The organism is Streptomyces sp. NPDC048441 (assembly GCF_043200235.1).
GTDB lineage: Bacteria > Actinomycetota > Actinomycetes > Streptomycetales > Streptomycetaceae > Streptomyces.
In genome coordinates this window covers 223,270-279,820 of sequence record NZ_JBICXM010000011.1, presented here as the reverse complement: position 1 = coordinate 279,820, position 56,551 = coordinate 223,270, and the positions used below count along the sequence as shown (strand labels likewise).

Here is a 56,551-nt window from a genome sequence, read left to right as displayed (position 1 = left end):
TCGCCCGGGGCACTGGCTTCGGCACTGGTCGGCAGGCAGAGCGAAGTGCTGCCGTCGTACGGGGATCTGGTGGCCGCGAGTCAGGCCGCCTGGGAGCACGCGCAGGCGGAGCCGGACGCCCCGGCACCGAGCTGGACGCTGTACGTACTCGAACCGGACGAGGTCGAGTTCTTCCAGGGAGACGCGCGGCGGCGCCACGTGCGGCTGCGGTACCGGAGGGAGACGGACGGCGGCTGGGCGAAGGAGCTGCTGTGGCCGTAAGGCTTCACTGAGGCGCTGTAGGCTTCACTGAGGCGCTGAAGGGTTCACTGAGGCGCTGTAGGCTTCACTGAGGCGCTGAAGGGTTCACTGAGGCGGCTTCAATGAGACTTCACTGAAGACTTCACTGCCCGAAGCCGTACTGCGTGAAGTCCCGCACCGGCCGGTAGCCGATCCGCTGGTAGAGCCCGCTGCTCGTGGGGTTGGCGAGGTCGGCGAAGAGCAGCACCTCGTCCGCCCCCGCGGCCAGCGCGGCACGGCTGACTTCGACGGTCGCCGCTCCCGCGTAGCCACGGCCGCGCAGTTCGGCGGGGGTGTAGACGGGGGCGACCCGGACCTGGCCCGCGACGCGGCGGGTGGCGCCCGCCATCGCTACCGGGGTGCCGTCGGGGGTCTCCCAGAGGGTGATACCTCCGTAGGCGATACGGGAGTCGGCCCACGTGCCGGAGTCCATCGCACCGGCCTCGCCGATGGCCTCCCCGAACTCCCCGTGCCAGCGCGCCAGCAGCTCCCGGTCAGCGTCGCCCGCCACGCGCGCCCTGCCTTCCGGGGTGGGTTCGGGCGGGGTCAGGGTGCCGAGGCGGTACAGGCGGTCGCGGTGGAGCTCATCGGCGACAGCCCCCGTGTTCCGCTGCCAGGCCTGCGCGAACGCCTCCGCGGTGTCCCGCTCGGCGCCGACTCCCGGCAGCTTCTCGCCCGCGTCGGCGAGCAGCGCGGCGAGTTCGTCGGCGGCGGCCCTGTCGGCGAGCGGGCTCAGCGCGAGGCGGTGCGGCGGGGTCCACACGAAGACTCCGCACACGGCGCCACCGCCTTCGGTACGGATCCCGAAGAGGGGCTCCCCTTCCCCGTACACATGAAGGCCACGCGTGCGCAGGGTGTCGGAGACGCTGAGCAGCGCCGTGTGCGCGGCGGGGTCCGAGTGCAGGAAACTCTGGGCGCGGGACAGGAATTGACCGAGGTCGGCGGTCAACTGCCAGGTGGCGACGGGTGCGTTTGAGGAGTCCATAGGTCATGATCCCCCATGCCACACCCTCGACAGAAGCGGATTACGACGCCTGCCGGGGCCGCCGTCACCGCGCGCCGCGGAAGACCGGCACCGTCACACCTTCCCCCTCCCCCTCCGCCTCGCGGAACGCCACCTCCAGCGCCATCCCGATCCGCAGCTCACCCCCGACGCCCCTGCCGTCCCTGCCGTCCCCGCCGTCCCCGCCGTCGACGATCTCCGTCATCATGCGCGGGCCTTCGGCGAGGTCGACGACCGCGGCGACGTACGGGACGCGGGCGCCGAACGGCGGCAGGTCGTTCCGGTGGACGACGGACCAGGTGTAGAGCGTGGCCTGGCCGCTCGCCCGCTCCCAGCCGCCCTCCTCGCTCCAGCAGTACGGGCAGAACTCGCGCGGATAGTGGTGCGCCTTGCCGCACGCGCCGCAGCGGCGCAGCAGCAGGTGGCCTTCGGCGGCGGCGTCCCAGTAGGGGCGGGTGAAGGCGTCGGGCTCGGGGAGGTCGAAACGCGGGTTCGCGGCGCCCGCCGAAGCGGTGCTCACAGGAACAAACCCATCACGTTGTCCAGCGACCACGACTGCCAGGACATGGCGAAGAGGGCGACGAGCGAAATCAGCGCCATCATCGCGTTCTGCCCCTGCTCGGCCCAGTCGTGGATCATGAGGACGAGGTAGATGACGTTGAGCAGCAGCCCGCCGATCAGGGCGATCGGCGTGAGGAAGCCGACGATCAGGCCGAGTCCCAGGGCGAGTTCGGCGTAGACGACGACGTACGCCATGGTCTTCGGGCGGGGCACGACCACCGCGTCGAAGCCGCTGCGGACCGCGTTCCACTTGTGCTTCTCGGCGACGCCCGCTGCCCAGGCGATCCCCGCGCCCTCGAACCAGCTCTTCTTGTCCTTGTGCCGCCAGCTCTCCAGCCACCACAGGCCGAGGCCTATGCGGAGCACGGCGAGCCATTCGGCGCCGGTGAGCCAGATCGTGTCCATGCGGCGACCTCCGGGGGCGAGTTCCTGAAACGGCGCAGATTCCTGAAACGGCACAGGTTTCTGAAACGGCACAGGTTTCTGACGATACGTTTCTGACGGTACGTCAGTTCAGCGCACGAGCCCCTCGTACGCAAGAGGTGTACCGCGTCCGAGGAGCGGGCGGGCCATGGACATAGGGCACACCACGTACACCCGTGATCAATTCGCAACCGGTTTGGAGCTTGACCGTCCCCCATCAAGTGACCACCTGATTACTCTCAGGTTCATGGCCGACACCATTCCCCCACAAGCGCCACACCACGACCGCCCTGTGTACGTCATCGGTGGCGGACCCGGCGGGCTCTCCGTGGCGGCCGCCCTGCGCGCACGCGGCGTACGCGCGGTCGTGCTCGAGAAGTCCGACAGGGTCGGCGCCTCCTGGCGCGCGCACTACGACCGCCTCCACCTGCACACGACGCGCCGCCTCTCCGCACTGCCGGGGCTCGCGATACCCCGCGCCTTCGGACGGTGGGTGTCACGTGACAACGTCCTCCGCTACCTGGAGAAGTACGCCGAGTTCCACCAACTGGAGATCGTCACCGGCGTCGAGGTGTCCCGCCTGGAGCAGGCGGCCGACGGCACCGGGTGGCTGCTGCACGCCACCGGCGGGCGGGAGCTGACCGGCAGCGCGGTGGTGGTCGCCACCGGCTACAACCACACGCCGAGCCTGCCGCGCTGGCCCGGCCGCGACACGTACGCGGGCGAACTCCTGCACGCGAGCGACTACCGCAACCCGCGCCCCTACGAAGGCAAGGACGTCCTGGTCGTCGGCGTCGGCAACACCGGCGCCGAGATCGCCGTCGACCTCATCGACGGCGGCGCGGCCCGCGTCCGCATCGCGGTGCGCACCGTGCCGCACATCGTCCGCCGCTCCACGGCCGGCTGGTCCGCGCAGCGCATGGGCATCCTGTGCCGCAGGCTGCCCGTCGCACTCGTGGACCGCCTCGCGGGGCCGATCGCCAAGGCGAGCGTCCCCGACCTGGCCGCGCAGGGTCTTCCCCGGCCCGGCACGGGCCTGTACTCGCGGGTCAACGAGGGCGCGATCCCGGTGCAGGACGTGGGCCTGATCGACGCGGTGCGCAAGGGCAGGGTCGAACCGGTCGCGGCCGTCGAGTCCTTCGAGGACGGCAAGGTCGTCCTGGCCGACGGCACCCGCATCGCCCCTGAGGTCGTCATCGCCGCCACGGGCTACCGCCGCGCCCTTGAGCCCCTCCTCGGCGACCTCGGCGTACTGGACGAGAAGGGCGCCCCGGTCGTCCGCGGCGCCCGCACCCCGCACTCGGCCCCGGGCCTCTACTTCACCGGGTTCACCAACCCCATCAGCGGGATGCTCCGCGAACTGGCCCGGGACGCCGAGAAGATCGCGAAGGCGGTGGCGGGCAGCGGCAGCGGCAGCGGCAGCGGCAGGACACGCTGACCGGCGCCCTCGCGTCCGTGCCCTCGCGTCCGTGCCCTCCCGCTCCGCCCCGATGGCTTGAACCCCCCGCCCCGGCAGCCCCGACCGCCGGGGCGGGGTAGTACGCCGGTGCACCTGGGTACGGGTGTGACAGCAGATCCCCTGCGGCATCCGCTTCAGGCTTTGCGTGCAGCCCTGTTCCTGACACAGCGTCAGTTCAGTAATCTGACTGAGCGTCAGTTGAGTTGCTGTCACACAGGAGCGGGCGGACCGATGCTTGGATCGACATACGGCACCTTCACCACCGACCCCCGCCGCGCGCGTGTTGTGGCCTGCGGCGAAGCCCCGGCACCTACCGTCCACGGCCAGGCCGCCACGGCCGACGACCTGGACGTCAGCGGCCGTCCCCTGCACGCGGACGTACCGGACCTCGACCGGTTCTTCCGTCCCGAGTCCGTCGCCGTCATCGGCGCATCGGACGCCGAGGGGCGGCCGAACACCGGCATCACACGCCAGCTCATGGCCTGGGCCGAGCGGTGCGGTGCCCGGCTCCATCCCGTGCACCCCACCCGTCAGGCCGTCTTCGGCATCCCCTGTTTCCCCTCCGTCGCGGACCTGCCGGAACAGGTCGATCTGGCCGTACTCCTCGTCAGCGATCCCCTTCCCGTGATCGAGGAACTCGCCGAGTCCAAGGTGAAGTTCGCCGTCGCCTTCGCCTCCGGGTTCGCCGAGACCGGCGAGGAGGGCGCGGCCGCCCAGGCCCGCCTCGCCGCCGCCGTCGAGCGCTCGGGGCTCCGGCTGCTCGGGCCGAACACCAACCTCAACGCCTTCGAGAAGTTCCGCGACGATCTCGATGGCCCCGCGATCGCCCTGATCACCCAGTCCGGACATCAGGGCCGCCCCGTCTTCACCATGCAGGAGATCGGCGTGCGCCTCTCCCACTGGGCGCCCACCGGTAACGAAGCAGACCTGGAGACCGCCGACTTCATCTCCTACTTCGCCGAACGCCCCGAGGTCGGAGCCATCGCCTGTTACGTCGAAGGCCTCAAGGACGGCCGCTCCTTCCTGCTCGCCGCCGACCGCGCCGCCCAGCACGGCGTGCCCGTCGTCGCGGTCAAGGTGGGCCGCACGGAGACCGGCGCCCGGATGGCCGCCTCACATACCGGCAAGCTCACCGGCGCCGACGCGGTCGTCGACGCGGCGATGCGGCAGTACGGCGTGATCCGCGTGGACGGACTCGACGAACTCCAGGACACCTCCGCCCTGTTGGCGCGGGCTCGGCCTCCGCAGGCCGAGGGCGTCGTGGTGTATTCGATCTCGGGCGGCACGGGCGCGCACTTCTCGGACCTGGCGACCGAGGCGGGGCTGCGGCTCCCCGCGCTTTCGGACGCCAAGCAGACGGAGCTGCACCAGTGGATACCGGACTACCTGAACGTCACCAACCCCGTCGACAACGGCGGTCACCCGGTGGGCGACTGGCGCGGCCGGAAGATCATCGACGCGATCCTGGACGACCCTGAGGTGGGGGTGCTCATCTGCCCCATCACAGGACCCTTCCCGCCCATGAGCGACAAGCTCGCGCAGGACCTGGTGGACGCGGCGGAACAGACGGACAAGCTGGTGTGCGTGGTGTGGGGCTCGCCCGTGGGCACCGAGGAGGCCTACCGCACAACGCTGCTCGGCTCGTCGCGCGTCGCCACCTTCCGCACCTTCGCCAACTGCATCACGGCGGTGCGCGCCTATCTGGACCACCACCGCTTCACGACCCGCTACCGCTCCCCCTTCGCCGACGCCCCGCGCACGGCATCGCCCTCCTTCCGCAAGGCCCAGGCCCTGATGCGGCCCGCTCAGCAGCTGAGCGAGCACGCGGCGAAGCAGCTGCTGCGCGCGTACGGGATTCGCGTACCGCGCGAGCAGTTGGTGACGAGCGCGGCGGCGGCCGTGCGGGCGGCGGGGCTCGTCGGCTACCCGGTGGTGATGAAGGCGTCCGGTGCGCGGCTTGCCCACAAGAGTGAACTGGGCCTGGTGAAAGTCGGGTTGACCTCGGCCAGCCAGGTCCGCGACGCCTATCGGGAGCTGACCGACATCGCCCGCTACGAAGGGATCGCGCTGGACGGCGTACTCGTCTGCCAGATGGTGGAGCGGGGCGTCGAGATGGTGGTGGGCGTGACGCACGATGAGCTGTTCGGGCCGACCGTGACCGTCGGACTCGGCGGTGTCCTGGTGGAGGTCCTGCGGGACGTGGCCGTACGGGTGCCGCCCTTCGGGGAGGACCAGGCCCTCGCGATGCTCTCCGAATTGCGCGGGCGACCGTTGCTGGACGGGGTCCGTGGCGCGCCCCCGGCTGACATCGACGCGCTCGTCGAGGTCGTGCTGCGGGTGCAGCGGATGGCCCTTGAGCTGGGTGATGACCTTGCGGAGCTGGATATCAACCCCCTGATGGTGTTGCCGCGGGGGCAGGGCGCTGTCGCGCTCGATGCCTTGGCCGTCTGCCGGTGAGTGGGTTCTCAGGACGCCGCCTCGCGGCGAATGTCTCCCACCCACCCACACGATCACCCAGCAGCGCAAGATGAACGAACGGAGCCGTTCCCCCATGACAAGCACCTCCCCCGACTCGGTCAACTCCCTCGACTCATTGGTACTCCACACCACTGACAACGGCGTCTCGTGGATCACTCTCAACCGTCCCGAAGCCATGAACGCCGTCACCTGGGACCAGCGCGAACGCGTCATCCAGCTGCTCGCCGAGGCCTCCGCCGACCCCGCGGTCCGTGCCGTCGTGATCACCGCCACCGGCAAGGGATTCTGCGCGGGCGCCGACCTGCGCGGAGCCCCCGCAGCCGCCGAGCGCGTGCCCGGCGACGTGGCCCGCACGATCAAGCTGGGCGCCCAGCGCCTCATCGCCGCCGTCCTCGACTGCGAGAAGCCGGTGATCGCCGCCGTCAACGGCACGGCGGCCGGGATCGGCGCGCACCTCGCGTTCGCCTGCGATCTGGTCATCGCGGCCGAACAGGCCAAGTTCATCGAGGTGTTCGTGCGCCGGGGCCTGGTGCCCGACGGCGGCGGAGCCTATCTGCTGCCCCGCCTCGTCGGGCCGCAGCGAGCGAAGGAGCTGATGTTCTTCGGGGACTCGCTCCTCGCCATGGACGCCGAACGCCTCGGGCTCGTCAACCGCGTCGTACCTGCCGACGAACTGGAGAAGACGGCCCGCGCCTGGGCCGAACGCCTGGCCACAGGTCCGACCCGCGCCATCGCCATGACCAAGCAACTGGTCAACGCCGCCCTCGATTCGGACCGTGCGACCGCCTTCGCCGCGGAGGCCGCCGCGCAGGAGATCAACATGACGACGGCGGACGCGAACGAGGGGGTGGCCAGCTTCGTGGAGAGGCGTTCGCCTTCGTACGAGGGCCGTTGACGTCTGTCCGCTGAAGAACGCCGCCGGCGACCTGCCCCGAAGCCCGCCCACGCGGCAGCCTCCGCACCCTTCCAATCTGACGACCCGTCAGCTTCAATGGGGGATGTGATGGGACACGCAGGGATGGCGGCCACCGCTGTCCGATACCTCAGGTCGGTCGGAGCACCGACCACCACAGGCCCGGTCGAAGCCCTGCCGCGCCCTCAGCTGCGGGCGGTCGGCGACGACGAGCGGGCGCCACTCGATCCGGGCGAATTCCGGCGTGTGCTCGGGAACTTCGCGACCGGCGTGACCGTTGTCACGGCACCGGCAGCGGCAGGCGAACCGGGTCCCGCCGGGTTCGCCTGCCAGTCCTTCTCCTCGCTCTCCCTCGACCCGCCCCTCGTCTCGTTCATGGTCGCGCGTACGTCGACGACATGGCCCCGCATCGCACGTGCGGGCGTCTTCTGCGTCAACATCCTGGGCGCGGACCAGGGCGCGCTGTGCCGCGGCTTCGCCGTGAGCGGCGCCGACAAGTTCGCCGGCGTGGACCATGACCCCGCCCCCGTCACCGGCTCGCCCCGCCTGACCGGCGTACCGGCCTGGATCGACTGCACGATCCAGGCCGTGCACACCGGGGGCGACCATCTGATCGTGGTCGGCCGGGTGGACGCGCTGGGGGCGACCGCCGACGGCGAACCGCTCCTGTTCCACAAGGGCGCGTTCGGCACGTTCAGCACGTAGGACGGACCGCCACGTTCAACACGCAAGACCGACCGCCACGTTCATCACGTACAACAGACCGCGACCACCAGGCACCAGAGCAGACACCCAGACCCCCCAGGCACCCAGACCCCCAGGCACCCCTACCCGGCCACCGAGGGCTGCCCAGCCTTCTCACCCTCAGTCCCGCTGCCACCCTGCCGAATGACCAGCGCCATCAGTGCCGCCGCCGCGCACAGCGCCCCGGAGGCGATCCACATCACGTCGTACGACCCGAAGGTGTCCCGCACGACACCGCCGACGACAGCCACGATCGCGGCGCCCACCTGGTGCGATGCGAGCACCCAGCCGAAGACGATGGCGCTGTCGTCGCCGTACTGCTCGCGGCAGAGTGCCAGGGTCGGCGGCACGGTCGCCACCCAGTCGAGGCCGTAGAAGACGATGAAGAAGATCATCGGCGGGTGCACGGTCGAATCGAGCAGCAGTGGCAGGAAGAGCAGCGAGATACCGCGCAGCGCGTAGTAGACGGCGAGCAGCCGCCGCGCGTCGAAGCGGTCCGTGAACCAGCCGGACGCGATCGTGCCCACGACGTCGAAGACGCCGATGACGGCGAGCAGCGACGCGGCCGCCGTGATCGGCATACCGTGGTCGTGCGCGGCGGGCACGAAGTGCGTCTGGATGAGCCCGTTCGTCGAGGCGCCGCAGATGGCGAAGGTCCCGGCGAGCAGCCAGAACGGCCCGGTGCGGGCCGCCTTGACGAGCACGGTGACCGCACGCCGCGCGGCGCCCGTGGCGGGCGGCGGCTTCTCCACGAACTCCTCGGCGCCGTACGGCTTCAGACCCACGTCCGCCGGATGGTCACGCAGCAGCAGCCACACGAACGGAACGACGACGAGCGCGGCCAGAGCGACAGTCACCGCGGCGGGCCGCCACTTGTACGTCTCCACCATCCAGGAGAGCACCGGCAGGAAGATCAGCTGCCCGGAGGCGGAGGCCGCGGTCAGGATGCCGGTGACGAGCCCGCGCCGGGTGGTGAACCACCGGTTGGTGACGGTGGCGGCGAAGGCGAGCGCCATGGATCCGGACCCGAGCCCGACGAGCAGCCCCCAGCACAGCAACAACTGCCAGGCGGACTCCATCCACACAGTAAGACCGGACCCGAGCGCGATCACGACAAGAGCGACCGCCACCACCTTCCGGATGCCGAAGCGGTCCATCAGCGCGGCGGCGAACGGGGCGGTGAGCCCGTACAGCGCGAGGTTGATGGAGACCGCGAGGCCGATCGTGCCGCGCGACCATTCGAACTCCGCGTGCAGCGGATCGATGAGCAGCCCTGGCAGGGACCGGAAGGCGGCGGCGCCGATGATCGTCACGAAGGTGACGGCGGCGACGAACCACGCCCGGTGGATGCGAGGCCGCCGCCTCGGCACCTCCACGGGCGGCTCGACCGCCTGATTCACGTCTGTCTGGGTCACGACAACAGCATCTGATCTCCCTCACCTCTGAACGAGTGGCCCAAGGGACACCGTTAGCTAGGATCGGGCCATGACCCCAACGACCAGCGCCTCCAAGCCGACCACCACCACGGCTCCCCGGCACCGAGTGGTGGTCCTGGCCCTGGACGGCGTCATCCCCTTCGAGCTGGGCATTCCGCAGCGGATCTTCGGCCGCGCGAGAAGCACCGAGGGCAAGCTGCTCTACGAGGTCGTCACCGCGTCCGTCCGCCCCCCGGGCCCGGTCCGCACCGACGCGGACTTCGCGATCCTCGTCGAGAACGGCCCGGAGACCCTGGCAACCGCCGACACGATCGTGATCCCGGCATCGTACGAACTGGGCCCGGTCTTCGAGGAAGGCCGCCTCACCGATGAGTTGGCGGCGGCCCTCGCCCACATCAGGCCGGGCACACGCCTGGTCGCCATCTGCACCGGCGGCTACGTCCTCGCCGCCGCGGGCTACCTCGACGGCCGCGCCGCGACGACGCACTGGGCGTCGGCCGAGCACTTCCAACGCCTCTTCCCCCAGATCAGGGTGGACGCGGACGTGCTCTTCATCGACGACGGCGACGTCCTCACATCGGCGGGCGTGGCGGCGGGCATCGACCTCTGCCTCCATGTCGTACGCCGCGATCACGGCTCTGCGGTCACCAACGAGCTCGCCCGCCGTACGGTGGTGCCGCCCCACCGGGACGGCGGCCAGGCCCAGTACATCCACCGCCCCGTCCCCGACCCTCAGTTGGCGACCACGACATCAGCACGCGCCTGGGCGCTCGGCCGCCTCCACGAGCCGATCCAGCTCCGCGACATGGCAGACCATGAATCCATGTCCGTACGCACTTTCACGCGCCGTTTCCGCGAGGAGGTGGGCATCAGCCCCGGCCAGTGGCTGTCGCAGCAGCGCGTGGAGCGAGCCCGCCACCTCCTGGAGTCGAGCGATCTGTCGGTCGACCAGGTCGCACGGGATGCGGGCTTCGGTACGCCCCAGTCGATGCGGCAGCATCTACAGGCGGCTCTCGGTGTCACCCCCACCGCGTACCGGCGCACTTTCCGGGACACCCTCGGCGGCGTGCCCGCCCGCTGACAGAGCCGGCCGGACCTCGCCGAGCACGCCCACGACCGTGAGGACGAGGGTGAGACCGACCCCGGCGAGGATCGCCGTGGACGGCGCGACGACGCTCAAGAGGCCACCGGCGAGGGAGCCACTGGCCGCGTAACCGGCGCCGACAGCGGCATACATGACCGAGTATCCGGCGGCGAGGGCGCTGGGCGGGAGGACTTCGCGCAGGCTGAGATTCCGGGTGAGCATCGCACCGGCTTGCAGCACCCCGGCGACAACAAGCCCAACGGCAAGCAACCCGACGCTCGGCAGCAGGGCGACCACGGCGATACACCCGGAGACACCGAACATCAGCGCCATGCTCTGCGTCCGAAGCCGCCCAGGCCAGGGCCGCAGCCCATAGACCAACGCCCCGACAGCGGACCCCACCGCAAGCCCGGCAAGGAGCGGCCCGGCCCAGCCCACCGCGATCCCCCGCTGCTCGAGGAGGGCGGGCAGCACCAGCTCTGCGAGGGCGAGCAGGGAGAGGCTCGCGGCGCCGGTGACGTAGACGGGCCACGCCCGGACCATGATCTTCAGCATCGACTCACCGCCCCGGTCGTCCTCGTCCGACTGCCACCCCGCCGGCAGCAGCCAGAGACCGGCCACGGACGAGGCCATCAGTACGGCGGCGAGGAGGAGCGGCAGCTGCGGGGAAACGCCGAGGGCGAGACCGGTGACTGCGGCGGGCGCCACCGCCCACACGCTGAAGGTCAGCACGGACTCGGCGGACAGGGCCTGAGCGACGGACTGTTCGGGCACGAGGCTGGTGAGCAGGGCTCTCAGTCCGCCGGGGGCCGCGGCGGGGGCGGCCCCTGCCAGGAAGGCGGCGCCGCCGAGTACGAGGGGGTGCGTGCCCTCGCCCGCGCCGAGCGCCCCGAAGGCGAGCGCGCCGACGGCGAGGCCGGCCGCGAGCTGCGGCCGTGCGTGCTGGGCCCTGAGCCGCATCCCCAGGAGAGGCGCGCCGACGATCTCGCCGACGACGTACGCGGCGGCGAGGATCGCGCCCAGCGTGTATCCGCCGGGTTGCTCCCGCACCAGGAACACGAGGGCCAATGGGGCCATGGCAACCGGCATCCGGGCCCCCACGGCCACGGTGGCCCACCCCAGAACCGGCTTGGTAGCGACGTCGCGATAACTCACCCCCCGAAGCTAGGGGCACTCCTGCCCGGAAGCCCACCGCTTTTCCTGGGGGCCTATCCCGATTGCCCCGCAGCCTCGCCTGCACCGAAGGGCCTTTCCCGCCCTCCCCCAAGCTCTTAAGGAGCAGGGCCCCACTCCCGCCGTCCTGCCCGCTACCCACCCACCCGGCGTACGGGCCACCCGCCCACCCCTCAATCACTGCGGGGCAAACGGGATGGGGCGGTGAACCCACCAACAGGGGAGCGAACACGCCCCTGCCGACGAGGGCTCGGCCCCGATGCACCTGCTGTCGGCAGCGCTCGCGCGGGGTCGTGTCGGTATTTCCGCCCGGAGCACGGTTCCCAGAACTCCAGCACCGAAGAAGCCCAACGCCCAGACCGTGATGGCGAGGACGGACATACCGGCGCGGCCCCGCTGCCACCGACGCACCGATGCCGCGTCACCAACCCCCACCCAACGAGCCACAGGCGCCGCAGGCCTGAGCTCTCAGAACGTCAACACCCCCCGAGCCACCCGCCCCGCCTCCGCATCCCCCACCGCCTTGGCGAAGTCCTCCACCGGGTACGTCTCCGTCACCAACTCGTCGAGCAGCAGCCGCCCCTCCCGGTAAAGCTCCGCGTACAGCGCGAAGTCCCGCTGCGGCCGGGCCGAGCCGTATCGGCAGCCCAGGATCGACTTGTCCAGGAACAGTGACGACACCAGGAACGACGCCTCGGCCGTCGCCGCCGGTACGCCGAGCAGTACCGCCTGCCCATGCCGGTCCAGAAGATCAACCGCCTGCCGGATCAGCTCCACCCGCCCCACGCACTCGAACACGTGGTCAGCCCCGGTCGGCAGAATCCGCTTCACCCCCTCCGCCTCCGCCGACGACAAGAAGTGCGTAGCCCCGAACTGCCGGGCCACCCCCTCCTTCTCGGGATTCGCGTCGACAGCGACAATCTTCGTCGCCCCCGCAATCCGCGCCCCCTGAAGGACGTTGAGCCCGATACCCCCCGTACCGATCACCACCACACTGTCCCCGCGATCAACCTTCGCGCGGTTCAGCACGGCCCCGACCCCCGTCACCACCCCGCACCCGATCAACGCGGCCGAAGTCAGCGGAATGTCCTCGGGGATCTTCACGGCCTGGACGGCCTTCACCACCGTGCGTTCCGCGAACGCGGAGTTCGCCGCGAACTGATACACGGGCTGCCCGCCCCGCGAGAACGGCTGCCCCGGCATCCCGATCGCGCGCCGGCACATCGTCGGCCGACCTCGATTGCATTCCCCGCACGCCCCACAACTGGCGATGGTGGACAGCGCCACATGATCACCAGGCGCCACATGCGTGACCCCGGCCCCGACAGCCTCCACCACCCCCGCCCCCTCATGCCCAAGCACCACCGGCGCAGGAAACGGAATCGTCCCGTCGATCACCGACAGATCGCTGTGGCACAGCCCCGCGGCGGCGACAGCGACAAGCACCTCCCCCGGCCCCGGGTCACGTATCTCCAGGTCGTCGACCACCTCAACCCTGGTCCCATCGAACACAACACCCCTCATCGCGCCTCCCTCGGCAGGCCGAGCACGAGCACGCGCCCGGCGATGATGTCCCGCTGAATCTCGTCCGAGCACCCGAGCACCCGAGCACCCGAGCACCCGAGCACCGGCCACCCGGCATCCCGCATCCCCGCCCTACGCGTTCGGCCGATCCTTGGCAGCAGCAGCCGCCGCCATCGCCTCCAGCTGCGCCAGCATCGGCATCGGGTCCGTCCCCACCGTCCCCGGCAGGAAGTCCGCGATCTTCTCCGGCGTCCAGCCGCCCTCCACATACCCGGCCCGCAACTCACGAGGCTGGGCCCACACGGCGATCTTCGGGCCCGCGACCGTATAGACCTGCCCGGTGATCTTCTCCTCACGGGCCCGCTCGCTCAGCAGATAAGTCACCAACGCCGCCACGTCCTCCGGCTCCCCGATCTCCTTCAACTCCATGGGCACGTTGGCAGACATCCGGGTCCGCGCGACCGGCGCGACCGCGTTGGCGGTGACCCCGTACTTGTTCAGGCCGAGCGCAGCGCTCCGCACCAGCGAGATGATGCCGCCCTTGGCCGCGCTGTAGTTGGCCTGCGCGACGGACCCCTGGTGGTTGCCGCTGGTGAACCCGATCAGGGTCCCCGTCCCCTGCTTCCGCATCACGGCGGAGGCGGCCCTGAAGACGGTGAACGTGCCCTTCAGATGCGTGGCGACGACCGGATCCCACTCGTCCTCGGACATGTTGAAGAGCATCCGCTCGCGCAGGATCCCGGCGACGCAGACGACCCCGTCGATACGCCCGTACTCGGCGAGCGCGATGTCGACGATCCGCTGCCCGCCCGCCATGGTCGAGATGTCATCGGCGACGGCGACCGCTTCGCCGCCCGCCGCCTGGATCTCCTTGACCACACCGTCGGCTATCTCACTCGCCGGTTCGCCGCCCTCCATGGAGACGCCGTAGTCGTTCACGACGACCCTCGCGCCCTCGGCCGCCGCGGCCAGCGCGACCGCCCTGCCGATGCCGCGCCCCGCACCGGTGACTGCCACGACCTTGCCTGCCAAGAAGTTCCCCATGTCCGGCCCCTTCCCGCGGTTTCTGACGGACCGTTAGATTCTATGACCCGTCAGATACCGAAAGACAAGCCCCAGGGAGGACTCATGTCGCTGCCACCCGAGTTCCACGAGATCGCCAAACGCGTGAACAACTGGGGCCGTTGGGGTTCCGACGACGAGATCGGCACGCTCAACCTCATCACCGACGAGGTCGTACGCGAGGCCGCCGCCGCCATCCGCACCGGCCGCCGCATCCCGCTCGCGCTACCCCTCAAGGAGGACGGCGTGCAGACCGGACTCATCCCCGGCCGGGTCAACCCCCTCCACACCATGGTGCAGATCAACCAGGAGATCTTCGGCCCCGACACGGTCGCCACCAGCGACGACGCGGTCACGATGGGCCTGCAGACGGCCACCCACTGGGACGCGCTCACTCACGCGTCATACTCGGGAAAGATCTACAACGGCCGCCCCGCGGACTCCATCGAGGCCCACACCGGCGCCCGGTTCAGCGGCATCGACAAGGTGCCGCACCTCGTCTCGCGCGGCGTCCTGCTCGACGTCGCCCGCGCCAAGGGCGTCGACCGGCTGCCCGGCGATCACGCCGTCACCCCCGAAGACCTCGCGGAGGCCGAGGAGTTCGCGGGGGTCACCGTCCGATCCGGCGACATCGTCCTCGTACGCACGGGACAGATCCAGACCTACCTCGCGGGCGACAAGCACGCGTACGGCTACCCGTCCCCCGGCCTCTCGGTCCACACGCCGGAGTGGTTCCACGCCCGCGATGTCGCGGCGGTCGCCAACGACACCCTCACCTTCGAGATCTTCCCGCCGGAGATCGAGAACCTCTGGCTGCCCGTGCACGCGCTCGATCTGGTCGATATGGGGATGTTGCAGGGCCAGAACTGGAATCTCGAAAAGTTGTCCACAGCCTGTGCAGAAGATTCCCGCTACAGCTTCCTGCTCTCCGCGATGCCCGAGCCGTTCATCGGCGGTACGGGAACACCCGTGGCACCGGTCGCGGTGCTGTGAGCCCGGCACGGTGAGCCCGAAGCCGTGAGCCCGGCGGGGTGAGCCCTCGGATGGCGGCGCCCCGGCTTTCGCCCCGAGCGCGTTGCCGCACGCACCGCCATCCGGCTCCGGCGCACGAGTCCTGCCCTTTCGGCCACGAAGGGACTGACGCCGATCGGCGACCCACATCTCGTCGAGGAACAGGTCGCAGACACAGACACAGACCACTGCCCCTCGGCGTCCCCTCGCGGCGAATCGCTGCACACAAGCGTGATCAATCGAACACGGTACGTCAACACCCGTCCGGTGATTAATGAATTATGCCGCTTATGCAACGACTGCGCACGGCCGCGCACCCAGACAACGCAGAGCACCCAAAACCCACAGAGCACCCAGCGCACTCAGAGCACTCACACGGCCTCGTAAGCGACACCCTCATAAGTCGTCGTCCCGTCGAACGCCACCGCAGCCGTCTCCGACTCACACCGGTCGACCTCGCACCAGATGCTCTTGCCGACGCCCTCGGTCTGCCAGCCCCACCGGTCGGCGAGGCCGTCGACGAGTTCGAGGCCCCGGCCGTTGGTCTCCCCACCGTCCGCGTGCCGCGGCGCCGGCGGGCACGCGCTGGCGTCCGCGACCTCGACCCTGACCGTCCCGGTCCCCGCTGCGGAACCCGCCCCGGCCGCCTCGGCCGCAGCCTCCTCGGCGGCTTCGGCGGCATCAAGGAAGTCCGGGAGGCGCATACGCAGCACGGCCGGACAGCCGGTGTGCACCACCGCGTTGGTGACCAGCTCCGAGATCAGCAGGATCAGCGTCTCGGCCAGCGGCTCATCGACCCCTATCCCCGAACCGGCGAGCCGCGAACGTGCCCACCGGCGGGCCCGCCCCACTTCCGCGGGGTCGGGCCTGACCTCCAGCTGAACTTGAAGCACCTGCACCGCTCACACCATCCGAACCGGCGGACACATCGCCTCGCGACTCCGAAGGGTCACGGAACGTGATCCCCTTGAGAAACAGCATGGTTGACGTTCAGTCACCCCAACAAGCGCTTCAGGCATATTCCAGCGCGAAGGAGTACGCGTGCGGCATACTGTGCGACGCGCGCTGCGGGGGGTCGAACAGGCGGGCATGAAGCCCCTTCCTGCACTGCGAGCGGCACGCATTGCCAGGTCCGGCGCCGCCTCGGGGGCAACACCGGCATGGCTCGACCTCAGAACCACTCGCATCTCACACAAGGTACCGGAGCGGAAGCCCAACTCCATGCCGTGACGAGTCACGCATAGGACACAACCCGGTATCGACGCTCAGTAGCCTCCCTCTACTTCGCGGACCGCACAAGTCGATCATTTTCGATCACTCAGAATGACGGGCTGAACGGGCCGAACTGGCCGAACTGGCCGAACAGGCTGAACTGGCTGAACTGGCTGAACAGGCCGAACGGGCTGCCGCCACTCAGAACAACCAGGCAAGGTAGCCGAAGAGCGCCATTCCGGCCGCCGATGTGATCGCGGTCCACTTCACGACACGGCCGGCCCAAGTCCCGCTCACCGACTCGCGTATCGCCTCGGCCGCACCTCGCCCCGCGCGCGGGCTGATGCCGCTGACGGCGACGGCCAGCGCGGGCGCGGCGAGCAGCAGCCCGAAGAAGGCCATCACCATGAAGCCCCAGCTGGACCCGAGGCCGACCGCGACGTACTCGCCACCGCTGTGGCTGACTTCGACGGTGTCCTTCGGCTGGGCGTCGCGGGTCTTCACGCGCGCGTACTCGTCGCGCGGGCCGCTGTCGGCGCCGTCATTGTCGTACGCGTGGAAGGTGCCGCTGCACCAACGCGTATCGGAGTGGTTCCGGCCGCCCGACGCCATATAGCACTCCGCGACGACGAGATCACCGCGCGTGCCGATGTACCCGGCGGCGGCAGCGAACTTCGCGACGCCGATGCCGCAGACCAGCAGGGTCACCAGGAGCATGAAGACACCGAGCACCCGCCCGCCCGGGGTGGCCCCGGGAGGGGGCGTGAGCAGGCCGTTGTCGCGCTGCCCGAAGTTTCCCAGATCGCCGCCGAGTGACATGGACACGGACCCTACGCGAAGCCTCCGGGAGCCTCACGGGGGGACTCCGGGAGCCTCACAGGGCGGCAGCGAGCCCCTCCTCCGCATCCCGCGCCGACTGCCCGAGCCCGGCCCGCACCCAGGCCCGCTTCAGATGCAGATGCACGTCGGCCTCCCAGGTGAACCCCATCCCGCCATGCACCTGAAGACAGTCACGCGCGTTCCGCACCGCCGCATCGTCGGCGAGCAGCTTGGCGCCCGCTATGTCCAGTACGTCACCGGTGACGGCCGCGGCGTACACGGCGCCGCGGGCGACCTCGGCCCGGACGAGCATCTGCGCACAGAGGTGCTTGACGGCCTGAAACGCCCCGATCGCCTGCCCGAACTGGGTACGTTCACGGGCGTACCGGACGGCCATCTCACAGGTCCTGCCCGCGCTGCCGAGCTGCTCGGCGGCGATCAGCAGATCCGCTTCCGGCGCCTTTGCCCCGCTTTCGCTTCCCGCCACCCGATGCAGCGGCGTCAACGGATCCACGGACCGCAGCGGAACAGCACCCGAGACATCCGAAGCGTCCCCTCTGACGACATCCGCCTCATCCATCCAGGGAACAAGCCCACCCGACACCGCGGTCACCACCACCTCCCCGCGCGCCGCCCCCGCCACGTCACGCGCCGCGAGGAACGTGGCCACCAGCGGCCCGGGAAGCAGCACCCGCCCCGCCTCCTCGAAGGCCAACACCGCCTCCGGAAGCCCGAGTCCGACCCCGCCCTCCTCCTCCGGCAACCGCAGCGCGAAGAACCCGGCATCCCCCAGCTCCCGCCACAGCGCCCGGTCCAGCGAAGGGGCATCCGGGTCCAGCGCGTCCCGCAGGGCCGCTCCATCGAAGCGCCCCTCAAGGAGCTCCCGCACCCCGCCCCTCAACGCCCGCTGGTCATCCGTGAGTTGGAAGTCCACGCGAACCCTCACCGCCCCTTCGGCAGGCCGAGTATCCGCTCGGCCACGATGTTCTGCTGAATCTGCGAGGTCCCGGCGGCGATCGTGTACGACAGGGACGAGAGCCGGTCCAGGGTCCACTCGTGGCCCAGATCGAGCGAGCAGGACCCGAGGACCTCGGCCGCCGCCTCGTACAGCTCCTGCCGTGCGTGCGAGTACCGCAGCTTGAAGACGGAGCCGCCGATCCCCGGCACCCCGCCCCCAGCCCGCTGCGACTCGCTCACGTTCCATTGCGTGAGCCGCCACAGCGCCCCGAACTCCGCGCTCAGTCTGCCGAGCCTGCGCCGCAGCCCCGCGTCGTCCCAGCGCCCGCTCTTGCGGGCCTCACGGGCCAGCTCGCCCAGGGTCCGCCGGCAGGCGACGACCTCCCCCACGAAGGCCGTCCCCCGCTCGTAGGACAGCGTCACCATCGTCACGCGCCAGCCGTCGTTCTCCGCGCCGACCCGGTTCGCGACCGGGACCCGCACCTCGTCGAGGAACACCTCGGCGAACTCGGTCGAGCCCGCGAGCGTACGCAGCGGACGGACCGTGATCCCGGGGGCGTCCATCGGCATGGCGAGCCATGTGATGCCGCGGTGCTTGGGCGCGTCCTCGCTCACCGGTGTCGTACGCACGAGGAGCTCGCACCAGTCGGCGACCTCCGCGTGCGAGGTCCAGATCTTGGACCCGCTCACTACGTAGTCGTCGCCGTCCCGCCACGCGCGCGTGCGCAGCGACGCGAGGTCCGATCCCGCGTCCGGCTCGCTGAATCCCTGGCACCACACCTCGTCGCCACGGAGCACCGGCGGCAGCCACCGGGCGCGCTGCTCGGGCGTCCCTTCGGAGGCGATGGTCGGACCCGCGTGCAGCAGACCGACGAAGTTCGCCCCTACGTAGGGTGCGCCCGCCTTCTCCGTCTCCTCCAGGAAGATCAGATGCTGGGTGGGAGTGGCACCCCGGCCGCCCGCGTCGACGGGCCAGTGGAGCCCCGCGTACCCGGCGTCGTACAGCCTGCGCTGCCAACCCACGTCGTAGGCGCGCCGCCCCGGCCAGTCCAGCGGGTCGGGGCGCGGCGGCAGTCCGGGAAGCGTCCGCGCGAGCCATTCCCGCAGCCCGGCCCGGAAGGATTCCTCCTCCTGCGTGTACGTGAGGTCCACGTCAGTCCCTCCGGTCATCTCTCCGGCCACTACGGGCTTTCCGAGATATCTGATGATCCGTCAGATGGCAGGCTAGCCCCGCACCCCTGGACCGACAAGGCGGCGAGCCTTACGCTCTCGACACGATCTGACTACCCGTCAGTTCAGCGCTTTCCAGGAGGGGATCGCATGAGGACCTCGGAGAACGAGACCGCCCACGCGCTCGGAGCGTCCCGCACCCTCTGGGAGCTCATCGAACGCCGCGCCGCGCTCACCCCCGACGCACCCGTCCTGATCCAGGCGTCCGCAGGTCAGGCCGATCCCGCCGACGACCGGCGCCTCACCTTCGGCGAACTGCGCGACCGCTGCGAGCGGGTGGCCGCCGGGCTCTACGAGATGGGCGTGCGCCCCGGCACGGTCGTCGCCTGGCAACTGCCCACCCGCATCGAGACGGCCCTGCTCTCCTTCGCCCTGGCCCGTATCGGCGCGGTCCAGTCGCCTGTCATCCCCTTCTACCGCGACCGCGAAGTCGGCTTCGCGCTGCGGGAGTCGAAGGCCGAGTTCTTCGCCGTGCCGGGTGTGTGGCGCGGCTTCGACCACACGGAGATGGCGCGGCGCCTCGGCGCGCGCGGCATCTTCGAGGCGTACGCGTACGGCGATCTGCCGGACGCCGATCCGTCGCTACTGCCACCGCCGCCGTCCGACGGCACATCCGTACGCTGGATCTACTGGACATCGGGCACGACGTCCGACCCCAAGGGCGTGCTCCACACGGACCGTTCACTGATCGCCGGAGGCTCGTGCCTCGCCCACGCGCTGCACCTGTCGGCGGACGACATCGGCTCCATGGCGTTCCCCTTCGCGCACATAGCGGGCCCCGACTACACCGTGATGCTGCTCCTCTACGGCTTCCCCGCGGTCATGTTCGAGCAGTTCGCGCTGCCGGACGCGCTCGACGGCTACCGGCGGCACGGCGTGACGGTGGCGGGCGGTTCGACAGCCTTCTACTCGATGTTCCTCGCCGAGCAGCGCAAGCTGGCGGCGCCGGGCGAGAAGCTCATCCCCACCCTCCGCCTCCTCGCGGGCGGCGGGGCGCCGAAGCCGCCTGAGATCTACCACGCCGTCGTACGGGAGATGGGCTGCCAACTCACCCACGGCTACGGCATGACCGAGGTGCCGATGATCACCATGGGCGCGCCGGACGACACCGCCGAGAACCTGGCGACGACGGAAGGGATGCCGCCGGAAGGGATGGAGATCCGGGTCACGGACGCCGAGGGCAAGGAGGTGCCCGCCGGGGTCGACGGCGAGGTGCGGCTGCGCGGGGAGGCCGTCTGCCAGGGGTATTTGGACCCCGAACAGAGTGCCGGGGTCTTCGACGCGGACGGCTTCCTGATCACGGGTGACCTGGGGCACGTACGGACGACGGGCCATCTCGTCCTGACCGGCCGGGCGAAGGACATCATCATCCGCAAGGGCGAGAACATCTCCGCGAAGGAGATCGAGGATCTGCTCCACGGGCATCCGGCCGTGGACGACGCGGCGGTCATCGGCCTCCCGGACCCCGAACGGGGCGAGCGTGTCTGCGCGGTGGTCGAACCGCGGGGCGATTCCGCGGAGTTGACCCTGGAGGCGGTGGTCGCCTATCTCCGGGGGGAGGGACTTTCCACGTACAAGTTGCCGGAGCAGCTTGAGCTGGTGGAGGCGCTGCCTCGTAACGAGACTTTGCGGAAGGTGCTCAAGTACAAGTTGCGGGAGCGGTTCGCGGAGGGGTGAGGTGGTTCTTCACCGCGGGTGCGTTGTGGTTGCTCGCGCCCACGCGGCGGAGCCGCAAGATGCCACAGCCCCGCGCCCCGCTACAGGGGCGCCCCTGTAGCGGGGCGCCCCGTCCAACTACTCCGGCACCGTGAAATACGCCGCGAAAGCCGCCACGATCTCCGCCTCCGAGACCTTGCCGTCCGCGTCCGTGTCCAGTGCCGTGCCCGCCGCCACGGCGATGTCCGCCTCGACACCGAGGGCCTTCAGGGCGCGCTCGACCTCCTTGGGGCTGACCGCGCCGTCCCCGTCGCTGTCAGCGACGGCGATCATGGCGTCCAGGAACGGCCGGGCGATCTCGGCGAACCGGGCCGGGTTGTCGCGCAGGCGCTTCACCGCGCCGCCGACGAACTCCGGCTTGGTGATCCGCTGGTCACCGTCACGGTCGGCGATCCCGGCCATGCCCTGCCAGAAGGCCTCCGCCCCGATGTAGAGGGCCTGGCCCTTCTCCGAGCGTGCCGTCGCGCCGAACTCGGTGAGCAGGGCGGCGGCGGCCGTGCTGAAGTCCTCGCGGGAGATGTAGCCGTTGCCATCCTGGTCGAAGGTGGCGAAACGGGCCGCGATCTTACGCTCGTACTCGGCGCTGTCCATGGTGTTCGAGCCGCCTCATTCCTGCGGTTGGGTGCGTGTGCTCAGGGGGTTCCCTGGTCCTCTGGCAGCGAGCGTACGTCTTCCCCAACTCCCCGGCGGCAGGAAGGCGAGGGTTACGTCACGCCGAGAGCGGGATCGCCTCGTCGTCCACCGCCGCCGTCACGTCCGGGTAGACCTCGAAGAGACGGCGTACGCCGAGGGCCGCGAGGACGCGGTTCACATGGGAGCCGTCCTCCGCGCCCTTCGCGGGCAGTATCAGGCGCAGGCGGCCCTGACAGGAGCGGAAGAGGCGACGCGTCGCGATCAGCACGCCGACGCCGCTGGAGTCGCAGAAGAGCACGTCGGAGAGGTCCAGGACAAGGCTGTGGCGGCCATCGGCCACGGCGTCGTGCACGCGCTGACGCACTACGGGCGAGGTCACCAGGTCCATCTCGCCGGACACCCGCAGCACGGCCCAGCCGCCCTGCTCGTCCACGGCCACCTTCAGCGTCACATGCCCGCCTCTCGCTCGCTGATTTCGCGCGCCGGCCGCTCACTCGCCGCTTCGCGCTCGCTCCGCCGGCTGATCCGGAAGCCGTCCCTACGGTTTCCTACGTCGCAGCTGCCCCACCTCCCCACCATGAAACACCAGAGACGCCGGTCCCTATCATCCGAGGCCGGACCTGGGCACGCTTTGCCATAAAGGGGCGTGCGTTGTCGGTGGCGGCGACTACATTCGATGGAAGGTTTCGGTCGGGCAAGGAACGGTCGGGCGTCGGGCAAGGAACGGCACGCGCCAGAGGCAGGCAGAGGCAGAGGGGGCCGCATGGCGAAGGATGCGCCGCGTCGCTGGGACCGTCGTATGCAGCAGCGCCTCGCGCACGGGGAAGCTGCCGCGCTCGGAGAGCTGTACGACCGCTTCGCCTCGCTGGTGCACGGCCTGGCCCACCGCGTGCTCGGCGACGAGGACGCGGCCGACCGCATCACCCGCGAGGTCTTCGCCCACGTCTGGGAGAACCCCGACGCGTACGACCCCAAGCAGGGCCCCCTGCGCTCCTGGGTCGCCACGCTCACCCACCAGCGGGCCGTCCAGCGGCTGCGCCAGACCGGGTCCGCCGCCCTGGCCCGCGGCGGCGAAGGCACCGCGGAGGACCTGGAGCGCAAGGTGCGCCGCGCATCCGCCGCCGCCCGCGCGGACTACATCGTCACGGCCATGCCCGCCCCGCTGCGCGCCGCCCTGGAGCTGGCCTACTTCCAGCGGCGTGACTACCGCCAGACGGCCGCCGACCTCGGCGTGACGGAGGACGAGGCGCGACGCCGCCTCCGCCTCGGCCTGCAGCTGCTCTCCACCGCCAATGACGCGGGCGTCCAGAACGACGCGGGCGACCGGGCGGAACCGCATCCCGGTTATCGGAGAGCGCTGTGAACGGGCCCGACCGACCCGAGCGAGAAGAGCCGTACGAGGGCAGCGGCGATGGCAACGGCAACGGTTCAGATGGCCTGGAGAACCCGGAGAGTCCGGAGCAGCAGGAGCAGCAGGAGAACCGGGAGCAGCAGCGGCAGGACGCCCGCCGGCCGCCCCGTATACCGCTGCCCCGCACCTCCATAGAGGACACCGGACACCCCTTGCCCGACCCCCCGCTCGCCCTGGACCACCGCGTCCTGCGGTCCCTCCTCGGCGCCTGGGCGCTCGCCGCCTGCTCGGTCGAGGAAGCCATCGCCGTCGAGGAGCACCTGGGCCACTGCGGCCCCTGCGCGGAAGAGGCGCTGCGGCTGCGCGACGCGGTGGGCCTGCTGCATCAGGAGGAGAGCCTCGACCTCGACCCGGGCCTGCGCAACCGCGTGATCGAGAGCTGCCTCGGGCGGCGCCCGCCCCGCATCCCGGTGCCCGAGTGGGCCGTCCCGTACGACGCCGAGACCGCCAGGCTCGACGCGCTCCTGCGGGACATCGGCGACTCGGAGTGGCACGCTCCGGTGCGGCTCCGGTGGTTCGACGAGGACAGCCCGGTCAGCCGCAAGACGACGGTGGCCGGGGTGATCGCGCATCTCCTCGCCGTCGACGGCCTTGTCGCGCTCGCCCTCGGCCTCGACGATCCGCTGGGCACGGACGCCCCGCAGCCGTCCGGCCCCGGCCGCCGCACCGAGGCGTACTGGCGCGCTTCGTACTTCCCGCCCACGCGCGCGGTCCGCGTCCCCTGGCGCGAGCAGACCCATGACCTGATCCGCACGGTGTCCTTCACTGCCGACAGCTCGTCCGGCGCGGGATCGGGCGGCCTCACCGTTCCGTACAGCGCCCCGGACGACGAGGGCCGCCGCGCCGCACTGCCGCTGCGGGACTCGATGGTGGACCGGGCCTTCGAGTGCTGGATCCACGCGGGCGACATCGCGGAGGCGGTGGACTATCCGTACGAGCCGCCGTCCCCGCGCCATCTGCACCGCATGATCGACCTCGCCGCCAGGATGCTCCCCGGCACCCTCGCCGACCGCCGCCGCGCGGGGCTCGCCGCCCCGCCGCACGGCCTGGTGGCGGCCGGTGCCCCGGGCAGGAGCCTGCGCCTCGAGGTCGAGGGCATGGGCGGCGGCGAGTGGTTCATCCCGCTCGACTCCCCCGGCGCGGGGGCTTCGGCGGACCGCGAGGTGGCCCATGTCGCCCTGGACGGCGTCGAGTTCTGCCGCCTGGCCGCCGGCCACGTGTCGCCGGAGGAGGCGGCAGCGGGACAGGACGGGGACCGCCAGGCGATCAGGGATGTCCTGTTCGCGGCGGCGTCACTGAGCCGGATGTAGCCCAAAGACGTAGCCCAAAGACGTAGCCCGAGGGGTTAGACGTAGCCCGAGGGGTGGTGGATCAGGGTCAGGGGCAGGGTCAGGCGAAGACAACCGTCCTGCGCCCGTTCAGCAGAATCCTGCGCTCGGCATGCCACTTCACGGCCCGCGCGAGCGCCTGGCATTCCACGTCCCGGCCGATCGCGACCAGCTGGTTCGGCGTGACGTCGTGGCCGACCCGCTCGACCTCCTGCTCGATGATCGGGCCCTCGTCGAGGTCGGCCGTCACATAGTGCGCGGTCGCGCCGATCAGCTTCACGCCGCGCGCGTGCGCCTGGTGGTACGGCTTCGCGCCCTTGAAGCTCGGCAGGAAGGAGTGGTGGATATTGATGATCCGGCCGCTGAGCTGCTTGCAGAAGTCGTCCGAGAGCACCTGCATATAGCGGGCGAGGACGACAAGCTCCACGTCCTGGGCGCGCACAAGATCCAGGATCTGCGCCTCGGCCTGCGCCTTGTTGTCCTTGGTCACCGGAATGTGGTGGAAGGGGATGTCGTACGAGGCGACGAGCTCGGCGAAGTCCGTGTGGTTCGAGACGACCGCCGCGATCTCGACCGGCAGGGCTCCGATGCGCGAGCGGAAAAGCAGGTCGTTCAGGCAGTGCCCGAACTTCGACACGAGCAGGACGACCCGCATCTTGTCGTCGGCGCGGCCCAGCTGCCAGTCCATGCGGAAGGAGTCACCAATCGCCGCGAAGCTCGCCCGCAGCTTCTCCACCGTCACCGGCGGCTCCGCCGAGAAGTGGACGCGCATGAAGAAGAGCCCGGTGTCGTGGTCGCCGAACTGCTGGCTGTCCTCGATGTTGCACCCGGTCATGAAGAGATAACTCGACACGGCGTGCACGATGCCCTGCTTGTCCGGGCACGAGAGGGTGAGGACGTACTGCTCAGCGGGGTCGGCGGACGCGGCGACGGACGGCTCATTCATGCCGACAAGGTTCCCACAACCGATACCTGCCGCGGACCGGCAGAGCCCCGTAGGGGCGCGGGGAACTGCGCGCCAAGCCCCCACCGGGCCGCAGGTGTGCTCAGCCCGCGGCCCGCGTCATGATCCGAAGGATCTCAAGCGTCCGCGGCGGCACATCAGGCTCATCCCCGTCACTCACAGAGAGCCGAACATGCGCGTCCCGGGCGGCACGCACCGCCTCCGGCCATCCCGGATGATCCAGATAGGCGGAGACAAGCGCATCAGGCCCGACCTCATGCATGATCCGAAGCACCCGCAGGACAGCCGCATCGACGAGCGCCGCCTCCTCCGCGTCGCGGAAGATCGTCCCGACGTACTTCTCGGCGGACCAGTTGTCCAGCCACGTGTCCTCGACCAGCCGGTACACGGCGTCGGTCACGTCCCCGTACTCCTCGCGCCCGGCGAGCCAGCACTCACGCTGGAACCCCGGGTCGGAGAGCATGTGGAGCGCCGAGCGCACGTTGCTGCGCCAGCGCCACCATGGCATGTCGTTCGTTGGCATACCGCCCATGGTGCTTGAGCGACCGCCGCGACGGGAAGACTTCTCCGAACCTTGCACGGTCATCGATCGTACGTTCCCCTTCCGTGCAGTCGAACCGGCCCCTGCCATTCACCTTCTTGTCACCATGCGTTGAGAGTGCGTCACTCCATGGTTGGCACTGCGGCGGAATCGTGCATGACCATGCCCGTCTCGCGACGCACCTTGCTCCCCCGCCCCTCCAAGACCGCAACCCTCACCGCGGCCGCCCTGGTGGCGGTGTGCGCGTCCCTGACCACCGCGTGCGGGGTCGTCCCTGGTTCCACGGAGGGATCCGGGAAAGACCCCGTGACCGTCATGACCTGGGCCCCCGAGAAGACCAAGGCGACCAACAAGCCCGGCATCCCCGCGATGGCGCAGGCTTACGCGCGCTGGGCCAACGCGCACGGCGGGCTCGACGGCCGTGACCTCAAGGTCATCACCTGCAACGACCACAACGACCCGGTGGGCGCCGCCGACTGCGCCCGCGAGGCGGTCGACAAGGAGGTGGCGGCCGTCGTCGGCTCGTACAGCCAGCACGGCCAGTCCTTCCTCTCCCCCCTCGAAGTCGCGGGTATCCCCTACATAGGCGGATACGGCCTCACCGACGCGGAGTTCAGCAGCCCCCTGTCGTACCCCGTGAACGGCGGCGAACCGGCACTCATGGCGGGCAACGGCCGACAGCTCGCCGCCCGCTGCGAGCGCGTCTCCCTCGTACGCCCCGACACGATCGCGGGCGACGACCTGCACAAGATCCTGGACGCGGGCCTCAACGACGGCCGCCACAAGCCCTCCGCCGACATCCGCGCGCCCGAGGACGGCACGGACTTCACGGCGCAGGCCGAGCAGGCGCTGACCCGCGCGGGCACCGGCGGCTGTGTGACGGCGGCGCTCGGCGCCCGCACGGACACGTTCTACGACTCCTACCGGCGCACCGAGGACGCGTACCCGCCCGCGAAGATCTCCTCCGTGCTCGGCAGCGTCGACCAGTCCCTCATCGACCGTACGGGGGGCGGCCAAGGCCCGTACGAAGACGCGTACGTCACCGGCTGGTACCCGGCGGCCGGCGACGCGCGCTGGGACGACATGCGTGGGGCCATCCGCGAGCAGGCCTTCGGCGACAACCGGGTGGACCCGGCGGACGCGGGCGTGCAGACGACGTGGATCGCGTACACCGTCCTGAAGCGGACCGTCGAGTCGCTGGACGGCGGCGAGGTCTCCGCCCGCACACTGCGGCGCGCGCTCGACCGAGGGCTCAAGGTCGAGACGGGTGGTCTGACCCCGACCCTGAGCTGGCGCTTCAAGGACATGCTCGCGGCGGGCGACTTCCCGCGCCTGGTCAACGCGGATGTCACCTTCCAGGTGGTGCGGGACGGCCGCCTCGTTCCCGCGCACAAGGGCGTCGTGAACGTGGCGAAGACCTTGGAACGGGTGAGGTAGCCGCGGGGCCCGCAGCCGCCTGGAGAGCCCTACAGCTGCGACCTGTCGCGGGTCGTGAGCCCGTACTGCTTGGCGATGGTGTTCCACAGCCCGGCCGCTTGCGTCTTGGCCGTGGTCGCCTCGCCGCTCGACTTGTTCGCGGCGGCCGCCTGCGGAGTCGTCCGCGGGTGGCCCTTCTTGCAGCCCTTCTTGCCACCGACCTGACCCGCCCACGCGGCGTAGTGGTTGTCGGCCGCGGCGGACGCCTTCCAGGCCTTGGTGAGGGACGTGGTCAGCTGGGCGCTGGTCGGGAGCTTGTCCACGGAGAGCGCCGAAAGGCGCGTGACCAGGCCGTTCCGCTGCTTGGCCGCGTTCCGCAGATCGGTGGCCGACTGGCTGAGGTTGGTGCACTTTCCTACGTTGCGTACGGCGGCGATCACCGAGTCACGGCTGTTGTTGCTGTCGGCGAGGAGCTTGTCCAGGGCGACGGCCTGCTCCTTGGCCGGGTCGACGGAGGGCGACGGCTTCTCGTCGGACGGCGCGGAGTCGGAGACGGTCTTCGGGCTGTCCTTCTTCTCGTCACCACCGCCGCTGAGGAGGGCGCCCGCCCCGACGCCGATCAGCGCGATGACGACACCGGCGGCCACGAAGATCGGCACCTTCGACCCGGTGCGGCCCCCGCCGCGTGACGCGGGAGCCGCGGCAGCGGCGCGACGGGCGGCTCGTCCGCCGCCGTCACCGTTGCCCTGGCCGTGGGCGGCGGGCTGCGGCGGCTCGAAGCGGGGCATCTGCTGGGTCGACGCGGGGCCGTCGGACTCCGGCTGCTCGGTACGGAAGAGGCTGTCGAACTCGGCGTGCGGCGGCCGCTCGCCGGGGGTTCCCGGCCGTATCCCGAAGGGGGCGGCGCCGGGCTCCGCGGGCACGGGAGCGATGTACTGCGTGGCCTCGTTGTCGGAACCGGCCGCGGGCATGGGGGCGCCGGGCATGGGCGCACCGGGCATCGGCGCACCGGGCATCGGCCCGCGTCCCAGGAACTGCGTGGCGTCCCCCGCGGGCGCCTCGGGCGGCAGGGCGCCGGGGGCCACAGGGGGGATGTACTGCGTGGCGTCGGCGTCACCCGCGGGCAGCGGTCCGGCGGGGGGCAGCGGCATACCGCTGACGGCGGGCGGCAGCTGACCGGCCTGGGCGGCGGGCGGGAGCTGGCCCGGCTGCTCGGCGGGGGGAAGCTGGCCGGCCTGAGCGGCGGGCGGCAGCTGGCCCGGCTGCGCGGCGTACGAGCCGTCGGCGGGCTGTCCCGCGTGCGGAGCCCCGTACGAGGCGTCGGCGGGCTGCTGTGCCGCTTGGTAGGGCGGCTGCGGCGCCCCCTCGGACGGCGGCAGCGGGGCGCTCGCGCCGTAGGTCTGCTGCGGGGGGTGGTTCTGCGGCTGCTGATAGCTCTGCTGCTGCTGATAGTTCTGCTGGTCGTACGTCTGCTGCTGATAGCCCTGCTGGGGATAGCCCTGCTGCGGGTACGCCTGCTGCGGAGGAGCGGGCTGGTACGCCTGCTGCTGAGGAGCGGGCGCAGAGCCGTCCACGGGGCCGTCCGCCGTGCCCCACGCCTGGCCCGCGCCGGGCTGCGGCTCCGCCGGGGCCGGGCCCCACGGCTGGCCCCAGGGGCTGCCGCCCGCGGGGGCCGTCTGGTCGCCGGCGGTGCCGGGCATCAAGGGCTCGCTTCCATCGGCAGGCAGCACGATGCCTTCGTGCGCGTGCCGGTCCGCTGGATGCGGATCGGAGGAAGCGGCACCCTGCCCGCTCTGCTGCGTCACCGGGACTCCTACGAATGGGGGACCTACGGAACCGTCGGGTCACGCTACCGGGTCCCCACAGCCATCTGCCACGCAGCTCAAACCTCCGTGACCGCATCAATCACGGAAGTAACAAAACCTCCACGCGAAACGCTGATTACGGCACAGGAGTAGATCTGCCTCGTACGGAAGTTGGCCGTTCACGGTGGTGAAAGGGCAGGGACGGGCCGTGTTCACCCGAGGGCGACACACATCACAAACCCTTCACGCACCCCCGCGCGCACTCTCCCTGCTTCACGCACCCCCGCACGGGCCTCTCTCTACGCCCCTACGCCGCCTGAATGTCCATCCGCGCCCCGAACTCCCTCACCACCGCCTCTTCCCGGTACGGCTCGAGCCGCTCCTGGAAGTCCTCCAAGTACTCGGCGCCACGGTTCGACCGCAGCGTCCCGAGGAGTTCGACCGCCTTCAGGCCCGTGTGGCACGCCTCCTCGACGTCCCGCCGCTGCACCTGCGCCGTGGCGAGGAGCACGAGCCCGATCGCCCGCCGCCGCGCCCGCGTCTCCGGATGCCCCGCGAGGGACTCCTCCGCGCTGCGCGCCGCCGCGTCCGCCTGACCCAAGTCACGGTGGCAGTGCGCCAGTTCATCGGCGAGATACGCGTGATCGAAGTGCCGGATCCACACCGGATCGTCGCCCGACGACGCCTCCCCCGCCGCCCGGTCCATCGCCTCGACCGCCCGGCCCGCCACGACCTGCGTCGACCGCCCGTCCCCGAGCAGCGCGTGCCCCCTCGCCTCGGCGGCGTAGAACATGGCCTCCGCGCGCGGGGTGACCCGCCCGCGCGTCCCCTCCTGGGCCGCCCGCGCCAACTGCGCGATCTCCCGCGGATTCCCGAGCTGAGCCGCGAGATGGCTCATGGACGCGGCGAGTACGTAACCGCCGTACCCCCGGTCGCCCGCCGCCTGCGCGAGTCGCAGCGCCTGGATGTAGTAGCGCTGGGCGAGGCCTGGCTGCCCGGTGTCGACCGCCATGTATCCGGCCAGCTCCGTCAACCGGGCGACGGCGGCGAAGAGTTCACGCCCCGCGGCTTCCCGATACGACCCGGCGAGCAACCCCGAAACCACACTGTTGAGGTAATGCACGACGACCGGCCGCACATGCCCGCTGCCGTACTGGTGGTCCAGCTGCGTCAGCGCCTCCGTCATCGCCCGCACCGCGGCCACGTCGGAGAGCCCCACCCGCGGCCCGGCCATCCGCCCGACCTGCGAGTCCGGGGACGAGATCAGCCAGTCACGGCTCGGCTCGACGAGCGCGGAAGCGGCGACCGATGAGCCGGAGAGGAAGTCCCGCCGCCCCACGTCACTGCGCCACAGCTCGCAGACCTGCTCGATGGCGCCGAGGACGGTCGGCGAGAACTGGAGCCCCACGCCCGAAGCGAGGTTCTTGCCGTTCGCCATGCCGATCTCGTCGATCGTCACCGTCCGGCCCAGCTTGCGGCCGAGCGCCTCCGCGATGATCCCGGGCGCCCTGCCGCGCGGCTGCTGACCGCGCAGCCACCGGGCGACCGACGTCTTGTCGTAGCGCAGATCGAGACCGTGCTCCGCGCCGCACATGTTGACCCGGCGGGCCAGGCCCGCGTTCGAGCAGCCCGCTTCCTGAATGAGTGCTTGCAGCCTTTCATTGGGCTGCCGCGCGACGAGCGGCCTTGCGGCCATGGCGTACCCCCTGATGTGCACTGTGGACCATCGGTACGGAGGGCTGGAATAGCCACCCACAATGATCAATGCCCTAGGGACAAACGGAAGATGCACCACAAACGGACCATAAGTCAGCAACTGGGCTTCTATGCTTCGTCACTTCTTCGCTTCGTCGCTTCGTCGCTTCGTCGCTTCTTCTGAGTGCCCCAGACCTGGCTACCCGCACATGGAACCCATTCCCCATGCGCGCCCCCGCCCGTGCACCCATGCGCCCCAGATGCAGGATCGATGCTCCGCCCCCGCGCACGCGCGAGCCGTAACCGTAGGTGGCGGGCGGAGTTGAGATGTCCGTGGAAGAGACCTTGGGAGTCACGTCAGCCGCGCACATCCCGAAGCAGCGCGGAGAATCCTTGCTGGACACGGCCGTGCGATACGCGGAAGAGCGCCACTGGGACGTGTTCCCCGGGACATGGCTCGAGTCCGTCGAGGGAGCCGAAGCCTGCTCGTGCGGTGACGCGGCGTGTACGACGCCCGGCTCGCACCCGGCGCGCGAGGACTGGGCCACGCAGGCCACGGGGAGCTCGACGGTGGTCAGGCGGCTGTGGTCCAAGCAGTCGAAGTCGTCGATCCTGCTGCCGACCGGCCGCACGTTCGACGCGATCGACGTGCCGGAGACGGCGGGCTTCCTCGCCCTCGCCCGCATGGAACGCATGCAGCTCACGCTGGGTCCCGTCACCTGCACCCCCGACCGCAGGATGCAGTTCTTCGTCCTTCCCGGCGCCACGGCGAAGATCCCTGATCTTGTACGCAAGTTGGGGTGGCCGCCTGCCGCGATCGACCTGATCGCGCTCGGCGAGGGGGCGTACGTCGCCGCGCCCCCGACCCGCTTCGGCGCATCGGGCGCCGTGCAATGGGCATGTCGCCCCACCGCGGCGAACCGGTGGCTCCCCGATGCGGAGGAGATCATCTCGCCGTTGGCGTACGCGTGCGGGCGTGAGGCGCGCCGATAGGACGTCACCGGGGCTCAGCGCCGGACGGGCTGGATATCCAGCCCGTCCGGCGTTTGTGTCTCTCGCCGAAGTATCGTGCGGAAACGGCGACGAAAGGCGGACACCGTGACCGAGGCAGCACCGGCGGCGGTACGCGTACAAGGGCTCTGGAAGGCCTTCGGCCAGCAAATCGCCGTCGCCGGGATCGACCTCACCCTCCCCGCGGGCAAGTTCATCGGCCTCGTAGGACCGAACGGCGCGGGCAAGACCACCACCCTCTCCATGGTGACCGGCCTCCTCCGCCCGGATCAGGGCACTGTGGAGGTCGTCGGCCACGACGTATGGGCCGACCCCGTCCAGGTGAAGGCCCGCATCGGCGTCCTCCCGGAAGGCCTGCGCCTCTTCGAGCGGCTCTCGGGGCGCGAACTCCTCGCGTACACCGGGAGGCTGCGCGGACTGCCCGGCGACGAGGTCGACAAGAGGGCGACCCAGCTCCTCGACGTACTCGACCTCGCGGGCGCCCAGCACAAACTGGTCGTCGACTACTCGACGGGAATGCGCAAGAAGATCGGCCTCGCGGCAGCCCTGCTCCACAACCCCGAGATCCTCTTCCTGGACGAGCCCTTCGAGGGCGTCGACCCGGTGTCCGCCCAGACCATCCGCGGCGTCCTGGAGCGCTACACCGCGTCCGGAGCGACGGTCGTCTTCTCCTCACACGTGATGGAACTGGTCGAATCGCTCTGCGACTGGGTCGCCGTGATGGCGGCGGGACGCATCCGTGCGCAGGGCACCCTCGCGGAGGTACGCGGCGCGGCACCGTCCCTCCAGGAGGCGTTCCTCGAACTGGTCGGCGCCAACAGCCGCGACACGGCATCGCACCTCGACTGGCTGGGCGGCGGCACCCGATGAGCAAGCCGACGGCGACGCCCGCACCCGCCCCGGCATCCGCCCCTTCCATCACCCCCATCACCCCCATCTTCGTACGCCTGAAGCTCTCGCTCCTGCGCAACGGCCTGCACCAGTCGACGGGCCGCCGGGCCGCCTACATCGCGTCGGTCGTCGCCGCTCTCCTCGTCGCGGCGCTCCAGCTCCTCGGCCTGATCGCCCTGCGCGGCAACGAACACGCCGCCACCGTCTCCGTCCCGCTCACCGCGATCCTCGCGCTCGGCTGGGCGGTGATGCCGCTCTTCTTCCCCAGCGGCGACGAGACCCTCGACCCCACCCGCCTGGTGATGCTGCCGCTGCGCCCGCGCCCCCTGGTGCGCGCGCTGCTCGTGGCATCCCTGGTGGGCATCGGGCCGCTCTTCAGCCTCTGCCTCGCGCTCGGCTCGGTGATCTCGCTCGCGCACGGCGCGGCGGCGACCGTCACCGGTGTCCTGGCCATCGCCCTCACCCTGCTGATCTGCGTGGCCCTCGCGCGCACCGTCGCGGCGGCCAACATCCGCCTGCTGAGCAGCCGCAAGGGCCGCGACCTCGCAGTCCTGAGCGGCCTGGTGATCGCGGTCGGGGCGCAGGTGGTCAACTTCGGGGCGCAGAAGCTCGGTTCGTCCGGGCTCTCGCGGCTCGATCCGGCCGCCGACGTCCTGAGCTGGATCCCGCCCGCATCGGCGATCGGCGCGGTCGACTCGGTGAGCAAGGGCTCGTACGCGACAGGGGTCGCCCAACTCGCCCTGAGCGCCGCCGCCCTCGCCACCCTCCTCGCCCTCTGGCAGCGCAGCCTGACGCACCTGATGACGACCCCCGACGGCTCGACGCTCGCGGCGGCGGAACCCACCAAGGCCCGCTCGGCACGCGGCCTCGGCGGGCTGCTGCCGGGCGGGCGCACGGGCACGGTCATGGAGCGCAGCCTGCGGTACGTGTGGCGCGACCCGAAGACGAAGGCGGCCTGGGTGACGTCCCTGGCCATCGGCCTCATCGTGCCGCTCTTCAACGCCCTTCAGGGCACAGGATCGATCTACTTCGCGTGCTTCGCGGCCGGGATGCTGGGCGTCCTCATGTACAACCAGTTCGGCCAGGACACCTCGGCGTTCTGGATGGTCGCGATGACGATCTCGTCGACGTACGACGCGTACATCGAACTCCGGGCCCGCGCACTGGCGCTCCTGGTGATCACCCTCCCGTACGCGACGCTGGTGACAGCCATCACGGCAGCGGTCCTCGGCGACTGGACGACACTGCCCGAGGCCCTCGGCCTCTCCTTCGCCCTGCTCGGCGCGATGCTGGCGACGGGCGCCTGGTCATCGGCCCGCTTCCCGTACTCGATCCCGCAGGACGGCTACAAGAACGTGGCCCCCGGGCAGGCGGGCCTGGCCTGGATCTCGATCTTCGGCGGGATGGTCGCCGCGGCCCTGCTCTGCACCCCGGTCCTCACCTTCACCATCTGGCTGCACGTCACAGACGCGGCCTCCTGGTCCTGGATCCTGCTGCCGCTGGGCGGGGCCTACGGAGCGGTGATCACATATTTCGGCCTGCGCCTCGCGGCACCGAGGGTGGCGCGACGGCTGCCGGAGATCTTGATGGCGGTCAGCAAGGGCTGAGCGCCTTTCGTATACGGCCTCACTCGGGAACGCAGACGACCCGCGAGCCATGGTCCCCGCCGTACGAAACGGCGGGGAGCCGGCCGGACCTACCGGCGGCTCGCGGGTCGGGTGACTGCTTGGGATTGGGCCGGTTGCACGCACATCACACGTGCTGGTCCGGCGCCGAAATCGAGTTGCGACGACGGGCCACTAGCCCGCAGTCACCTCACGCGTCCGGTTTCCATACATCTGCCGAACCACCTCCTCTCCGTGATGACTCACACCCTAGGAACTGTGTCGGTTCGCCTCAACCGGTTTTTCGACCCGGCAGCAAAACGGACTCCTGCCGGGTGTCGTAGGCGTATCCGTCGCCGCGCTGGAGCAACCGCAGATTCATGTGGGAGACGTTGATCCGCCCCGTCGGCGTGGTCAGGCTGTGCTGACCCCTGGCTCGCACGGAGACGCGTCCGCTCCAGGTGCCCGCCCACTTGCCGGTGGGCAGCGTCGCACGTACGAGATCCCCGGTGATGTACCCAAAATGCTGTTTGATCCGGGCACGTTGAAGCCGGGGAAAACCGAAACGGTCAGGGGTGGTGCGGGCGTAGGAGCCGCGTCCGGTGGCTTTCACGACCAGAACGCGGGCGGGCACGCGGACGATCCGGCCGCCGCTCTCGCGATCCAGCTCACCGATGGCGAGAGCGTCGGCGGTGTGGGTCTTGTCGAGTCCCATCGCGGTGCGGTTCTGCTGAGTACGGACACCCGGCCAGGCATGAACTGGCGGGCCGAGAACGCCCAGTGCCTCGATGAGCCGACGACGGGTCGAGTTCATGACGGCGGCGTCACGCAGGGGCGGACGGGTCTGCGCGAGGATCTCCGCGAGGCGCTCCGGCCGATCGGCAAGGAACACGGCGACGGGTTTGCTGCCCTTGGCCTGGTTACAGGGGACGCATGCAAGCACGAGGTTGGAGATCCTGCTGGAGCCTCCACGGCTGCTGGGGTGGATGTGGTCAAGGTTCAGAGGAACGCTCGTGGCGCCGCAGTAGGCGCAGGCTCTACCCCGGACAGCGAGCAAGAATGCTCGAGCGTCAGTTCCGACGAGGGTGCCATTCCCGTACTCGGCCCCCTTGAGCTGTTTCCCCGCACTCATGGAGTGGGTGTCGAACGCGACGCTTTCCACGTGGACCTCTGTGACCGGCGCGTACCGACAGAAGCGGTGAGCAAGGGAGATCGTGGTGTCGACACGGTGGCGCAGCGACGGGGCAAGCCATCCCTCCGGACGGGTGCGGTTGTTGCTTCTCGGCGCCCGGTGGCGGAGGTTCGCGGATCGTCGTCTGCGCCGGTACCCGGCACGCTGCCTCATGCAGTGCCGGATCTGATCGCCGCGGTGCTGGAGCTCGGCGGTCACCAAACCCCGGCGCACTAGGACGGCTTCCCCGCGCTCGTCGGTCTCCGTCTTCTCGTCCGTGAGTGCGATGCCGGTTCCTTTGGAGCCGGGGTCGATGCGTAGCTGTACGCCGTCGACTTCGGAGTCGGCGCGCGTACGGTCCCTGAGCCGGATGGTGAACGGGACTTGCCGGTGGACGACGGCCCGTCCGTTGCTGAGTAATTCCCGGGCGCGGGCAGGGTGGCAAGGCATCAACGGCCGTCTGTCTCTGGCCAGTACGAAGACTCTGCTCGCGCCGATGCCCCCGGTGTACCTGGGGGACGTGGGAGCGTCACCGCTCCCGTTCTCTGCCGTCTCCGCCGCCTCAGCGGCCGATTCGACGTGCCGCCGACGGGGTCTGACGCCATGCCCGCCGGTCTCCCCTCGCCCATGTTCCCCGCCGGTTCCCCGCACGGTGGCGGGAAGTCCGTGAGCCGTTTCGTCCTTGCTCCCAAGGGTGTCTGCTCTCACGGATTCCAGAGCGGGCTGCTGAGGAAGCACAGCCCGGTGGGTCTGCTCGCCTGCGGGAAACGTAGTCATCAAAGGGCGCCTTCCTTTGGCCTGGTGGTCTTGATGACTAGGGCTGATCACTCCGCCTGCCCCTACGAGGGACAAGCTCCGGCCTTGAGCCGAAGAGCGAGTGATCTCCCTTCGTGTGTACATCGCCGACGCTAGCGATCACATCCTTCTCAGCGATCCAGATCACTCGATGTCAGCCATTTGTGCGAATCATCAGAGGTGAGTTCGACGTTGCGGAGCGCGGCCTCGTGGGGAACATCGAGTCCGCCTGCAACGTTCAGTCGGGGCAATGATTTCGTGCAACTTCTGGGAAGTGCCTGTGGGCTGCGTCACGTTCGAGTTCAATGATCTGACGTGCGGTACACGCGGAACTCGCAGAACATGCAGCTCATGAGGACACGGCCTGCAGGGGGTGCCAGGTGAGTGCTTCCCGGCGTAGCGGAACCACCGACGAGCTGGGGCCTGAAGAGCCCGAGCCCGGTGGGGCCGAATTGCTCGCGGCACTGCTGGACGGGATGGACGCCGCGTTGTGTGCGTTCGATGCCGATGGGGTGGTGACGCACTGGAATCGTGAGGCCGAGCGGATTCTCGGCTGGTCTGCGGCGGAGGCCGTCGGGCGGCTGGGGTTCGCGGGGTGGGCGGTGCGGACCGCTGACGCCGAGGAGGTCGAAGCGCGGCTGCTTTCGGTCATGGGGGCTCCTGGGCGGCAGGTGCACGAGTTCGCGTTGCTGACCAAGGACGGCAGGCGGGTGCTCGTGCGGACGCAGTCCGCTGCCGTGCGGGGCGGGGACGGGAAGCCTGCCGGGGTGTACTGCGCGTTCAGCGAGGTGCACACGCAGATCGATCTGGAGCGGTCCATCGCACTGAGCGAGGCGTTGTTCGAGGACGCGTCGTGGGGTGTGGTGCTCGTCGATGCCGATCTGCGTCCCGCCGTGGCGAACGAACATGCCGCGCGCGCCCTGGGCATGGGGCGTACGGCCTTGCTGGGGCGGCCTCTTGGTGACCTCCTCGGGCAGGGTGTGGAGGAGCTGGAGAGCGCGCTGAGCCATGTGCTCGCCGAGGGTGCGCCGCCCGCTCCCGCCGAGATGTGGGTGTCGGTGCGGGCCACGGAGAGCGGTGAGCCGGAGCGGCGTTGCTGGCGCAGCGGCTTCGTACGGCTCGCTTCGCCGCTCGCCGAGGAGCCGGTGCCCCTGGGGGTCGGCTGGCTCTTCCTGGATGTGACGGAGGCCAAGCAGACCGAGCAGGAGGCGGCGCAACTGCGCTTCCGTTCCCAGCAGTTGCACCGGGCGGCGCGGGCCGCGGGCGAGTGCGAGGATCCGATGGAGGCGGCGACGGTCCAGCTGGACTTCGCCCTGGCCGGGTTCGCCGACCATGCGTTGATCGATCTGGTGGCGGGTGTTGGGGTTGGTGCTGGGGCTGGAGGTGGGGGTGGTGACGAGGAGCCTGTTCGGCTCGTACGCGCCGCCGCGACGCCCGCGGGTGCTCCTGGCCCGTGCCTGCCGGTGGGCATGGCGGGGCTGCCGGTGCGCTATCTGGAGGGGCATCCGGCCCCGCAGTGCGTGGAGCGGGTGGGTTCCGTGCGGACCAGCGCGGGCACCGCACCGCCCGACCGCGCCCGGCAGTGGGCGGCGGCCAGGCAGTGGCCCGAGGACTCCGTACATGCGCTGTGCGCGGTGCTGCGGAGCCGGGGGCGGACGCTGGGCGTGGTGACGTTCCTGCGGGGCGCGAGCCGTGCGCAGTTCGAGCGGGCGGATGCGATGTACGCGGAGAGCGTGGCGGCGAGGGTTGCGGGGTCGCTTGATCTGGCGGGGGTGCTGGGCGCCGGGTGACGGCCCCTGTGGGGTGACGGGTGGGTGGGAGAACTCCGCCGCGAAGCGGCGGTTCAGGCCGCGTGCAGCGCCAATGTCGGGGACAGTCTCGCCGCCCGTACCGCCGGGTACAGCCCCGCCACCGTCCCGATGACCAGCGTCGCCCCGAAGCCTCCGCTCACCGCCCACAGGGGGACCACCCACGGCAGCCCGCCCGACACCGCGTACGCGGCCGTCGCCGCCGCGCCCAGTGCGATGCCCGCCAGGCCGCCCAGACCCGACAGCATCAGTGACTCCGCCACGAACTGGATCCGGATCTGACCCTTCGTCGCGCCCATCGAGCGGCGGAGGCCTATCTCGTACCGCCTCTCCAGGACCGAGATGATCATTGTGTTCGCCACTCCGACTCCTCCCACCAGCAAGGCGATTCCGCCGAGGCCGAGGAGCAGCGTGGAGAAGGCGCCCTCTGTGGCCGCCTTCGCCTTGAGTGCCGATGACGGGTCCGTCACCTGGACGTTCCGTGGGTTCTCGGGGTCGATCGAGGGCGCGAGCAGCCCCCGGACGTCGCGTACCGACGCGTCGGTCGACCGCTCGTACACGGATGTCGGGCGGCCGTCGAAGCCGAGCTCGCTCTTCGCCGCGTCCCACCCCACGAGCGCCGAACGCTCGACGTCGGGCGCGAGCGGCAGCGGGTCCAGGATGCCGATGACCGTGAAGTACCGGTCGTCGAGCCAGACCTGCTGCCCCGGAGCCGTGATGCCGAGCCGCTGTGCGGCGACGTGGCCGAGCACCACGGACGGGTAGCGGCTGTTGGCCGCGTTGAACCACGTGCCGTGGCCCATTTCGCCCCGCAGCACCTTCAGCAGGTCCTCGGTGGCCGCCTTGACGGCGATCCCGCCTGTCTCGTCCTCGGGGATCTTCTCGCTGCGCCGTACGGAGCGTTCGAGATCGCCGGTCGCGCCGACGTCCTGTACGCCCTCCACCCGGTCGACCCGCCCCGCCGCGTCCCTCGGGAGCACCACCTTCTCCCCCGAGAACAGTGGCTCACCGGGCGTGGCCACCAGCATGTTCGTGCCCAGCTCGTCCAGTTCGCTCATGAGTTGGGCCTTGCTGGAGGAGGAGATGCCCACCACCGCGATCATCGTGGCGATCCCGATGGCGATGCCCAGCGCGGAAAGCACGACCCGCACGGGCCGGCTGCGAAGCCCCGCCGAGCCGACGTGCAGCACGTCGCGCGGTCCGAGCCGCGCCGCCTTCAGCCGCGGGTTCCTGACCTTCTTCGTACGGATCATCCGGCGAGCACCTCCGAACCGGACGCGGCGGTACGCACATCCGCCACCACCTGCCCGTCCCTGATCCGCACCTGCCGCGGCAGTCTCTCCGCGATCTCCGCGTCGTGAGTGATGACGGCGATCGTCGCGCCCTCCGCGTTGAGGTCGTGCAGGAGCTCCATGACCGCGTCGCCGGATGCCGAGTCGAGCGCTCCCGTCGGTTCGTCGGCGAGGAGGAGGTCCGGCGAACCGACCACCGCCCGCGCGATGGCGACCCGCTGCTTCTGGCCGCCGGAGAGTTCGTGCGGGCAGTGCTTCATGCGGTCCGCGAGGCCGACCCGGTCCAGGGCCTCAGCGGCCCGTGCGCGGCGTTCCGTGCGCGAGAGGCCCGAGTACAGGAGCCCCTCCGCCACGTTGTCGCGCGCGCTGATCCCGGGGACCAGGTGGAAGGCCTGGAAGACGAACCCGATGTGCCGCGCGCGCAGTGCGGAGAGACTGCGGTCGGCGAGCGTCGCGACATCGTGTCCGGCGATCGCCACCGAGCCCTCGGAGGGGCGGTCGAGGGTGCCGATGATGTGCAGGAGGGTCGACTTGCCGGAGCCGGAAGGGCCGACGATGGCGAGGAGTTCGCCCTCCTGGACCGTCAGGTCCACGCCTTGCAGGGCGGCGACCCCGCCCGGGTACTCCTTGGTGACCCCGCCCAACTCCACTACGGCGCTCATATCTTGGGCACCCCGACCTTCATGCCGTCCCGGAGGCCGCCGCCCGTCACTTCGACGCGTCCCTGTCCGAACATGCCGAGTTCGACCTTCACCTGGCGTGCGCGGCCGTGCTCGACGACCTGGACTCCGTAGCCGCCGCCGGGCAGCGCGAGGAGGGCGTTGACGGGGACGGAGAGTACGTCCTCGCGGGTCTCTCCGGTGAGGTTGACCGTCACCGGGGACTGGTCGAATCCTTCGACCTTGCCGGGGTCGTCGAAGGAGACCGTTACCGGGATCTTGGGGGTCTTGTCGGCCGGGTCGTCGCCCGGCTTGGCGGTCTTGCCGACGGACGCGACCTCGCCCTTGACCGTCGAGCCGTCCGGCAGGTCCACGGTGACCTTGGTGCCCACCTTGGCGAGCTTCCCTTCGGCGACATCGAGCTGGAAACGTACGACCCGCTCGGACCCGGTGGTGCTGAGCACCGGCTTGCCCGGCGCGACCTGGTCGCCGACGGCCGACTCGGTGGACTTCACGCGGACGCCGCCCGGCGAGAAGGCGATCTGGTCAGGGCCGACGCGCCCCGTCTGCTTCCTGTCGTGCGCCTTCTGCCACTGCTTGACGGCTGCCGCTGTGCCTGCCGTGTACTCGTCGTCGACGGCGAGTCCGGCCCCGTGTCCGAGCGCTTGCAGATTCTCTTCCAGCTGCCGTACGTCGTTGCCCTCGTCGCCGGTCTTCAGCGTGCGGTACATGGGCTCGGTGCCGTACATGAGGCGCACCGGGACGCCGTTGACCTCGTACAGCCGCCCGTCGCGTGTGACGGTCGAACCACTGCCCGTGGACCACGTCAGAGTTCCGGCGGTACCCGCGTTGACCTTGCGTTCCTTGGCGTAGCCGAGGGTGCCGTCGGTCTGGGTGCCGCTGCTGAGGTCGCCGCGTTCGACGGGGGCGGTGGCGGGCGGGAGTCCGGCGTCCTGGTGCGTGGAACCGTCCTTGCCGTTGTCGGCGAGCGCGGTGACGGCGACGCCGCCGCCGGTGATGGCGAGCAGGGCCACCACCGTGGCGACGACGGCGGTGCGGCGCCTCACGCGACGATGTCCTTGCACGCCTTGGCGGCCTTCTCCATCTTCTTCACCTCGGCGCCCTTCGGCATCGGCTGGGCCTGCATGGCGCCGCCGTCGAACTTCGGGTCGGGCATGTTGTAGCCGTTCTTGCGCATGCACTGGGCGTACTTGAGCATCTTGTCCTTGTCGGCCTGCGAGGGCGCTTTGGCGCCCGCGCTGCCGCCCTTGCCGGTGCAGGCCTTCATGGCGGCTTCCATCTTTTCCTTGCTCATGTCGCCGCCGATGGTGACTCCCCGGCTGTCCTCGCCGGACTTGGGCTCGGCCACCTTGAGGCCGTGCTTGCGCAGGCACTCGCGCTCCTTGAAAGCGGCGTCGGCCTGCTTGCCCTTGCCGCCGTCGGCCTTGTCCTGGCTGCTCTCGCCACCGCCGGAGGAACAGGCTCCGGCAAACAGGGCGAGTGCGGCGACCCCTGATGCGATGGCAGTTGAGCGCGTACGAGTCCTCATGGCGTCCCTTCACTTCTCACTGACACGACTGTCGCGTTGACGCGTTGACGCGTTGACGCGCTCAGGCTTGCGGGAAGCGAGGTTTCGTTTCTCTCAACCGAGACGCTTACACCGACGAAAGGTCCACTTCAGGTACACAGGGCCCCATGCGCGTACTTCTGGTGGAGGACGAGGAATTCCTGGCCGAGATGATCGCCGACGGGCTGCGCCGCGACGCGCTCGCCGTCGATGTCGCGGCCGACGGCCTGACGGCGCTGCGCAAGCTCCAGCTCGGCGAGTACGACGTCGTCATCCTGGACAGGGACCTGCCGGGCCTGCACGGCGACGAGGTGTGCCGCAGGGTGGTGCGGCAGCGGCTGCTCACCCGCGTCCTGATGCTGACGGCTTCCGGCACTATCCGGGACCGGGTCGGGGGTCTGGGCCTCGGCGCGGACGACTATCTGACGAAGCCCTTCGCGTACGACGAACTCCTCGCCCGCGTCCTGGCGCTCGGCCGCCGCACGCGCCCCGCGCTGCCGCCCGTCATCGAACGCGCGGGTCTGGTCCTCGACACGGCCCGCCGCCAGGCCAGCCGCGACGGCCGCCATCTCGCGCTCTCCCGCAAGGAGTTCGCGGTCCTGGAGGTGCTGCTCCGGGCGGAGGGCGCGGTGGTCAGCGGCGACGACCTGATCGAGCAGGTCTGGGAGGAGGACACCAGCTACCGCACGAACGCGGTCCGCGTCACCCTCTCCAAACTGCGCACGAAACTGGGCGACCCACCGGTGGTGGAGACGGTCCCCGGCGCGGGCTACCGGATCACGGGCTGGTCGGCGTGAAGCGGCCTCGCATCGGCCGCCTCAGCAGCGAACGCGCCCGCCTCACCACCCTCTACGGAGGGATGCTCGTCCTGGCCGGGGCGCTGCTCACGGGGCTCGTCTACTTCCTCGTACGGCAGGGGCTCTACTCCTCGATCAGTACCGCCGTCACCACTGCCGTGCCCGCCAAGCCGCTGAGTCCGCCCTGGCGGATGCCCACCCCGGCCGCGTCCGCTTCGGCCGCGAGCCCGATGCCGACCTTCGGCGTCACGTCCGACGACGTCACTCAGGGTCTCGCCGTCACGAAGATCAGCGATGTCGCCGAGCAGGCGGCCCTCAGCAGGCTGCTCACCGTCTCCGTCATCGTCCTGTTCGTGTACGCGGCGCTCTCCATCTTCCTCGCCTGGTGGATGGCGGGCCGCGTGCTGCATCCCGTCGCCGTGATCACCGGCACCGCGCGCCGGCTGTCCGGCGAGAATCTGCACGAGCGGATCGCGCTCGACGCCCCGCCCGGCGAGCTGAAGCAGCTCGCCGACACCTTCGACGAGATGCTCGGCCGCATAGAGCAGCTGGTCGGCGCCCAGCAGCGGTTCGCCGCCAATGCCGCGCACGAGCTGCGCACCCCGCTGGCCGTCCAGCGGGCCGCCGCCGAGATCGGCCTCGACGGTGAGCCCGACGCGCGGCAAGTGGCCCGCATCCGTAAGAAGCTCATCGCTGTCGCCGACGACAGCGAGCAGCTCATCGAAGGGCTGCTGCTTCTCGCCACGTCGGAGCACGGTCTGGAGCGGCGCGAGCCGATCGCCCTGGACGTCGTCGCGGACGCGGTGGCCGAAGGGCTCGCGGGCCGGGCGGCCGAGCGCGACGTCACCCTCACCGTGCGCGCCGAACCGCTGACCGTGTACGGCGACGGGGTGCTCCTCGACCGTCTCCTGCACAACCTGGTGGCGAACGCCGTGCACTACAACGTGAAGGAGGGTGGCCGGGTCGAGCTGCGTACCGGTCCCGAAGGCGTCGAGGTGACCAACACCGGTCCCGCCGTCCCGCCGGACACCGTCCCGCACCTCTTCGAGCCCTTCCGGCGGCTCCGGGAACGTACCCACGCGCGCGGGGAGGGCGCCGGGCTCGGCCTCTCCATCGTCGCCGCGATCGCGCGCGCACACGGGGCGGAGGTGTCGGCAGAGGCGAACGGAGACGGCGGAGGGCTGACAGTGCGGGTGCGGTTCCCGCCGAGGGGCTGAAGCGCCCGTCAGGGGCGCGGGGCACCGCGCGGCCGGCCGGAGCGGACCCGCGGACGGCACTCAGCGCCGATAGAAGATCCGGTCTCCGTACTCCTCAAACACCCGCCCGTTCCACTCGTGGCCCCCGTCCACGTTCCCCGACCGAAGCAGCGGAGGCTGAATCCCCCGCCCCGCCAAAGCCTCCACGGCGGTGGCCATCATCGCCTGCATGATCGCGTTCGCGACCACGCTGGACGCGGGCCCGAAGGGTGCGTCGACCGTGTCGATGCTGAGCTCCCCGTCGCCGAGGGCGATCTTGGAGTCGATCACGACGTCGCAGTGGTCCTTCAGGAAGGTGCCGGACGCGTGCCGCGACTTCGTCTCCGTCGCGTACACCACCGACGTCACTCCGATGACCTTCAGGCCCAGCGCGCGGGCGTTCATGGCCATCTCCACGGGAAGGGAGTTCCGCCCGGAGAGCGAGATGATCACGAGTACGTCGCCGGAGCGGGCCGGCGAGGAGTCCAGGACGGCTCCCGCGAGCCCGTCGACGCGCTCGAGGGCCGAGCCGAGGGTGGCGGGCATGACGTCGACGCCGACGACTCCGGGGACGGCGAGGAGGTTCATCAGGGCCAGGCCGCCCGCGCGGTAGACGACGTCCTGGGCGGCGAGCGAGGAGTGGCCCGCGCCGAAGGCGAAGAGCCTGCCGCCCGCCTCTGTGGCGTCGGCGAGGAGCGTGCCGGCCGCCTCCACGTTCCCGCTCTCCTCGTCGCGCACCCGCCCGAGGAGGCCGATCGCGGCGTCGATGTACTGACCGGCCAGCTTGCTCTCGCTCTTCGAGCCCATGCGCCGAGGAACCTTTCCGGGTACGTATGTTCTGTACGTATGTTCTGTGCGTACGTAATTTGTTCTGTGCGTACGTATTTCCTGCGTTCTGCACGTATGTCCTGCACGGATTTCCCGTGTGCCGCGGATCACGGTGCGGTCTGGACCAGTGCCCTGTCAATACGGCATGAGCACCCCCGTCAAGACCGCCTGGACTGGGTTTTCCTCCTGGGCGACCCGGTTGTCAGTGGTATGCGTCAGACTTGAGGGCAGGGCCAGCCGCACGAGCGAAATCTGAGGGGCACCCATGTCGGGGCTTATTGACACCACTGAGATGTATTTGCGCACCATCCTCGAGCTGGAGGAGGAAGGTGTGGTCCCCATGCGCGCCCGGATCGCCGAGCGGCTCGACCAGAGCGGACCGACGGTGAGCCAGACGGTCGCGCGCATGGAGCGAGACGGCCTGGTGGCGGTCGCCGCCGACCGCCACCTGGAGCTGACCGAGGAAGGCCGCAGGCTCGCCACCCGCGTGATGCGCAAGCACCGCCTGGCGGAGTGCCTGCTCGTCGACGTGATCGGCCTGGAGTGGGAGCAGGTCCACGCGGAGGCGTGTCGCTGGGAGCACGTGATGAGCGAGGCGGTGGAGCGCCGCGTCCTGGAGCTCCTGCGCCACCCCACCGAGTCTCCGTACGGCAACCCGATCCCGGGCCTCGAGGAGCTGGGCGAGAAGGACGGCGCGGACCCGTTCCTGGACGAGGGGATGGTCTCCCTGGTCGATCTCGACCCGGGCACGGAGGGCAAGACCGTCGTGGTGCGCCGCATCGGCGAGCCGATCCAGACGGACGCACAGCTGATGTACACACTGCGGCGGGCGGGCGTGCAGCCCGGCTCCGTGGTGAGCGTGACGGAATCCGCGGGCGGGGTGCTCGTGGGCAGCAGCGGTGAGGCCGCGGAGCTGGACTCGGAGGTCGCGTCGCACGTCTTCGTCGCCAAGCGCTGAGGCGCGTGGCGTCGGGCGGTGACGTCGGGCGGTGACGGAATCTGCTTCCCGTTACCGGGAGTTCACGTCAACTGGCGGTAACTGTTGGACAGTTGTGAAGACTCCGCGATCGTATGAGGTCCAAGATTCAGTGTGCGGAATCGCAGCGCGCGGACGTTTTGCGTGCGAGGCTGTCGCGAGAGGCATATGACCTGAGGGCTCTTGACCGTTGTCGGCACCGGGTCTGGCCGTCACGGCCGTGGGAGGGGGCAGGAAGATGTGCCCATCTGGTGAGGGCGTGCGCAAGCGGTGCGTATCGGCACCTCCTGGACGCGCATCGGCACCCCATGGACACGCGTCGGCACTTCATGGACGTGCATCGGCACTTCACGGATACGCAGACGGACACACAGAGGGCCCCGGCGCCCTTGAGCGCCGGGACCTTTCCTCCCCTGTGCTGACCCGGAGCCCCGAGCTCCCAGGGTCATCCCCCTCGGACCGATTTCCCCGAGCGGCCCGCCTCCCGATGAAGATCTCCCCTCGGCGACGGCGGCCAATCCTTGAGCGTGGTCACTCGAACGAGGGGTGTTGCCGGCGATACAGACGCTTTCGAAAAAGAGTTCGATAGCGTGCGGGGGTGCGTGACAGAACCAGGCGTTCAGCCCGAGAAGACCCAAGGGGGGTGCCAGGAACCATGGTGCGGCGCATCGACGTGACGGGCGCGGGCGGCGTACGCCTCGCGGCCTGGGAGTTCGCCGATCCTCCCAAGTCCAGGGAGGCCGAAGGGCCGCCCGGCGGCGTGCTGTTACTGCACGGCCTGATGGGCCGCGCATCGCACTGGGCGGGCACCGCCCGCTGGCTCGCCGAGCGGCATCGCGCGGTCGCACTCGACCAGCGCGGGCACGGGCAGAGCGACAAGCCCCTCGATGGCCCCTTCAGCCGCGAGGCCTACGTGGACGACGCCGAGGCCGCGCTCCTCCAGCTCGGCCTCGCCCCCGCCGTCCTCATCGGCCACTCCATGGGCGCGCTCACCGCCTGGCAGCTCGCCGCGAAGCGCCCCGATCTCGTCCGCGCCCTGATCATCTGCGACATGCGGGCCTCCGCGCTCGGCGCCGCGTCGCAGCGCGAGTGGGAGGACTGGTTCAAGGCCTGGCCCGTGCCCTTCGCGACACTCGCCGACGTACGGAAATGGTTCGGCGAGGACGATCCCTGGGTGGAGCGGCCCAACACCTCACGCGGCGAGTTCTTCGCCGAGGTGATGGCCGAGGGCCCCGACGGCTGGCGCCCCGTTTTCGACCGCGACCAGATGCTGAAGTCCCGTGAGACCTGGGTGTACGACGCCCATTGGGAGGAGCTGGCGCAGGTCCAGTGCCCCACCCTGGTCGTCCGGGGCCTGGACGGCGAGCTGGGCCGCGCGGAGTCCCAGGAGATGGTCCGCGGCCTGCCGCGCGGGGCGTACGCGGAAGTGGCGGACGCGGGGCATCTGGTGCACTACGACCAGCCGGAGGCCTGGCGCGAGGCGATCGAGCCGTTCCTGGACGGGGTCCTGACGGGGTAGGGGGCCCGGCGGACTCCCTCCGTCACGGGCTGAGGCGCTCGACCCGCCAGCCCGTGGCCGCGTCGATGGCGCCCTTCTCCACCCGTACGTACTTCAAGCGATCATGCAGCCGGTTCGCCCTGCCCTGCCAGAATTCCACGGTCTCCGGCTCGACACGGAAGCCGCCCCAGTGCGGCGGGGCAGGGACCTGCTCGCCCTCCGGGTAGCGGGACTCCAAGTCGGCGTAGGAACGGTCCAGTTCATCGCGTGTGGCGATGACCGATGACTGTGCGCTGGCCCAGGCGCCCAGCTGGGAGCCGTGCGGCCGGGTGCGGAAATAGGCCACCGTCTCGTCGCGTCCGACGCGCTCGGCCGTGCCCGTGACGATGACCTGGCGGGCCATCGGGTGCCAGGGGAAGAGCAGCGCGACGTGCGGGTTCGCGGCGAGCTCCCGAGCCTTCTGGGACTCGTAGTTGGTGAAGAAGACGAAGCCGCGCTCGTCGTAGCCCTTCAGCAGGACCGTGCGCGAGCTGGGGCGGCCTTCTGTGTCGACCGTCGAGACGACCATGGCGTTCGGCTCATGGAGCGCGCCCGCGTCGGCCGCGGCGAGCGCCTGCGTGAACCAGAGCTCGAACTGTTCGACGGGCGTGGCGGGCAGCGACGCCTCGACGAGTCCGTCGATGCCGTAGTGGGCACGAATGGCGGCAGGGTCGGACACGGACGCGGCTGACGAGGAAGGTGAGGAGGGCGAGGAAGGTGAGGAAGGTGAGGAAGCTGCTGATGATGAGGCGGCGGCTCGATCGGTCACGCGGTCATCTTGCCGTATACGAAGAAACAGTCGACGGGCCCCCTTTCCCTCCGTTCGCCGAGGAGGGGTGACGTGTGGCACTGAGTGCCGCATACCATCGCCAAGGGTGGCACCAACGGATATCGTTCCGGTGGCGTACCGGTTGGGTGACCACCAGCCGCGCGGGGCATCACCCGGGTGACCGATCCGGACCGCGAGTCGAGAGCCGTAAGCATTCCGACGTACCGGCTGACCGTGGAACCGGACCGTAAGCGCCCACTTCTGACACATGGTCACGAGCTGTCTGTCACCACTATCTGTCGTACACATCACGAGGAGCCGCCTGATGTCCGACTTCGTACCCGGACTTGAGGGAGTCATCGCGTTCGAGACGGAGATCGCCGAACCGGATAAGGAAGGCGGCGCGCTTCGCTATCGCGGCGTCGACATCGAGGATCTGGTCGGCCACGTCTCCTTCGGCAACGTCTGGGGCCTGCTCGTCGACGGCGCCTTCAACCCCGGCCTGCCGCCCGCCGAGCCGTTCCCGATCCCGGTGCACTCCGGTGACATCCGCGTCGACGTCCAGTCGGCCCTGGCCATGCTCGCCCCCGTATGGGGCCTGAAGCCCCTCTTGGACATCAGCGAGCAGGAAGCCCGCGACGACCTCGCACGGGCCGCCGTCATGGCGCTCTCGTACGTCGCCCAGTCCGCCCGCGGCCAGGGCCTGCCGATGGTGCCGCAGCATGAGATCGACAAGGCCGACACGGTCGTCGAGCGCTTCATGAAGCGGTGGCGCGGCGAGCCCGACCCCAAGCACGTGCAGGCCGTCGACGCGTACTGGACGTCCGCCGCCGAGCACGGCATGAACGCGTCCACGTTCACGGCCCGCGTCATCGCCTCGACCGGCGCGGATGTGGCGGCGGCGCTGAGCGGGGCCGTGGGTGCGATGTCCGGGCCACTGCACGGCGGCGCCCCCTCCCGCGTCCTCGGCATGATCGAGGAGATCGAGCGGACGGGGGACGCGGTCGCGTACGTGAAGCAGGCGCTCGACAAGGGTGAGCGGCTCATGGGCTTCGGGCACCGGGTGTACCGGGCCGAGGACCCGCGGGCGCGGGTCCTGCGCCGTACCGCGCGCGAGCTGGGGGCTCCTCGCTTCGAGGTGGCTGAGGCGTTGGAGAAGGCGGCTCTTGATGAGCTGCACGCGCGTCGGCCCGACCGGGTCCTCGCCACCAATGTGGAGTTCTGGGCGGCGATCGTCCTCGACTTCGCCGAGGTGCCGGCGCACATGTTCACGTCCATGTTCACGTGTGCGCGAACTGCCGGGTGGTCGGCGCACATTCTTGAGCAGAAGCGGACGGGGCGGTTGGTTCGGCCTTCGGCCCGTTACATGGGGCCGGGGACGCGGGATCCCCGGGAGGTTGTGGGGTACGGGGATATCGCTAGGTAGGGATTTATCCCCAACCCCGCCCCTTCCCGAAAACCGTGCCTCCGCCCCGGACCTGGCCGGGGCTCCGCCCCGGACCCCGTACAAGATGTCCTCAACCGCCGGACGGGCTGAACTATCAGCCCGTCCGGCGTTTGAGGACGAACTCGGCGAAGCCGGTGATGACGGCAACCAAGGCCCTCGGGAAGGGGCGGGATTGGGGAACGCTCAGCGCAGCGCCCCCTCCACCAGCACCGTCCACTGCGCCACCACCCGTTCCCTGCGCGCCCCGTCATCCGTCAGGAGATTGGCGAGGCCGAGGCCTCGGGCCATGTCCAGGAGGCCCTGGATGGTTTCCCGCACCCCGGGGCGGGACTCGTCCGCCGCGAGCAGCCGCACCGCGATCCGGTGCGTCTCACGCCCCACCCTCGCCTCCAGCTCCGTCACCCGAGACCCCAGCTGCGGCTCATTGGACGCCGCCACCCACAGATGCAGCGCCGCCCGGAAGAGCGGGCCCGTGTACAGGTCCACCAGCGCCGCCACCACCGACGCCCGGTCCTGCGCCGGAAGCTCCCGCAGTGCGGTGGACCGCTGCTCGGCCACGTACTCCACCGCCGCCGTGAAAAGGTCCTCCCGCGTCGGGAAGTGATGCTGGGCCGCGCCCCGCGAGACACCGGCCCGCTCGGCGACCACGGACACCGTGGACCCCGCCCAGCCGCTCTCGGCCAGGCACGCCACCGCCGCCTCGAGGAGCCGCTGCCGCGTGGCGCGGCTGCGGTCCTGCTTGGGCGAGCGGTCAGCCGCGGTCACAGCGCCCATGGGCACTCCCGTCGTTCGAGGAACGCTCCCATCCCGTCACGCGCCTCCGCCGATGCGAAGAGCCGCGCGGACAGGGCGATGAGGTCGTCCGTGTGGTGGTCGAATGCGTCGAGCACCCTAGCCGTGAGCAGCTTCTTCGTCTCGGCCAGGGCGCCGGGCGCCGCCGCGCGCACCCCGTCAAGGAGGGCCTGGACCATGCTGCCGGGTTCGGCCGCGTACGCCGTGACGAGACCGATCCGGGCGGCCTCCGCGCCGTCGAACCGTTCCCCTGTGAGGTAGTAGCGGGACGCGGCGCTCGGGTCGATACGGGGCAACAGCGGCATGGAGATCACGGCGGGTGCGACGCCGATGCGCACCTCGGTGAACGCGAAGGAGGAGCCGGGTCCCGCGACCGCCATGTCGCAGGCGCCGAGCAGTCCGAGCCCGCCCGCCCGCACATGCCCGTCCACCTGGGCGAGCACCGGTTTCGGCAGCGCCACGAGCTGCCGGAGCAGTGCCACGAAGGCGGCCGGATCCGGCGGTTCCTTGAGGTCCGCGCCCGAGCAGAACGTCGTGCCGGTGTGGGTGAGGAGGACCGCGCGGGTGTCGGTGTCCCCGCCGAGGTCGTCGAAGATCTCGGCGAGCGCACCCAGCAGATCCGCTGAGATCGCGTTGCGCCGCTCGGGCAGGTCCAGGGTCACGGTGGTGATGCCGCGCGCCGGTGAGGAGACGGACACACTCATGGGGGCTCCCGCTCCTCAGTACGACTTGGGCAGGCCGAGGGTCTGGTGCGACACGTAGTTGAGGATCATCTCCCGGCTCACCGGGGCGATCCGCGCCACCCGCGACGCGACGATCAGCGACGCGAGCCCGAACTCCTTCGTCAGGCCGTTGCCGCCCAGCGTGTGCACCGACTGGTCGACGGCCTTCACGCACGCGTCGGCAGCCGCGAGCTTGGCCATGTTGGCGGCCTCGCCCGCACCCATGTCGTCGCCCTCGTCGTAGAGCCTGGCGGCCTTCTGCATCATCAGGCGGGCCAGTTCGATCTCGATGTGGGACTGCGCCAGAGGGTGCGCGATCGCTTGGTGGGCGCCGATCGGGCTCTTCCACACGCTGCGTTCCTTGGCGTATCCGACGGCTCGCGAGAGTGCGTAACGCGCCATGCCGAGGGAGAACGCCGCCGTCATGATCCGCTCGGGGTTGAGTCCGGCGAAGAGCTGGAGAAGCCCCGCGTCCTCGTCGCCCACCAGGGCTTCGGCGGGCAGCCGTACGTCGTCGAGGGTCAGCTCGAACTGCTTCTCCGGGGCCTGGAGTTCCATCTCGATCTGCCGCCGCTGGAAGCCGTCCGTCTCGCGCGGAACGATGAACAGGCAGGGTTTGAGGTTGCCGGTCCTGGCGTCCTCCGTGCGGCCCACGATCAGTGTCGCGTCGGCGATGTCGACACCCGAGATGAACACCTTGCGGCCGGTGAGAAGCCAGTCGCCGGTCACGTCGTCCTTGCGGGCGGTCGTCGTGATCCGGTGGGAGTTGGAGCCCGCGTCGGGCTCGGTGATGCCGAACGCCATGGTGCGGGTGCCGTCGGCGAGGCCGGGCAGCCAGGCCTGCTTCTGCTCGTCGGTGCCGAAGCGGGCGATGACGGTTCCGCAGATCGCGGGCGAGACGACCATCATCAGGAGTGGGCAGCCTGCCGCCCCCAACTCCTCCAGGACAATGGAGAGTTCCGCTATTCCGCCGCCCCCTCCGCCGTACTCCTCGGGCAGGTTCACGCCGAGATAGCCGAGCTTGGCGGCGTCGGCCCACAGCTCGTCGGGGTGGCCCTCGGCCGCCACGACGCGGGTCAGGTAGTCGCGGCCGTAGCGCTTGCCGAGTGCGGCGACCGCCGCGCGCAGGGCCTGGTGCTCTTCGGTTTCGAGGACGGTGCTCATACGGATTGCTCCTCCTGTACGACATCTGCGACATCTGCGAGATCTGCGAGATCTGCGACGTCTACGACTGCGAGCAGTGCGCCGACCTCGACCTGGCGGCCGGGCGCGGCGTGCAGGGCGGTGAGCGTGCCGGTGGCGGGCGCGGAGATGCGGTGCTCCATCTTCATGGCCTCCAGCCAGATGAGGGGCTGCCCGGCGGTGACCCGCGCCCCCGCCACAAGCCCATCGGCCAGGCGCACGACCGTGCCCGGCATCGGCGCGAGCAGGGAGCCGGGCTCCTGCCGGACGGCGGGTTCGGGGAGCAGCGGCAGCGGCGTGAGGGCGGCGTTGCCGACGTACACGCGATCCCCGTACCGCGCTACCTTGAACTGCCGCAGTACACCCCCGACTTCGAGCACGACACGCTCACCGGACACGGAGACGACCCGCACCCCGTCGGCGGCGAGACCCTCCCGCGTGTGCCGGTAGCGCACCTCGTGCTCGACGCCGTCCGGCTCGCTGCGGAAGCGTTTGACCTGCGGCTGAGACGCGAGGTTGCGCCAGCCGCCGAACCGGGAGCGCCCGTGGGCGTCGGCGAGGGCGGCGGCAAGGGCGGCGTGGGGATCGGGGGCCGGGGCCGAGAGTTCGGCGAGGTACCGGTCGTAGAAGCCGGTGTCCATGCGGGCCTCGACGAACTCCGGGTGCCGCAGCGAACGCACGAGCAACTCCCGGTTGGTGACCGGGCCTTGGACGACCGCCCGGTCCAGCGCACCCGCCAGTTTCCGCAGCGCCTGCGCACGCGTGGGGGCGTACGCGACGGCCTTGGCCAGCATCGGGTCGTAGTGCACGCCGATCTGGTCGCCGTCCACGTACCCCGTGTCGAGCCGCACGCCCGGCACGGAGAGCCGGTGCAGGGTGCCGGTCTGCGGGGCCCATTCCGCCGCCGGGTCCTCGGCGTAGAGGCGGGCCTCCACGGCGTGCCCGCGCGCCGGGGGTGGCTCTTCCGGGAGCCGCGAGCCCTCCGCGACCTGAATCTGCAGCGCGACGAGGTCGATCCCGAACACGGCCTCCGTGACGGGGTGTTCGACCTGGAGCCGGGTGTTCATCTCCAGGAAGTGCGCCCGGTCGCCCTCGACCAGGAACTCCACCGTGCCCGCCCCGCGATAGCCGGTCACCCGCGCCGCATGCACGGCCTGCGCGTGCAGCTCGCCGACAAGACCGTCACTCAGGCCCGGCGCCGGGGATTCTTCGATCACCTTCTGGTGCCTGCGCTGGAGCGTGCAGTCCCGCGTCCCGAGCGCCCAGACGGTGTCGTACGCGTCGGCCATGATCTGCACCTCGACGTGCCGACCGCCCTCCAGATAGGGCTCGACGAAGACCTCACCGTCCCCGAAGGCACTGGCCGCCTCCGAGCGGGCGGCAGCCAACTCCCGCTCCAGTTCGGCCAGTTCTCGTACGATCCGCATACCGCGCCCACCACCACCGGCAGCCGCCTTCACCAGTATCGGCAGATCGGCATCGGTGACACCGTCGAGGCGCATCGGCGCGATGCCCATGAGCTCCTTGGCGCGCGTCTTGGAGGCCATGGACTCGATCGCCTCGGGAGGCGGGCCGATCCACACGAGCCCGGCGTCGATGACAGCCCGAGCGAAGTCGGCGTTCTCGGAGAGGAAGCCGTAGCCGGGGTGGACGGCGTCCGCGCCGGCCGCCTGCGCGGCCTTCACGATGAGTTCACCGCGCAGATACGTGTCGACGGGCGCCGAGCCCGGCAGACGTACGGCCGAGTCGGCCGCACGGACGTGCAGGGCGTCCGCGTCGGCGTCGGAGTACACCGCCACGGTGGCGATGCCCAGTTCGCGGCAGGTGCGGAAGACGCGGCAGGCGATCTCGCCACGGTTGGCGACCAACAGGGAAGTAATCATGGAGAGTTGACTCCTCACATCCGGAAGACGCCGAAGCCACCGCGCGCACCTTCGTAGGGGGCGGTGTGGATCGCGGACAGGCACAGGCCGAGGACCGTGCGGGTGTCGCGGGGATCGATGACCCCGTCGTCGTAGAGGCGGCCCGAGAGGAACATCGGCAGGGACTCCGACTCGATCTGCTGCTCCACCATGGCGCGAAGCCCCGCGTCGGCCTCGTCGTCGTAGGGCTGCCCCTTGGCGGTGGCCGATGCGCGGGCCACGATCGACAGGACCCCTGCCAGCTGCTGCGGCCCCATGACGGCGGACTTGGAACTCGGCCAGGCGAAGAGGAAGCGCGGGTCGAAGGCGCGCCCGCACATGCCGTAGTGCCCGGCTCCGTACGAGGCCCCCATCAGGACGCTCAGATGCGGCACCCGGGAATTCGACACCGCGTTGATCATCATCGCGCCGTGCTTGATGATGCCGCCCTGCTCGTACTCCTTGCCGACCATGTAGCCGGTGGTGTTGTGCAGGAAGAGCAGCGGAATGTCCCGCTGATTGGCCAACTGGATGAACTGGGCGGCTTTTTGGGACTCTTCACTGAAGAGCACGCCCTGCGCGTTGGCGAGGATGCCGATGGGACAGCCGTGCAGGGACGCCCACCCTGTCGCGAGGCTCGACCCGTAGAGCGGCTTGAACTCGTCGAAATCGGAGCCGTCGACGATGCGGGCGATGACCTCGCGCGGCTCGAAGGGCACCTTCAGATCACCCGGCACGATGCCGAGCAGCTCGTCCTCGTCGTACTTCGGCGGCTCCACGGAGAGTGGATCCGGATCGGCGTACGCCTTACGCCAGTTGAGCCGCTTCACGACCCGCCGGGCCTGTCGCAGCGCGTCCCGCTCGTCCTCGGCGAGATAGTCCGCGAGGCCCGACACGCGCGCATGCATCTCGGCGCCGCCGAGCGACTCGTCGTCGCTCTCCTCGCCGGTCGCCATTTTCACCAGCGGCGGCCCGCCCAGGAAGACCTTGGCGCGCTCCTTGACCATGATCACGTGATCGCTCATGCCGGGTACGTACGCGCCACCCGCCGTCGAGTTGCCGAACACGACGGCGACGGTCGGAATCCCGGCGGCCGACGACTGTGTGAGGTGCTTGAAGAGCGCGCCGCCCGGGATGAAGATCTCCTTCTGCGAGGGCAGATCGGCACCCCCCGACTCCACGAGATGGATGGACGGCAGCCGATTCGCGTGCCCGATCTCATGTGCCCGGAAGGCCTTCTTCAGGGTCCACGGATTACTGGCCCCGCCCCGGACGGTCGGATCATTGGCGGTGATCAGACACTCCACGCCCTCGACGACACCGATCCCGGTGACCATCGAGGCGCCGACGGGATAGTCGCTCCCCCAGGCGGCGAGCGGCGACAGCTCCAGGAAGGGCGTATCGGGGTCGAGGAGCAGCTCGATCCGCTCACGGGCGAGCAGCTTGCCGCGCCCCCGATGCCGGGCGACGTACTTCTCGCCGCCTCCATCGAGGGCCTTGGCCTGCTCGGCGTCGAGTTCGGTGAGCTTGCCGAGCATGGCCTCGCGGCGCTCGGCGTACTCGGCGCTCGCGGGGTCGAGCGCGGAGGCGAGGACGGTCACGGGCGTACCTCCGTCGGTTCGATCGTCGGTTCAGTCGCTGGTTCAGTCGCTAGTTCAGTCGCTTCGTTCGCTTCAAGAAGTGCGGCCGGTATGTCGAGGTGGCGGGCTCGCAGCCACTCGCCGATGCCCTTGGCCTGCGGATCGAAGCGGGCCTGGGATGCGACGCCCGCGCCGAGAATCCCCACGACGACGAAGTTCAGCGCCCGCAGGTTCGGCAGGACATGGCGTACGACGGTCAACTCCGCCGCCTCCGGCAGGAGTTCACGGAACCGCTCGACGGTCAGCTCATGCGCGAGCCATCGCCAGGCCTCCTCCGTACGCACCCACACCCCGACATTCGCGTCCCCGCCCTTGTCCCCACTGCGGGCCCCGGCGACGAGGCCCAGGGGCGCGCGGCGGGTGGGACCGTCCGGCAGGGGTGGGGGCAGGGGCGGCTGGGGGAGGTCTTCGAGTACGAGGCTGTCGCCGGTGCTCTCCACGAGACGCCTCTCCCCGCCGGGCAGGACGGCCACATGCTCGACGGTGCCCCGCTCGACGTACGCCGCCTCGAAGACTCCGTAGGGCGCGCCCTTGCCCGGCGGTGCGGTCACATGGAACCCCGGGTAGCTGCCGAGGGCGAGCTCGATCGCGGCGCCGCTCAGGGCGCGGCCGACGTGCTCCTGCTGCGGATCGCGGACGACGAGCCGCAGGAGGGCGGAGGCGGCCTCTTCGGTATCGGCATCCGGCCGGTCGGTCCGGATGAGGTCCCACGTCACTTCTGCTGGCCACGCCTTGGAGTCCCCAGCCGCTGCCGAGCCGCCGAACACCGTCTCCTCGACCTGAGCACGCACAAGATCGGCCTTGGCCCCCACATCGAGCCCGGTGAGGACGAAGACGACTTCGTTACGGAAGCCGCCGAGACGGTTGAGCCCGACCTTCAGGGTCGGCGGCGGAGCCTCACCCCGCACGCCCGAGACACGCACCCGGTCGGGCCCTTCCTGGGTGAGCGTGACGGTGTCGAGCCGGGCGGTGACGTCGGGCCCCGCATACCGGGCGCCGGAGGTCTCGTACAACAACTGCGCGGTGACCGTGCCGACGTCGACGAACCCA

Annotated in this window: 50 protein-coding genes (2 of these 50 running past the window's edge); 20 read left to right on the top strand and 30 right to left on the bottom strand. The window is 70.3% G+C overall.

What is annotated here, in order from left to right:
* Positions 1-261, top strand: the 3' end of a protein-coding gene (locus ACGFSB_RS26850) for a pyridoxal 5'-phosphate synthase (RefSeq protein WP_393404186.1). Its footprint begins 426 nt before the window's first position; only the last 261 of its 687 coding nucleotides appear in the window; its start codon lies off the left edge, out of view; its stop codon occupies positions 259-261.
* A 121-nt stretch (positions 262-382) separates the two neighbouring features.
* Here ACGFSB_RS26850 and ACGFSB_RS26845 read toward each other — a convergent pair whose 3' ends face one another.
* The 3 genes from ACGFSB_RS26845 to ACGFSB_RS26835 form a co-directional block, all read right to left on the bottom strand.
* Positions 383-1,264, bottom strand: a complete 882-nt coding sequence (locus tag ACGFSB_RS26845) for a GNAT family N-acetyltransferase (RefSeq protein WP_393404183.1) — start codon at positions 1,262-1,264, stop codon at positions 383-385.
* 64 nt (positions 1,265-1,328) lie between these two features.
* Positions 1,329-1,802, bottom strand: coding sequence for a Zn-ribbon domain-containing OB-fold protein (locus tag ACGFSB_RS26840; protein ID WP_393404180.1), 474 nt, complete (start codon positions 1,800-1,802; stop codon positions 1,329-1,331).
* Positions 1,799-2,248 carry a DoxX family protein gene (locus ACGFSB_RS26835; RefSeq protein WP_393404177.1) on the bottom strand — a complete coding sequence of 150 codons (450 nt, stop codon included), beginning with the start codon at positions 2,246-2,248 and terminating at the stop codon, positions 1,799-1,801. Before ACGFSB_RS26835 ends, ACGFSB_RS26840 begins: the two co-directional genes overlap by 4 nt.
* Positions 2,249-2,513: 265 nt before the next feature.
* Here ACGFSB_RS26835 and ACGFSB_RS26830 point away from each other — a divergent pair, with 265 nt between their 5' ends.
* From ACGFSB_RS26830 to ACGFSB_RS26815, 4 genes are all read left to right on the top strand, one after another.
* Positions 2,514-3,704 (top strand): flavin-containing monooxygenase, encoded by a 1,191-nt coding sequence (locus ACGFSB_RS26830; RefSeq protein ID WP_393404175.1) that lies wholly within the window; start codon positions 2,514-2,516, stop codon positions 3,702-3,704.
* Positions 3,705-3,956: 252 nt separating this feature from the next.
* Complete coding sequence (locus ACGFSB_RS26825) at positions 3,957-6,182, top strand: acetate--CoA ligase family protein (RefSeq protein ID WP_393404173.1); 2,226 nt, start codon at positions 3,957-3,959, stop codon at positions 6,180-6,182.
* 94 nt (positions 6,183-6,276) lie between these two features.
* Complete coding sequence (locus ACGFSB_RS26820) at positions 6,277-7,098, top strand: enoyl-CoA hydratase/isomerase family protein (RefSeq protein ID WP_393404170.1); 822 nt, start codon at positions 6,277-6,279, stop codon at positions 7,096-7,098.
* 108 nt (positions 7,099-7,206) lie between these two features.
* The gene (locus tag ACGFSB_RS26815; protein WP_393404168.1) at positions 7,207-7,821 is read left to right on the top strand and encodes a flavin reductase family protein; all 615 of its coding nucleotides are present in this window, start codon (positions 7,207-7,209) and stop codon (positions 7,819-7,821) included.
* A gap of 122 nt (positions 7,822-7,943) precedes the next feature.
* Here the strand turns inward: ACGFSB_RS26815 and ACGFSB_RS26810 are convergent, their stop codons facing one another.
* Positions 7,944-9,275: an MFS transporter gene (locus tag ACGFSB_RS26810; RefSeq protein ID WP_393404166.1), complete on the bottom strand. Its 1,332-nt coding sequence runs from the start codon at positions 9,273-9,275 to the stop codon at positions 7,944-7,946.
* A 70-nt stretch (positions 9,276-9,345) separates the two neighbouring features.
* On the opposite strand from ACGFSB_RS26810, the gene ACGFSB_RS26805 reads away from it, so the two are divergent.
* Positions 9,346-10,377, top strand: coding sequence for a GlxA family transcriptional regulator (locus tag ACGFSB_RS26805; RefSeq protein ID WP_393404163.1), 1,032 nt, complete (start codon positions 9,346-9,348; stop codon positions 10,375-10,377).
* Here ACGFSB_RS26805 and ACGFSB_RS26800 read toward each other — a convergent pair.
* The 3 genes from ACGFSB_RS26800 to ACGFSB_RS26790 all read right to left on the bottom strand — a co-directional run bounded on the left by ACGFSB_RS26800 (position 10,297) and on the right by ACGFSB_RS26790 (position 14,121).
* Complete coding sequence (locus ACGFSB_RS26800) at positions 10,297-11,535, bottom strand: MFS transporter (RefSeq protein ID WP_393404160.1); 1,239 nt, start codon at positions 11,533-11,535, stop codon at positions 10,297-10,299. The genes ACGFSB_RS26805 and ACGFSB_RS26800 overlap by 81 nt on opposite strands.
* A gap of 486 nt (positions 11,536-12,021) precedes the next feature.
* Positions 12,022-13,077: a Zn-dependent alcohol dehydrogenase gene (locus ACGFSB_RS26795; RefSeq protein WP_393404158.1), complete on the bottom strand. Its 1,056-nt coding sequence runs from the start codon at positions 13,075-13,077 to the stop codon at positions 12,022-12,024.
* A gap of 132 nt (positions 13,078-13,209) precedes the next feature.
* Positions 13,210-14,121, bottom strand: a complete 912-nt coding sequence (locus ACGFSB_RS26790) for an SDR family NAD(P)-dependent oxidoreductase (protein ID WP_393404155.1) — start codon at positions 14,119-14,121, stop codon at positions 13,210-13,212.
* Between the two features lie 84 nt (positions 14,122-14,205).
* Between ACGFSB_RS26790 and ACGFSB_RS26785 the strand changes: the two genes are divergently transcribed.
* Positions 14,206-15,132: a cyclase family protein gene (locus ACGFSB_RS26785; protein ID WP_393404152.1), complete on the top strand. Its 927-nt coding sequence runs from the start codon at positions 14,206-14,208 to the stop codon at positions 15,130-15,132.
* A gap of 389 nt (positions 15,133-15,521) precedes the next feature.
* Here the strand turns inward: ACGFSB_RS26785 and ACGFSB_RS26780 are convergent, their stop codons facing one another.
* The 4 genes from ACGFSB_RS26780 to ACGFSB_RS26765 form a co-directional block, all read right to left on the bottom strand.
* On the bottom strand, positions 15,522-16,049 hold the full coding sequence (locus ACGFSB_RS26780) for an ATP-binding protein (protein ID WP_393404149.1): 528 nt from the start codon (positions 16,047-16,049) through the stop codon (positions 15,522-15,524).
* A gap of 514 nt (positions 16,050-16,563) precedes the next feature.
* Positions 16,564-17,187: a hypothetical protein gene (locus tag ACGFSB_RS26775; protein WP_393404146.1), complete on the bottom strand. Its 624-nt coding sequence runs from the start codon at positions 17,185-17,187 to the stop codon at positions 16,564-16,566.
* A gap of 49 nt (positions 17,188-17,236) precedes the next feature.
* Complete coding sequence (locus ACGFSB_RS26770) at positions 17,237-18,115, bottom strand: acyl-CoA dehydrogenase family protein (protein WP_393404143.1); 879 nt, start codon at positions 18,113-18,115, stop codon at positions 17,237-17,239.
* 8 nt (positions 18,116-18,123) lie between these two features.
* Complete coding sequence (locus tag ACGFSB_RS26765; RefSeq protein ID WP_393404269.1) at positions 18,124-19,290, bottom strand: acyl-CoA dehydrogenase family protein; 1,167 nt, start codon at positions 19,288-19,290, stop codon at positions 18,124-18,126.
* Between the two features lie 168 nt (positions 19,291-19,458).
* On the opposite strand from ACGFSB_RS26765, the gene ACGFSB_RS26760 reads away from it, so the two are divergent.
* Complete coding sequence (locus ACGFSB_RS26760; protein WP_393404140.1) at positions 19,459-21,045, top strand: class I adenylate-forming enzyme family protein; 1,587 nt, start codon at positions 19,459-19,461, stop codon at positions 21,043-21,045.
* Between the two features lie 117 nt (positions 21,046-21,162).
* Here ACGFSB_RS26760 and ACGFSB_RS26755 read toward each other — a convergent pair whose 3' ends face one another.
* On the bottom strand, positions 21,163-21,675 hold the full coding sequence (locus ACGFSB_RS26755) for an EF-hand domain-containing protein (RefSeq protein WP_393404138.1): 513 nt from the start codon (positions 21,673-21,675) through the stop codon (positions 21,163-21,165).
* A gap of 118 nt (positions 21,676-21,793) precedes the next feature.
* Positions 21,794-22,168 (bottom strand): STAS domain-containing protein, encoded by a 375-nt coding sequence (locus tag ACGFSB_RS26750; RefSeq protein ID WP_393404136.1) that lies wholly within the window; start codon positions 22,166-22,168, stop codon positions 21,794-21,796.
* A gap of 312 nt (positions 22,169-22,480) precedes the next feature.
* Between ACGFSB_RS26750 and ACGFSB_RS26745 the strand changes: the two genes are divergently transcribed.
* The gene (locus ACGFSB_RS26745; protein ID WP_393404133.1) at positions 22,481-23,080 is read left to right on the top strand and encodes a sigma-70 family RNA polymerase sigma factor; all 600 of its coding nucleotides are present in this window, start codon (positions 22,481-22,483) and stop codon (positions 23,078-23,080) included.
* Entirely contained in the window at positions 23,077-24,438 is a 1,362-nt protein-coding gene (locus tag ACGFSB_RS26740) for a zf-HC2 domain-containing protein (RefSeq protein WP_393404130.1), read from the top strand. The genes ACGFSB_RS26745 and ACGFSB_RS26740 overlap by 4 nt, the downstream gene beginning before the upstream one ends.
* A gap of 79 nt (positions 24,439-24,517) precedes the next feature.
* On the opposite strand, the gene purU is transcribed toward ACGFSB_RS26740, so the two are convergent.
* Both purU and ACGFSB_RS26730 read right to left on the bottom strand, forming a co-directional pair.
* Entirely contained in the window at positions 24,518-25,402 is an 885-nt protein-coding gene (purU, locus tag ACGFSB_RS26735) for a formyltetrahydrofolate deformylase (RefSeq protein ID WP_393404128.1), read from the bottom strand.
* A 100-nt stretch (positions 25,403-25,502) separates the two neighbouring features.
* Entirely contained in the window at positions 25,503-26,006 is a 504-nt protein-coding gene (locus ACGFSB_RS26730; protein WP_393404125.1) for a hypothetical protein, read from the bottom strand.
* A gap of 117 nt (positions 26,007-26,123) precedes the next feature.
* Here ACGFSB_RS26730 and ACGFSB_RS26725 point away from each other — a divergent pair, with 117 nt between their 5' ends.
* Positions 26,124-27,398 (top strand): ABC transporter substrate-binding protein, encoded by a 1,275-nt coding sequence (locus ACGFSB_RS26725; RefSeq protein ID WP_393404266.1) that lies wholly within the window; start codon positions 26,124-26,126, stop codon positions 27,396-27,398.
* A gap of 29 nt (positions 27,399-27,427) precedes the next feature.
* Here ACGFSB_RS26725 and ACGFSB_RS26720 read toward each other — a convergent pair whose 3' ends face one another.
* Together ACGFSB_RS26720 and ACGFSB_RS26715 are read right to left on the bottom strand one after the other, a co-directional pair.
* A complete protein-coding gene (locus ACGFSB_RS26720) occupies positions 27,428-29,182 on the bottom strand; it encodes a hypothetical protein (protein ID WP_393404123.1) in 1,755 nt (584 codons plus the stop codon).
* Positions 29,183-29,489: 307 nt separating this feature from the next.
* Entirely contained in the window at positions 29,490-30,878 is a 1,389-nt protein-coding gene (locus ACGFSB_RS26715) for a transcriptional regulator (protein WP_393404121.1), read from the bottom strand.
* A 326-nt stretch (positions 30,879-31,204) separates the two neighbouring features.
* On the opposite strand from ACGFSB_RS26715, the gene ACGFSB_RS26710 reads away from it, so the two are divergent.
* From ACGFSB_RS26710 to ACGFSB_RS26700, 3 genes are all read left to right on the top strand, one after another.
* Positions 31,205-31,870 (top strand): bifunctional DNA primase/polymerase, encoded by a 666-nt coding sequence (locus ACGFSB_RS26710; RefSeq protein WP_393404119.1) that lies wholly within the window; start codon positions 31,205-31,207, stop codon positions 31,868-31,870.
* 105 nt (positions 31,871-31,975) lie between these two features.
* Positions 31,976-32,758: an ABC transporter ATP-binding protein gene (locus ACGFSB_RS26705; RefSeq protein ID WP_393404117.1), complete on the top strand. Its 783-nt coding sequence runs from the start codon at positions 31,976-31,978 to the stop codon at positions 32,756-32,758.
* Positions 32,755-34,386: a transporter gene (locus ACGFSB_RS26700; protein ID WP_393404114.1), complete on the top strand. Its 1,632-nt coding sequence runs from the start codon at positions 32,755-32,757 to the stop codon at positions 34,384-34,386. Before ACGFSB_RS26705 ends, ACGFSB_RS26700 begins: the two co-directional genes overlap by 4 nt.
* Before the next feature lie 289 nt (positions 34,387-34,675).
* Here ACGFSB_RS26700 and iscB read toward each other — a convergent pair whose 3' ends face one another.
* On the bottom strand, positions 34,676-36,331 hold the full coding sequence (iscB, locus tag ACGFSB_RS26695; RefSeq protein ID WP_393404111.1) for an RNA-guided endonuclease IscB: 1,656 nt from the start codon (positions 36,329-36,331) through the stop codon (positions 34,676-34,678).
* Positions 36,332-36,729: 398 nt separating this feature from the next.
* Here iscB and ACGFSB_RS26690 point away from each other — a divergent pair, with 398 nt between their 5' ends.
* Positions 36,730-38,139, top strand: coding sequence for a PAS domain-containing protein (locus ACGFSB_RS26690; protein ID WP_393404108.1), 1,410 nt, complete (start codon positions 36,730-36,732; stop codon positions 38,137-38,139).
* 53 nt (positions 38,140-38,192) lie between these two features.
* Here ACGFSB_RS26690 and ACGFSB_RS26685 read toward each other — a convergent pair whose 3' ends face one another.
* From ACGFSB_RS26685 to ACGFSB_RS26670, 4 genes are read right to left on the bottom strand one after another with little or no spacing between them, the layout of a single operon-like run.
* Complete coding sequence (locus ACGFSB_RS26685) at positions 38,193-39,410, bottom strand: ABC transporter permease (protein ID WP_393404105.1); 1,218 nt, start codon at positions 39,408-39,410, stop codon at positions 38,193-38,195.
* Positions 39,407-40,111, bottom strand: coding sequence for an ABC transporter ATP-binding protein (locus ACGFSB_RS26680; protein ID WP_393404103.1), 705 nt, complete (start codon positions 40,109-40,111; stop codon positions 39,407-39,409). The genes ACGFSB_RS26685 and ACGFSB_RS26680 overlap by 4 nt, the downstream gene beginning before the upstream one ends.
* Positions 40,108-41,175: a peptidoglycan-binding protein gene (locus tag ACGFSB_RS26675; protein WP_393404100.1), complete on the bottom strand. Its 1,068-nt coding sequence runs from the start codon at positions 41,173-41,175 to the stop codon at positions 40,108-40,110. Before ACGFSB_RS26675 ends, ACGFSB_RS26680 begins: the two co-directional genes overlap by 4 nt.
* A complete protein-coding gene (locus tag ACGFSB_RS26670; protein ID WP_393404098.1) occupies positions 41,172-41,657 on the bottom strand; it encodes a hypothetical protein in 486 nt (161 codons plus the stop codon). The genes ACGFSB_RS26675 and ACGFSB_RS26670 overlap by 4 nt, the downstream gene beginning before the upstream one ends.
* Before the next feature lie 146 nt (positions 41,658-41,803).
* Between ACGFSB_RS26670 and ACGFSB_RS26665 the strand changes: the two genes are divergently transcribed.
* Both ACGFSB_RS26665 and ACGFSB_RS26660 read left to right on the top strand, forming a co-directional pair.
* Positions 41,804-42,472 carry a response regulator transcription factor gene (locus tag ACGFSB_RS26665; RefSeq protein WP_393404096.1) on the top strand — a complete coding sequence of 223 codons (669 nt, stop codon included), beginning with the start codon at positions 41,804-41,806 and terminating at the stop codon, positions 42,470-42,472.
* Positions 42,469-43,689, top strand: coding sequence for a sensor histidine kinase (locus ACGFSB_RS26660; RefSeq protein WP_393404094.1), 1,221 nt, complete (start codon positions 42,469-42,471; stop codon positions 43,687-43,689). The genes ACGFSB_RS26665 and ACGFSB_RS26660 overlap by 4 nt, the downstream gene beginning before the upstream one ends.
* 60 nt (positions 43,690-43,749) lie before the next feature.
* Here the strand turns inward: ACGFSB_RS26660 and ACGFSB_RS26655 are convergent, their stop codons facing one another.
* Positions 43,750-44,514 carry an SIS domain-containing protein gene (locus ACGFSB_RS26655; protein WP_393404092.1) on the bottom strand — a complete coding sequence of 255 codons (765 nt, stop codon included), beginning with the start codon at positions 44,512-44,514 and terminating at the stop codon, positions 43,750-43,752.
* A gap of 286 nt (positions 44,515-44,800) precedes the next feature.
* Between ACGFSB_RS26655 and ACGFSB_RS26650 the strand changes: the two genes are divergently transcribed.
* Together ACGFSB_RS26650 and ACGFSB_RS26645 are read left to right on the top strand one after the other, a co-directional pair.
* Positions 44,801-45,493: a metal-dependent transcriptional regulator gene (locus tag ACGFSB_RS26650; RefSeq protein WP_393404090.1), complete on the top strand. Its 693-nt coding sequence runs from the start codon at positions 44,801-44,803 to the stop codon at positions 45,491-45,493.
* Positions 45,494-46,166: 673 nt separating this feature from the next.
* Complete coding sequence (locus ACGFSB_RS26645; RefSeq protein ID WP_393404263.1) at positions 46,167-47,030, top strand: alpha/beta fold hydrolase; 864 nt, start codon at positions 46,167-46,169, stop codon at positions 47,028-47,030.
* 22 nt (positions 47,031-47,052) lie between these two features.
* Here ACGFSB_RS26645 and pdxH read toward each other — a convergent pair whose 3' ends face one another.
* Positions 47,053-47,709, bottom strand: coding sequence for a pyridoxamine 5'-phosphate oxidase (pdxH, locus tag ACGFSB_RS26640; protein WP_393404260.1), 657 nt, complete (start codon positions 47,707-47,709; stop codon positions 47,053-47,055).
* Positions 47,710-48,142: 433 nt separating this feature from the next.
* Between pdxH and ACGFSB_RS26635 the strand changes: the two genes are divergently transcribed.
* Positions 48,143-49,243, top strand: coding sequence for a citrate synthase 2 (locus tag ACGFSB_RS26635; protein ID WP_393404087.1), 1,101 nt, complete (start codon positions 48,143-48,145; stop codon positions 49,241-49,243).
* A 204-nt stretch (positions 49,244-49,447) separates the two neighbouring features.
* On the opposite strand, the gene ACGFSB_RS26630 is transcribed toward ACGFSB_RS26635, so the two are convergent.
* The 6 genes in view from ACGFSB_RS26630 to ACGFSB_RS26605 are tightly spaced (at most 15 nt apart) and all read right to left on the bottom strand, a layout consistent with a single transcriptional unit that may run on beyond the window.
* Positions 49,448-50,038: a TetR/AcrR family transcriptional regulator gene (locus tag ACGFSB_RS26630; RefSeq protein WP_393404085.1), complete on the bottom strand. Its 591-nt coding sequence runs from the start codon at positions 50,036-50,038 to the stop codon at positions 49,448-49,450.
* A complete protein-coding gene (locus ACGFSB_RS26625) occupies positions 50,026-50,760 on the bottom strand; it encodes an enoyl-CoA hydratase family protein (protein WP_393404083.1) in 735 nt (244 codons plus the stop codon). Before ACGFSB_RS26625 ends, ACGFSB_RS26630 begins: the two co-directional genes overlap by 13 nt.
* Positions 50,761-50,775: 15 nt before the next feature.
* On the bottom strand, positions 50,776-51,942 hold the full coding sequence (locus ACGFSB_RS26620) for an acyl-CoA dehydrogenase family protein (RefSeq protein WP_393404081.1): 1,167 nt from the start codon (positions 51,940-51,942) through the stop codon (positions 50,776-50,778).
* The gene (locus tag ACGFSB_RS26615; protein WP_393404079.1) at positions 51,939-53,843 is read right to left on the bottom strand and encodes a biotin carboxylase N-terminal domain-containing protein; all 1,905 of its coding nucleotides are present in this window, start codon (positions 53,841-53,843) and stop codon (positions 51,939-51,941) included. The genes ACGFSB_RS26620 and ACGFSB_RS26615 overlap by 4 nt, the downstream gene beginning before the upstream one ends.
* Before the next feature lie 14 nt (positions 53,844-53,857).
* Complete coding sequence (locus ACGFSB_RS26610; protein WP_393404077.1) at positions 53,858-55,462, bottom strand: acyl-CoA carboxylase subunit beta; 1,605 nt, start codon at positions 55,460-55,462, stop codon at positions 53,858-53,860.
* Positions 55,459-56,551, bottom strand: the 3' portion of a protein-coding gene (locus ACGFSB_RS26605; RefSeq protein ID WP_393404074.1) for an acyclic terpene utilization AtuA family protein. 698 nt of this gene lie beyond the right edge of the window; 1,093 of the gene's 1,791 nt are visible here — the last part of the coding sequence; its start codon lies beyond the right edge, outside the window — the gene reads right to left on this strand; the stop codon is at positions 55,459-55,461. Before ACGFSB_RS26605 ends, ACGFSB_RS26610 begins: the two co-directional genes overlap by 4 nt.

What these genes read in the sequence shown, in the direction of transcription:
- ACGFSB_RS26845 (WP_393404183.1), bottom strand. Translation starts at nt 1,264, where the DNA reads ATGGACTCCTCAAACGCACCCGTCGCCACCTGGCAGTTGACCGCCGAC.
- ACGFSB_RS26835 (WP_393404177.1), bottom strand. Translation starts at nt 2,248, where the DNA reads ATGGACACGATCTGGCTCACCGGCGCCGAATGGCTCGCCGTGCTCCGC.
- ACGFSB_RS26830 (WP_393404175.1), top strand. Translation starts at nt 2,514, where the DNA reads ATGGCCGACACCATTCCCCCACAAGCGCCACACCACGACCGCCCTGTG.
- ACGFSB_RS26825 (WP_393404173.1), top strand. Translation starts at nt 3,957, where the DNA reads ATGCTTGGATCGACATACGGCACCTTCACCACCGACCCCCGCCGCGCG.
- ACGFSB_RS26820 (WP_393404170.1), top strand. Translation starts at nt 6,277, where the DNA reads ATGACAAGCACCTCCCCCGACTCGGTCAACTCCCTCGACTCATTGGTA.
- ACGFSB_RS26815 (WP_393404168.1), top strand. Translation starts at nt 7,207, where the DNA reads ATGGGACACGCAGGGATGGCGGCCACCGCTGTCCGATACCTCAGGTCG.
- ACGFSB_RS26805 (WP_393404163.1), top strand. Translation starts at nt 9,346, where the DNA reads ATGACCCCAACGACCAGCGCCTCCAAGCCGACCACCACCACGGCTCCC.
- ACGFSB_RS26795 (WP_393404158.1), bottom strand. Translation starts at nt 13,077, where the DNA reads ATGAGGGGTGTTGTGTTCGATGGGACCAGGGTTGAGGTGGTCGACGAC.
- ACGFSB_RS26790 (WP_393404155.1), bottom strand. Translation starts at nt 14,121, where the DNA reads ATGGGGAACTTCTTGGCAGGCAAGGTCGTGGCAGTCACCGGTGCGGGG.
- ACGFSB_RS26785 (WP_393404152.1), top strand. Translation starts at nt 14,206, where the DNA reads ATGTCGCTGCCACCCGAGTTCCACGAGATCGCCAAACGCGTGAACAAC.
- ACGFSB_RS26760 (WP_393404140.1), top strand. Translation starts at nt 19,459, where the DNA reads ATGAGGACCTCGGAGAACGAGACCGCCCACGCGCTCGGAGCGTCCCGC.
- ACGFSB_RS26755 (WP_393404138.1), bottom strand. Translation starts at nt 21,675, where the DNA reads ATGGACAGCGCCGAGTACGAGCGTAAGATCGCGGCCCGTTTCGCCACC.
- ACGFSB_RS26745 (WP_393404133.1), top strand. Translation starts at nt 22,481, where the DNA reads ATGGCGAAGGATGCGCCGCGTCGCTGGGACCGTCGTATGCAGCAGCGC.
- purU (WP_393404128.1), bottom strand. Translation starts at nt 25,402, where the DNA reads ATGAATGAGCCGTCCGTCGCCGCGTCCGCCGACCCCGCTGAGCAGTAC.
- ACGFSB_RS26730 (WP_393404125.1), bottom strand. Translation starts at nt 26,006, where the DNA reads ATGACCGTGCAAGGTTCGGAGAAGTCTTCCCGTCGCGGCGGTCGCTCA.
- ACGFSB_RS26725 (WP_393404266.1), top strand. Translation starts at nt 26,124, where the DNA reads ATGCCCGTCTCGCGACGCACCTTGCTCCCCCGCCCCTCCAAGACCGCA.
- ACGFSB_RS26715 (WP_393404121.1), bottom strand. Translation starts at nt 30,878, where the DNA reads ATGGCCGCAAGGCCGCTCGTCGCGCGGCAGCCCAATGAAAGGCTGCAA.
- ACGFSB_RS26710 (WP_393404119.1), top strand. Translation starts at nt 31,205, where the DNA reads ATGTCCGTGGAAGAGACCTTGGGAGTCACGTCAGCCGCGCACATCCCG.
- ACGFSB_RS26700 (WP_393404114.1), top strand. Translation starts at nt 32,755, where the DNA reads ATGAGCAAGCCGACGGCGACGCCCGCACCCGCCCCGGCATCCGCCCCT.
- iscB (WP_393404111.1), bottom strand. Translation starts at nt 36,331, where the DNA reads ATGACTACGTTTCCCGCAGGCGAGCAGACCCACCGGGCTGTGCTTCCT.
- ACGFSB_RS26685 (WP_393404105.1), bottom strand. Translation starts at nt 39,410, where the DNA reads ATGATCCGTACGAAGAAGGTCAGGAACCCGCGGCTGAAGGCGGCGCGG.
- ACGFSB_RS26680 (WP_393404103.1), bottom strand. Translation starts at nt 40,111, where the DNA reads ATGAGCGCCGTAGTGGAGTTGGGCGGGGTCACCAAGGAGTACCCGGGC.
- ACGFSB_RS26670 (WP_393404098.1), bottom strand. Translation starts at nt 41,657, where the DNA reads ATGAGGACTCGTACGCGCTCAACTGCCATCGCATCAGGGGTCGCCGCA.
- ACGFSB_RS26665 (WP_393404096.1), top strand. Translation starts at nt 41,804, where the DNA reads ATGCGCGTACTTCTGGTGGAGGACGAGGAATTCCTGGCCGAGATGATC.
- ACGFSB_RS26655 (WP_393404092.1), bottom strand. Translation starts at nt 44,514, where the DNA reads ATGGGCTCGAAGAGCGAGAGCAAGCTGGCCGGTCAGTACATCGACGCC.
- ACGFSB_RS26650 (WP_393404090.1), top strand. Translation starts at nt 44,801, where the DNA reads ATGTCGGGGCTTATTGACACCACTGAGATGTATTTGCGCACCATCCTC.
- ACGFSB_RS26645 (WP_393404263.1), top strand. Translation starts at nt 46,167, where the DNA reads ATGGTGCGGCGCATCGACGTGACGGGCGCGGGCGGCGTACGCCTCGCG.
- ACGFSB_RS26635 (WP_393404087.1), top strand. Translation starts at nt 48,143, where the DNA reads ATGTCCGACTTCGTACCCGGACTTGAGGGAGTCATCGCGTTCGAGACG.
- ACGFSB_RS26630 (WP_393404085.1), bottom strand. Translation starts at nt 50,038, where the DNA reads ATGGGCGCTGTGACCGCGGCTGACCGCTCGCCCAAGCAGGACCGCAGC.
- ACGFSB_RS26625 (WP_393404083.1), bottom strand. Translation starts at nt 50,760, where the DNA reads ATGAGTGTGTCCGTCTCCTCACCGGCGCGCGGCATCACCACCGTGACC.
- ACGFSB_RS26620 (WP_393404081.1), bottom strand. Translation starts at nt 51,942, where the DNA reads ATGAGCACCGTCCTCGAAACCGAAGAGCACCAGGCCCTGCGCGCGGCG.
- ACGFSB_RS26615 (WP_393404079.1), bottom strand. Translation starts at nt 53,843, where the DNA reads ATGATTACTTCCCTGTTGGTCGCCAACCGTGGCGAGATCGCCTGCCGC.